This is a genomic window from Rhizobium sp. CB3171 (genome assembly GCF_029714265.1).
In the GTDB taxonomy this organism is placed as follows: Bacteria; Pseudomonadota; Alphaproteobacteria; order Rhizobiales; family Rhizobiaceae; genus Rhizobium.
This window is the reverse complement of record NZ_CP121652.1, coordinates 2729388-2786848: the sequence shown is the minus strand read 5'-3', so window position 1 is coordinate 2786848 and position 57461 is coordinate 2729388. Positions and strand designations below refer to the sequence as shown.

Sequence of the window (57461 nt, the reverse complement as noted above, 5' to 3'; positions counted from 1 at the left end):
GAAGCCCATGCCTTCGGCAATCAGCGTCGTGCCGATCATCAGCAGGAAGGCCAGCGCCAACATGACGATGGTCGGGTTCTTCTCGATGAAGTTGGCAAGCGGCGTTGCGGCAACCAGCATGACGGTGACTGCGGCGATGACGGCGATGAACATGATCGGCAGATGCGGCGTCATGCCGACGGCGGTGATGATGCTGTCGATCGAAAAGACGAGATCGAGCAGCAGAATCTGGCCGATGGCCGAGGCAAAGCCGGTCGTCGTGGATTTGGCGATGAAATCCTCGCCATGTTCCAGCGGGTCGACATTGTGATGGATTTCCTTGGTCGCCTTCCAGACCAGGAACAGGCCACCGCCGATCAGGATCATATCCTTCCAGGAGAAGCCCTGGCCGAAGACTTCGAAGACCGGTTCCGTCAATTGCACGATCCAGGCGACGGTGCCGAGCAGGGCAAGGCGCATGACCAAGGCAAGGCCGATGCCGATCTTGCGTGCTTTTTCCCGGTGCTCGACCGGCAGCTTGTTGGTCAGGATCGAGATGAAGATGAGGTTGTCGATACCGAGGACCACCTCCATGACGACGAGCGTGACAAGCGCGATCCATGCGCTCGGATCCTGCACCAAGCCAACAATGTCCATTGATGATTTTCCTCTGGTCAGCGTCTGCCGACGCTGACCCCCAGCTCCGGCTCCTCAATGATGGTCGCTTATGTAAGGAGCGAAATCGCAGGTGCAAGCGCCGCGACTATTTTCGCGGCGCGCGCGCATATTTCTATGCTTTCAGCGGAATCCAGATCTCCGTCACGCCGGTGCCGGTGCGGGGATCGAAACGGTCGTCGTAACGCTCCATCGTGTCGGGCACGCCGGCGTGCTCCTGGCCGGATTGCGGCAGCCAGTCACCGAAGATCTGATGCACGGTGGCGGAGATGCCGGAAATATGGCCGCGATGGGTAAAGACGGCATAGCGCTGCTGCGGCAGTTTCAAGGTCGTAAAACCCTCCGGCAGATCGTCGGCCGCGCTAACCTCGGCGGCGGCGATATAGCGGAAGGTTTCGCTCTCGTCTTCGGCGAGGATGCAGACGCCATAGGCGACATTGCCGACCTGGCCGGGAATATGGCCGAAATGCTGGTTGAATTTCTGCCAAAGCGAGGGAATCCCTTGCGTGGCTTCATAGGCATAGGTTTCCGCAAGGCCGGCGAGCAGCATTGCGGGGAGGGTCTCGAAACGCGGCGCGTCGAGTTTGGGAAGGCGGGTGTCGTCCATTCTGATGGGCTCCAGCAAAACAAGGTTTCGGGCGTGCCCCTGTTTGCGCAAGCTGTCCGGCGTCATGCCGAATTGCTCGCGGAAGGCACGGGTGAAAGCCTCATGCGAGCCGTAGCCCGCATCGAGGGCAACCTCGAGAATGGTCGATGAGCTGTTGATCAGCGCAAGAGCCGCCCCGCTAAGGCGTCGGCCCCTGATGTACCCGCTGATCGAATGGCCGGTGGTGAGCCCGAAGACGCGCGACAGATGATAGCGCGACAGGCCGGCCGTATCGGCAATTTCGTCCAGCGAGATGTCCGACGAGAAATGGCTTTCGATGAACCATATCGCTCTTCCGATCGCGCTCATGTTCGATTCCCTGGTTGCCCGCCCATTGTTAGGCGCCGACCGGCTATCGGGTTTGATCGCGATTGCGGGATTGGGGTCAGATATCCGCTGGCTATCGGCAGGCGGTCAGGCCTGATCTTTCCGATTGATACCATAAGCAGCCATGAAAACGCGAACGGCGCCGCGCACAACATAGTCGATCTCCTCTTTCGAGGGCGGGAAATCCATGTCGCCGAACAGTCTCAGCTTGAAGTAGCTGCCGCTGGCCATGTCGAGGAAATGACGGGCTGCCATATCGAAGTCCTCGATGCGGAGATGACCGGCCGCAACCTGACGTTCGAGGAAACCGCGCAGAACAGTGCGCAGGTTTTCCGGGCCGGTGAAGAAGCGTTGACAGAGGGAGGGCATGCGTTCGCGCACACCGATGATGGTGCGCATGGCGCTGATGGTCTTGTCCGATGTGACGTGGGTGACGAACACCATGCCGAATTCATAGAGATTGGTGGCGACGTCGGTATCGTCGGCAAGCGCTGTGCGCACGGTCTCGACGAAATGCGCACGTTCGCTGTCCACCATGGCAGCGAACAAATCTTCCTTGTTGGCGAAATAGACGTAGAGCGTGCCCTTGGAGACGCCTGCTTCGCGCGTGACGTCGTTCATGCTCGCGGCATCGAACCCCATTTTCATGAAGACACGCTTGGCGCCATCCAAAATTTGCTGGCGCTTGACTGGGTCTTCTCCAGCGGCCCAACGCCCCCCGGATGCGGGTGCGTTCAAGACGGCGGTATTTTGCGGTTCGTGTTTCATCGTCTCCTTCGCGATCACTTTTTCAGAATCTTAATCAGATTCGTTAATTAAATCGAACCGGGTGGTTCGATATGACTTGATATGGAATGAAAAACGATCTATGTCAACTGAACTGAACCGTACGGTTCGATTATTTAGTCAGATTTCCGGTGGTAGGGCAATGTCGTCAAGTCATAGTAACAATGTAGCGCGCATCGTTGATGATTCCGCTGACGTCGAAGTGGAAGCACGGAATGCCGGTGCAACCGCCGAGGCTCCTGCCACGGAAAAGCCTAACAGCCCGCCCCCCGCCCAGGCTGCGCCTGCTCACCCGGTCCAAGCGGCCCCACCGCCGACCGAGAAGAAGCGGCGCAGCCTGGCACTGCCCATCATCGCCGTTCTGGTGCTCGTTGGCGGCGGTTGGTACGGCTATGACTGGTGGACGAACGGCCGCTTCCTGGTGTCGACCGATGACGCCTATATCGAAGGTGACATCGCGACCATCCAGCCGAAAGTGACGGGCTATGTCGCCAAGGTGAACGTCGTCGCTAACCAGCAGGTCAAGGCGGGCGATGTGCTCGCCACGCTCGACGACGGCGACTACAAGCTGGCGCTTGAACAGGCCCAGGCATCGCTCGATACCGAGCAGCTTTCACTGCACACCATCGATGCGCAGATTGCCGCCGGCCAGGCTGCTCTTGCCCAGTCGCAGGCTCAAAAGGTTGCCTTGGAAGCGACGGTACGCGGCGCGCAGATCACCCAGACACGCGCTGCCGAACTTCAGTCGAAGTCCGTCGGCACCACTGCGTCGCTAGACAGCGCCAATATCGCCCTCGACCAGGCCAAGGCCAATCTCGTCGGCGGCGATGCCGCCATCGCGTCGGCTCAGGCCAATATCAACCTGCTGCAGGCGCAGCGTCGCCAGGCCGAAAGCACGATCAAGGGCCTGGAGGCCGCTCGCGACAAGGCCGCCCGCGATCTCTCCTTTACCGTGTTGAAGGCGCCTTATGACGGCATTGTCGGCAATCGTTCGGTTCAGGAAGGCGATCTCGTTTCGCCTGGCCAGAAGCTGATGGCACTGGTTCCGACCCGCCAGCTCTATATCGACGCCAACTTCAAGGAAACGCAGATCCAGCATCTGGTTGCCGGTTCCAAGGTGAACGTCCATGTCGATGCCTATAGCGATCATCCGATCGTCGGTACGGTAACGTCGATCTCACCGGCCTCTGGTTCGGTCTTCTCGCTGTTGCCGCCGGAAAATGCGACGGGCAATTTCACAAAGGTGGTCCAGCGTGTGCCGGTTCGTATCGCGTTGCCGCAGGATGCGCTCGACAGCGGTCGTCTGCGCGCTGGTCTGAGTGTCGTCGTCGATGTCGATACGCGCACTGCGCCGGATCGGGTGGCCAGCAACTAAGTTTGGAGAGCGCCGATGGCCTCGACAGCAGCGACCGTAGGTTCGACAGCCGGTCCCGTCGTCCCAGCGGCGGACCACATGGACCCCCGCAAACTCATCGCTTTCTTTGCGATGGTGCTCGGCATGTTCATGTCGATCCTCGACATTCAGGTCGTTTCCGCCTCCCTCAGCGAAATCCAGGCCGGCCTTAGCGCCGGCTCGGATGAAATTCCGTGGGTCCAGACAGCCTATCTGATCGCTGAAGTCATCATGATCCCGCTTTCGGGAACGCTGGCCCGCATCATCTCGACACGATATCTTTTCGCGGCTTCCGCTGCCGGCTTCACCATTGCCAGCGGTCTTTGTGCGACGGCGACGAACATCGATCAGATGATCGTCTATCGTGCGCTGCAGGGCTTTATCGGCGGCGGCATGATCCCGTCGGTTTTCGCGGCGGCCTTCACCATTTTCCCGCCGTCAAAGCGCAACATCGTGTCGCCGATTATCGGTTTGATCGCAACACTTGCGCCGACCATCGGCCCGACGGTCGGTGGCTATCTCAGCCACGCATTTTCCTGGCACTGGCTGTTCCTCGTCAACATTGGGCCTGGTATCATCGTCACCATTGTCACCTGGAATTTCATCGACTTCGATAAGCCAGAGCTGTCGTTGATGAAGAAATTCGACTGGTGGGGATTGTTCTCCATGGCGCTGTTTCTCGGCGCGCTGGAATATGTGCTTGAAGAAGGCAACACCAACGGCTGGTTCAACGACGACTATATCGTGATTGCCGCGATTGCTTCCGCGATCGGCGCGCTCGTCTTCTTTTACCGCGCTTTTACCGTCGATTTTCCCGTCGTCGATCTGAAGGCCTTTGGCAACAAGAACTTCGCGTTTGGTTCGATGTTCTCCTTCGTCATGGGCATCGGGCTTTATGGTCTGACCTATATCTATCCAGTCTATCTCAGCCGTATCCGTGGGTATGATTCGCTGATGATCGGCGAAACGATGTTCGTCTCCGGCCTGGCGATGTTCTTCACCGCGCCTCTAGCCGGCATTCTTTCCGGCAAGATGGATCTTCGGCTCATGATGATCATTGGCTTCTGCAGTTTCGCGACCGGCACGTGGATCATGACGGGCTTGACGACGGACTGGGATTTCTGGGAGCTCTTCATCCCGCAGATTCTTCGCGGCTTCGGGCTGATGTTATGCATGGTGCCGATCAATAACATCGCGCTCGGAACGATGCCTCCCGCCCGCATGCGCGGTGCTTCCGGGCTGTTTAACCTGACCCGCAACCTCGGCGGCGCCGTTGGGCTCGCCATCATCAATACGGTGCTTAGCACCCGTCAGGACGCCCATTACATGCATCTGCGCGATCATGTTCACTGGGGGAGCCCGGCCGCCATCGATAAGATCAACAATATGACGGCCAATTTCACCGCCAACGGTCTGGACGGTCCGCAGGCAGCGTTGCGGCAGTTGGTCAACATGGCGGAGCAGCAGGCTGTCATCATGTCCTTCGGCGATGTCTTCCTGATGTTGACCGTATTGTTCCTTGCGATGATTTTTGGCGTATTGATGCTGAGCAAGCCGAACGCTCCACCGAGGGGCGCGGGTGGCGGCGGCCACTAGGCTTAACCGTTTCCTTCCTATCTTCCTGTAATTGAAAGGCTTCTCTGATCGAGAGGCCTTTTTCTTTTTGTGCCTGTCGACAGGAAATTTCAGGTTTCAAAAGTTTTTGATTTACGTACATCAGAAATCGCAGTAAAGGATTTCGCCAGGAGGAGCCGATGAGACCCACCGTTTACGACATCGCCGCTGCTGCGGGCGTCAGCCTCGCGACGGTGGATCGCGTGCTGAACCGGCGCCCGGGCGTGCGTCTCGTGACGCGCGAGAAGGTGGAAGCGGCAATTCGCGACATCGGCTATGTCCGCGACGTGGCGGCAGCCAATCTTGCCAAGGGCCGCGTCTATCCGCTCGTCTTCATCCTGCCGACCGGCGACAATTCCTTCATGAACGGGCTCTATGCCGAGGTGCGTCAGGCGATGATGCGCTCGACCTTCGATCGCACCGAGATTCGCATCGTCGAGGTGCCCGCCTTCGACGCGCCGGCGCTGGTTGCCGCGCTAGACGCGCTGCAGGGACTGAATCTCGCCGGCGTGGCTTTGGTGGCGACCGATGCGCCGGAGGTCCGCGCCGCCGTCGACCGACTGGTGGCGGCACGAATTCCTGTAGTCACGCTCGTTTCCGATCTCACCGACTCCACCCGGCACCACTATGCTGGCGTCGACAATATTGCTGCGGGCCGGACGGCTGCCCGGCTGCTCGGCCGTTTTCTCGGCGGGCAGAAAGGCGATATCACCGTTCTCGCCGGCTCCATGTTGGTGCGCGACCATCGGGAGCGTCTGGAAGGATTTTCCTCCGTCATGGCGGAGGAATTTCCGCAACTGCGCCTGCTGCCGGTGCTGGAAGGCCGCGACGATCCGGAAATCGCCAACACGCTCGTCTCGGAAGCGCTTTCCGGCAGCAACAGCATCATCGGCGTCTATAGTCTCGGCGCCGGCAATCGCGGTCTGCTTAGGGCGCTGAAGGAGACAGGGCAGGGGCGCGGGCTGACGGTCGTCGTCCACGAATTGACGGAACATACACGCGCAGCGCTGAAGGAGGGCACCATCGATGCCGTTCTCAACCAGGACGCCGGCCATGAGGTGCGCAGCGCCATCCGCGTCATGAAGGCGACGGCGGACGGCCAGGATGTCATCGCCGGCCAGGAGCGCATCCGCCTCGACATTTTCTTGAAGGACAATCTGCCCTGATCATCAAAATCTGCGGCAGAGCATAGGGAGTTACATCTGATGTATTTGGGTCTTGATCTCGGAACGTCCGGCGTCAAAGCGATGCTGATCGACGGCAACCAGAAGATCATCGGATCGGCCAATGGCGGGCTCGACGTGTCGCGGCCGCATCCGGGCTGGTCGGAACAGGAGCCGGCGCACTGGGTTCGTGCCACCGAGGAGGCGGTTGCTGGCCTGAAGGCAGCGCATCCGAAGGAGCTGGCTGCCGTGCGCGGCATCGGTCTGTCCGGCCAGATGCATGGCGCGACGCTGCTCGATGCGGATGACAAGGTTCTGCGTCCCTGCATCCTCTGGAACGATACGCGCAGCTATCTCGAAGCTGCGGCTCTCGACGCCGATCCGCGCTTCCGTGCCTTGACCGGCAATATCGTATTCCCCGGTTTCACTGCACCGAAGCTTGCCTGGGTCGCCAAGCACGAGCCTGATATCTTCGCCAAAGTGCGCTGGGTGCTGTTGCCGAAGGATTATCTGCGCCTGTGGCTGACGGGCGAGCACATGTCGGAAATGTCCGACTCCGCCGGCACGTCCTGGCTGGATACCGGCAAGCGCAAGTGGTCTTCCGAGCTGCTCGCCGCCACCAATCTCGATGAAAAGCAGATGCCGACGCTGGTGGAGGGCACGGAAGCCGCCGGCAAGCTGCGCGGCGAGCTGGCTTCGAAGTGGGGTATCGCCGGCGACGTCGTCGTGGCCGGCGGGGCAGGGGACAATGCCGCCTCGGCCTGCGGTATGGGCACGGTCAGCCATGGCGCCGCCTTTGTCTCTCTCGGTACTTCCGGCGTGCTCTTTGCCGCCAACGGCTCCTACCTGCCGAAGCCGGAAAGCGCCGTTCATGCCTTCTGCCATGCGCTGCCGAACACATGGCATCAGATGGGCGTCATCCTGTCGGCAACCGATGCGTTGAACTGGCATTCGAATGTCACCGGCAAATCCGCCGCCGAACTGACCAGCGAATTGGGGGATGCGCTGAAGGCACCGTCTGGCGTCACCTTCCTGCCCTATCTTTCCGGCGAACGCACCCCGCATAATGATGCGATCATCCGTGGTGCTTTCATCGGTCTCGGCCATGAGAGCAGCCTTGCCGTCCTCACCCAGGCGGTGCTCGAAGGCGTCACCTTTGCCATTCGCGACAATCTCGAAGCGCTGCGCTCGGCGGGAACCGATATCGCCCGCGTTACCGCCATCGGCGGCGGCTCGCGTTCGCGCTACTGGCTGGCTTCGATCGCGACGGCGCTCGGCGTTCCCGTCGATTTGCCGGCCGACGGCGATTTCGGAGCCGCTTTTGGCGCTGCCCGTCTCGGCCTGATCGCGGCAACCGGCGCCGATCCGGTCGCGGTCTGCACGCCGCCGGAAACCGCCGGCACGATCGAACCGGTCATAGCGCTGGGCGGTGCTTACGAGGATGCCTACAAGCGTTACCGCGCGCTTTATCCGGCGATCAAGTCGCTGAGCGCCGGCTAATACTCCTCACCCTGCCCTCTCCCCGAGGGGAGAGGGTGAGATCAAGCTTGCGGCAGCCGCCCATACCTTCTCCCCGGCAGGGAGAAGGTGGCCCGAAGGGTCGGATGAGGGCGCGCTACCAGCGACGAAACAATATCGAATACCAAACCCAAGGAGATGAGTTATGGGCACCGGATTTTTTGGTGACATCAAGAAAGTGAAGTACGAAGGGCCTGAGAGCACCAACCCGCTGGCCTTCCGCCACTACAACAAGGATGAAGTGGTTCTTGGCAAGCGCATGGAAGACCATCTGCGTTTTGCCGTTGCCTACTGGCACACCTTCACCTGGCCGGGCGGCGACCCTTTCGGCGGCCAGACTTTTCTGCGCCCCTGGTTCCAGGACACGATGGAAGCGGCCAAGCTGAAGGCTGACGTCGCCTTCGAATTCTTCACCCTGCTCGGCTCGCCCTACTACTGCTTCCATGACGCCGACGTGCGTCCGGAAGGCAAGAATTTCGCCGAGAACACCAGGAACCTCAACGAGATCGTCGATTACTTCGCCGAGAAGCAGGCCGAGACTGGCGTCAAGCTGTTGTGGGGCACCGCGAACCTGTTCTCCAACCGCCGCTTCATGTCTGGTGCCGCCACCAACCCGGATCCGGATGTCTTTGCTTTCTCGGCTGCGACCGTGAAGACCTGCATGGACGCGACGCACAAGCTCGGCGGTGAAAACTACGTTCTCTGGGGCGGTCGCGAAGGTTACGAAACCCTTCTCAACACCGACCTCAAGCGTGAGCTGGACCAGATGGGCCGCTTCCTCAACCTTGTGGTCGAGTACAAGCACAAGATCGGCTTCAAGGGCACGATCCTGATCGAGCCGAAGCCGCAGGAGCCGACCAAGCATCAGTATGATTACGACGTCGCGACCGTCTACGGCTTCCTGAAGAAGAACGGCCTCGAAAACGAAGTGAAGGTCAACATCGAGCAGGGCCATGCGATCCTTGCCGGCCATTCCTTCGAGCATGAACTGGCGCTTGCCAACGTGCTCGGCATCTTCGGCTCGATCGATATGAACCGCAACGACTACCAGTCCGGTTGGGATACCGACCAGTTCCCGAACAATGTTCCGGAAATGTCGCTCGCATACTACCATGTGCTGGCAGGTGGCGGCTTCAAGACCGGCGGCACCAACTTCGACGCCAAGCTGCGCCGTCAGTCGCTCGATCCGGAAGATCTGATCATTGGTCACATCGGCGGCATGGATTGCTGCGCCCGTGGCCTCAAGGCCGCTGCCAAGATGATCGAGGACAAGGCGCTCTCCAAGCCGCTCGCCGACCGTTACGCCGGTTGGGATTCGGCTGAAGGCCAGAAGCTGCTGCGCGGCGAATATTCGCTCGATCAGATCGCTCAGTGGGTCGAGAGCAAGGACATCAATCCGCAGCCGAAGTCCGGCAAGCAGGAACTGCTGGAAAACATCGTCAATCGTTACGTTTGATCGACAAAACCGGGAGGCGGTGGTTCATCGCCTCCCAGATTATCGCCGGAAGGTGCGGCTGGAAATGGATATGGAATTTCCGCAGGGGTCCTGGGCATTGGCGTACACATAACCATCGGCCTGGTGCAAAGGGCCGAACTCAAGTCCGTTGCCGGCACATTTGGCGCGAAAGGCTTCCACATCCTCGACGTCGAAGACCAGCTTTACCAGCACCTGGCCCATTTTCTGTGCTTTTCCTGCCGGATGGATCATCAGATTGGCGCCACCGTCCGGTGCCAGCAGCTCGACAATTCGATCGCCGTCCTGCCGCAGCGGTTTGAATCCGAAATGCTTCTCGTAAAAGCTGATCGTTGCTTCCACATCGCGGGCATAAAGGACGAGTCTGCCGAGCGGCACGGCTATGTCCTTATCGCCGGGCGCGGGACGGCGCCGAGACCGAGTTGCGCACCACCAAATCCGGCCGCAGCAAGATTTCCGTCTCAGCCGGCTGGCCGTCCGACAACAGCTCAATCAGGAGCGACATTGCATGCTTGCCGATGGCGGTTCGCGGCTGCCGGATCGTCGTCAACGAGGGTGACATGAAAACGGCCTGCGGCACATCGTCGAAGCCGGTCACCGAAAAATCCCCGGGAATGTCGTAGCCGCGCGCTTTCAGCCCGATCATCACGCCAATGGCCGTCTGATCGTTGACACACATGAAGGCAGTCGGCAGCGTGTCGCGCATGAAAAGCTGCTCGACGGCCAGCCTGCCGCTCTCGATGGTGCCGTCGCCCTCGAATACGATACGAAGGTCGGGACTGACGTTGGCGGCATCCAGTCCAGCCTCGTAGCCCATGCGGCGCCGGCTATAGGCGAGGCGGGTGCGCGAATCGCCGATGAATGCAATCTTGCGATGACCCTCGGCAATCAGAAGGTCGACCGCCTTGCGCGCTCCAGCGATATCGTCCACGCCGACATAGGGAATGCCGCCGTTGAAGACCGGCTCGAAAACGCCGACGCTCGGCGGCAGCCGCGCTGTCATCGTCTGGTGTCCGAAGGGCAGGATACCGGTGAACAGGATCAAACCAGCCGCCTGGTTGGAATTCAGGAACTTCAGATATTCCAGCCCGCGTTGCGCATCGTTCTGCGTGTGGCCGATCAGGACGCCGTAGCCGTGCGAGCGCGCCTCATTTTCCAACCCGATGAGAATATTGGAGAAATTAGGATCGCCGATATCGGGCGCGACGACGAGGATCATGTTCGATCGACCGAGCCGCAGGCTGCGCGCCATGGCATTGGTGGTATAACCGGTGATCGCAATCGCCTGATTGACCTTCAGCCGCGTCGAGTTCGCGACCTTTTCAGGCATATGGATTGCCCGCGAGACCGTAGCGATCGAAACATTGGCAATGCGGGCGACGTCTTCGATGGTTGCGGGCGTGGAATTAGACACTGCGCTCTGCCTTGGGTCTCGTCTCGGACCGGACACTACACAGACTTCCGCGGAGATCAAAGGCGACCGCGTAAAATTGTGCGACATGCAATGATGTAAACCTTTACACCGAGTATGTAAAGGTTTACACAACATGGAAGTGGTGTGGGGCCACAGGGAGGAAATAATGAGTTCGGAGACCGTCGACGGCGCGGTGGTGCTGTCCGCGAGGCGAATTTCCAAGTCCTTCAGCGGCGTGCAGGTGCTGTTCAGCGTCAATTTCGATCTTCGGGCCGGCGAAATCCATGCGCTCATGGGGGAGAACGGCGCCGGCAAGTCGACGCTCGTGAAAGTCCTCTCCGGTTTCGAGCAGCCAAGCTCCGGCGAGATCCTGCTTGACGGTGAGCCGGTGAAGCTGCCGCCCAACGGTGGCGCCGAAGCGCTCGGCATTGTCATCATCCACCAGGAATTCAATCTAGCCGAACATCTGACCGTTACCGAAAGCCTGTTTCTCGGTCGCGAAGTCACGCGTTTCGGTGTGCTCGATCGCAAATATATGCGCGCCGAAACGCGGCGTGTCCTCGATCTCCTCGGTTCGCATGTCGACGAGAATGCGCTGATCGGCACGCTTTCCATCGCCGACAAGCAGATGGTGGAGATCGCCAAGGCGATCAGCCGGGACGCGAGGATCGTCTTCATGGACGAGCCGACCGCCGTCTTGTCTCGGGAGGAGACCAACTTCCTGTTCAAGCAGGTGCGCAAGCTTAGGGACCAGGGAACAAGCTTCGTGTTCGTGTCGCACAAGCTCGACGAAGTCATGGAGCTGACGGACCGCGTCACGGTCCTGCGCGACGGCCAGTGGGTGAAGACATCGCAAACCTCGCTGCTCGACGGCGAATCGATTGCCCAGTTGATGGTCGGGCGTGAGCTTTCCAGCCTCTATCCGGCCAAGAACGAGCCCGATGTCGACGAGAAGGTGGTGCTCAGCGTCAGCTCGCTCTCGACCGGCTACGTCCACGATGCGAGCTTCGAGCTGCGCAAGGGCGAGATATTGGGCTTTTCAGGCATGATCGGTTCGGGCCGGACGGAGCTGATGGAAGCGATCGTCGGCCTGCGCTCACGCGCGGCCGGTGAGGTCGTCGCCAATGGCCAAACGGTGCCGCCGCACGACGTACATGCAGCCATCGATGCCGGGCTTGCCTATATGACCAAGGACCGGAAGTCCAAGGGTCTCCTTCTGAATTCCGGCATGGCCGTCAACCTGACCCTCCAGTCCTTGGATCGGCACGGCAAGTTCGGTTATCTCAGCGCCTCCAGCGAGGCCAGTGCGCTGACGCGGGCGCGCCGGCGCTTCGACATCCGGGTTCGCGACGGAAATATCGTTGCCGGCCGCATGTCCGGCGGCAATCAGCAGAAATTGCTTCTGGCCAAGGTCATGGAAACCGACCCGCAGATCATCATCATCGACGAGCCGACACGCGGTATCGATGTCGGCACGAAGCAGCAGATCTATCACTTCATTTCGGCACTGGCCCGCGATGGCCATTCGATCATCGTGGTCTCCTCGGAAATGCCCGAGGTCATCGGGCTGTGCACGCGGATCGCGGTGATGCGCGAGGGCCGGATCGTCGGCATGCTTGAAGGCGACGAGATCTCCGAGCAGGAAATCATGCGTTATGCGGCGGGCCTGAAGAAAAAGACCGCTGCCTGAACGGGCAGCAGAGGCAGGGCGAATTCCCAGCAGTCATTGGGATGGGAGGTTGGTTTTGGTTATGAGCGTGGGCGAAGACAGCAGCGGCAAGACCGGTCGGCGAGGGCGTTCCTGGCGTGATGTCGATCTCAGGGCCGTGGCACCGTTTGCAGCGCTGGTGCTGCTTCTGATCGTAGGCGCACTGGTCAACCCGAACTTCATCGGCATCACCAATCTCACCAATGTCGCGACGCGATGCGCCTATATTGCGATCATCGCGGTCGGTGCCACGTTCGTCATCTCGGCGGGCGATCTCGATCTGTCCGTTGGCGCTATGGTCGCCTTCGTCGCAAGCCTGATGATCCTCTTGATGAACTCCGGTGTCATCGCCGATCCTGGCCTGATGTTGGCGGCGGCCGTGTTGTTCTCGATCGTCGCCGGCCTCCTGTGCGGCTTGGCCAATGGTCTGATCACGACCATGGGTAAGATTGAGCCGTTCATTGCGACGCTCGGCACGATGGGTGTCTACCGAGGCTTGACGACGTGGCTGTCGCAAGGTGGCGCGATCACTTTGCGCCCGGCGAACCTGCAGGCGCTCTATAAGCCCGCTTATTACGGCTCCGTGCTCGGCGTGCCGGTGCCTATCGTCGTCATTATTGTCGTTACCTGCATCGCGGCCTTCATTCTTTATCGCACTCGTTACGGGCGGCATGTCATCGCGGTCGGCTCCAGCCGTGACGTTGCGCGTTATTCCGGCGTGGCGGTCAATCGCGTGCGCACCATCGCCTTCGTCATCCAGGGCCTGTGTGTGGCGATCGCCGTGCTTCTCTACGTGCCGCGGCTTGGTTCGACATCGGCGACGACGGGTAGCTTGTGGGAGTTGCAGGCGATTACCGCCGTCGTCGTTGGCGGCACGGCGCTGAAGGGCGGCGCGGGTAGGGTATGGGGTACCGTTTGCGGCGCCTTCATTCTCGAGCTGGTCGGCAACATCATGCTGCTTTCCAATTTCATCAGCGAGTATCTGCTCAGCGCTATCCAGGGCGCGATCATCATCATCGCCATGCTCGTCCAGCGCTCGCTTGCTCGCAAACAGCAATAACCGGGTCTAAGGGGCGCCCGGTCATTAGGACAATGCCCTGTTTCTATCTGGGAGGATGAAATATGCGTAAAAGACTATTTGGTCTGGCCGTCGCACTGGTGGCTCTAGCCAGTGCGGTTCATGCCGAGGACAAAAAGGTCACTATCGGCGTTTCCATTCCGGCGGCGGACCATGGCTGGACCTCCGGCGTCGTCTTCCATGCCGAACGCGTCGCCAAACTCTTGATGGCGGAACATCCGGGACTGAATGTCATTGTCAAGACCTCGCCCGACGCCGCAAGCCAGGCAAATGCGGTACAGGACCTTGAGACTCAGGGCATCGACGCTCTCGTGATCCTGCCGTCGGATCCAGATCCGCTGGTCAATGCGATCAAGGAAGTCAAGGACAAGGGCAAGTTCGTTGCTCTCGTCGACCGTGCGCCGAGCAACAACGACAATTCCGTCCGCGACCTCTATGTTGCGGGCAACAATCCTGCTCTCGGCCAGACGGCGGGCGAGTATATCAAGGCCAATACACCGAATGCTCAGGTCGTCGTCATCCGTGGTCTGCCGATCCCGATCGACCAGCAGCGTCAGGACGGTTTCGACAAGGGCATCGCCGGCTCCAACGTCAAGGTTCTCGACCGGCAGTACGGCAACTGGAACCGCGACGACGCCTTCAAGGTCATGCAGGATTATCTGACGAAGTTCCCGAAGATCGATGTCGTCTGGTGCCAGGATGACGATATGGCTGTCGGCGTGCTGCAGGCGATCGACCAGGCCAAGCGTACCGACATCCAGTACATTATCGCCGGCGCTGGTTCCAAGGACATGGTCAAGAAGGTCATGGACGGCGACAAGCTGATCCCGGTGGATGTGCTCTATCCGCCGGCAATGGTCGGGACGGCCATGGAACTGACGGCCGCCAACTTCTATGATCAGGTTCCGGTTCGCGGCAACTATATCCTGGACGCGACCTTGGTCACCAAGGACAATGCCAAGGATTTCTACTTCCCCGACTCGCCGTTCTGATCGGCACGGATTCCGACAGAGGCGCCCGCCGGTTCCGGCGGGCGCTTTTTAAATGTTCCGCCGCTTCGTTTCGCGGCCCGAGGAAATTTTGCGGCACGTACCTCTTGCCGTCGGCGACTGGCCATGATTAGGTCGCAAGGCATTCGACTTTCATCCTGACGACCCTATTGTTTTTTGAGGTTACGGCGCCCCGGCCGCCTCGGATATGGGCCGGAAAGGCATCGGAAACGTTTACAGAACACAATTAGGGAGGAATTACGCATGAAGACGATCAAGGGTCCAGGCCTGTTTCTTGGCCAGTTCGCCGGCGACGCGGCGCCGTTCAACTCGTGGGATTCGATCACGAAATGGGCTGCCGACGCCGGCTATGTCGGCGTGCAGGTGCCGACCTGGGCAGGCCAGCTCATCGACCTGAAGAAGGCAGCCTCCTCCAAGGACTATTGCGACGAATTCGCCGGTGTCGCCCGGGCCAACGGCGTCGAGGTCACCGAGCTCTCCACCCATCTGCAGGGCCAGCTCGTCGCCGTGCATCCGGCCTATGACGAGGCTTTCGACGGCTTTGCAGCGCCGGAAGTGCGCGGTAATCCGAAGGCCCGGCAGGAATGGGCCGTCGAGCAGGTGAAGATGGCGCTGTCGGCTTCCAAGCATCTCGGCATCAAGGCGCATGCGACCTTCTCCGGCGCGCTCGCCTGGCCGTTCCTCTATCCCTGGCCGCAGCGTCCGGCCGGGCTGGTCGAAACCGCCTTCGACGAACTCGCCCGCCGCTGGACGCCGATCCTCGACCATGCCGATTCCTGCGGCGTCGATGTCGCCTATGAAATCCATCCCGGCGAAGACCTGCATGACGGCGTCACCTTCGAGATGTTCCTGGAACGCGTCGGCAACCATCCGCGTGCCAACATGCTCTACGACCCATCGCACTATGTCCTGCAGTGCCTCGACTATCTCGACCACCTCGACATCTACAAGGACCGCATCAAGATGTTCCACGTCAAGGATGCGGAGTTCAATCCGACCGGACGTCAGGGCGTCTATGGCGGCTATCAGAGCTGGGTCAACCGCGCTGGCCGCTTCCGTTCACCGGGCGATGGCCAAGTCGATTTCGGCTCGATCTTCTCGAAACTGACCGCCAATGATTTCGACGGCTGGGCCGTGGTCGAGTGGGAATGCTGCCTCAAGCATCCGGAAGACGGCGCACGCGAAGGCGCGGAATTCGTCAAGTCGCACATCATCCGCGTCACCGAAAAGGCGTTCGACGACTTTGCCGGCAGCGGTACGGATCAGGCGGCCAACCGGCGCATGTTGGGGCTTTAGAGCCAGGTCCCTTCTCCCCGTCCTGAGCTTGTCGAAGGGGCGGGGGAAGGTGTAGGCCACCCTCGTCCTTCGAGGCTTCACTCCTTCGCAAGGCTCAGGAGGCTCCGCACCTCAGGATGAGGGTGGAGCGGGCTTTCGCGAATTTTCATAGGAGCCATCCGTGGCCATCAGCGGATGGAAAAGCGCGGGTTTCGGCGCAAAAGATCAGCCTCACCCTGAGGTGGCCCGCAGGGCCCTCGAAGGGCGAGGCGGGTTGTTTGGAACGGCAGGCACCAATCTTCCCCCGCGAGGGGCGAATTCTAATTCATTCAGGAGGACCATATGGCAATCGAAGGATCATCGGGGCAGACGCGAGAGCCGCGCATTCGGCTTGGCATGGTGGGCGGAGGCGCGGGCGCCTTTATCGGTGCAGTGCATCGTATCGCCGCGCGCATTGACGACCAGTTCGATCTCGTCGCCGGCGCGCTGTCGGCCTCGCCGGACAAGGCTATCGCTTCGGGCCGTGATCTCGGTCTCGATCCGTCCCGCACCTATTCCAGCTATCGCGAGATGGCGATCCGCGAAGCCAAACTGAAGAACGGCATCGAAGCGGTTTCGATCGTTACGCCGAACCATGTTCACTATGATGCCGCCAAGGAATTCCTGAAGCGCGGCATCCATGTCATCTGCGACAAGCCGCTTACCTCCAATCTTGCAGACGCCAAGAAGCTGAAGAAGGTGGCTGACGAGAGCGGCGCGCTGTTCATCCTGACGCACAATTACACCGGCTATCCGATGGTCCGGCAGGCGCGTGAGATGATCGCCAATGGCGAGCTCGGCGATATCCGCATCGTGCATGCAGAATATCCCCAGGACTGGCTGACGGAAAACATTGAGCAGTCGGGCCAGAAGCAGGCGGCCTGGCGTACCGATCCGTCGCAGTCCGGCGCGGGTGGCTCGACCGGCGATATCGGCACGCATGCCTATAATCTCGCCTCTTTTGTTAGCGGCCTGGAACTCGATAGCCTCGCTGCCGATCTCGACAGTTTCGTCGAAGGCCGCCGTCTGGACGACAATGGTCATCTATTGCTGCGCTTCAAAGCCAAGGGTTCGGAGAAGCCGGCTAAGGGCATGCTGTGGTGCAGCCAGGTGGCACCGGGTCATGAGAACGGCCTGAAGGTCCGCGTCTACGGCACCAAGGGCGGCCTCGAATGGACGCAGGCCGATCCCAACTATCTCTGGTACACGCCATTCGGTGAGCCGAAGCGCCTGATCACCCGTAATGGCGCAGGCTCCGGTGCGGCCGCGGCGCGTGTTTCGCGCATCCCATCGGGACATCCGGAAGGCTACCTCGAAGCCTTCGCCACGATCTACACCGAGGCTGCGCGCGCCATCAATGCCCGCAAGAAGGGCGTGGCGGTCGATCCGGCGGTGGTTTATCCGACCGTCGATGACGGTGTGAAGGGTGTGGCTTTCGTCGAGGCCTGCGTTGCTTCCTCGAAGCGTAACGGTGCCTGGGTCAAGCTTTGATCTGCGAGTAAGAGGGCGGCGGGTTGTCCGCCGTCCCATGCTTTTCGACTTATAACTGCAACGTTGCAGATTTGTCATTTCAGGACTGTACAAGGACGTTTTCGTTGGTTTAAACCGCGCGCGGGCCCAATATCGTGAGCGCGGTCGATCGCATCAACTGCCGTCCCGCCGTTTGAAAGAAACGAGATTAGTCATGATTGATCCAAAGAGCTTCGCTGCCCGTTTCCCGGGCGATTTCACGTTCGGCGTCGCCACTGCGGCTTTCCAGATCGAAGGCGCCACCAAGGCGGATGGCCGCAAGCCGTCGATCTGGGATGCCTTCGCGAACATGCCGGGCCGCGTCTATCAGCGGCACAACGGCGATGTCGCCTGCGATCACTACAACCGGCTGGAACAGGATCTCGATCTGATCAAGGACATGGGCGTCGAAGCCTATCGCTTCTCTATCGCCTGGCCGCGCATCATTCCGGACGGCACCGGCCCGGTGAACGAAGCCGGCCTCGATTTCTACGATCGTCTCGTCGATGGCTGTAAGGCGCGTGGCATCAAGACCTTCGCGACGCTCTATCACTGGGATCTGCCGCTGACGCTCGCCGGCGACGGCGGCTGGACGGCGCGTTCCACCGCCTATGCCTATCAGCGTTATGCCAAGACTGTCATGGCACGCCTCGGCGACCGTCTGGATTCGGTTGCCACCTTCAACGAACCCTGGTGCATTGTCTGGCTCAGCCATCTCTATGGCGTTCATGCGCCGGGCGAACGCAACATGCAGGCTGCGCTTTATGCCATGCACACGATGAACCTCGCGCATGGCCTCGGTGTCGAGGCAATCCGGGCCGTAGCGCCGAAGGTGCCTGTCGGTATCGTGCTGAATGCGGCCTCGATCCTTCCGGGTTCCGATAGCGCCGAAGATCAGGCTGCCGTCGAGCGCGCGCATCAGTTCCACAACGGTGCCTTCTTCGATCCGATCTTCAAGGGGCAGTACCCGAAGGAATTCGTCGAGGTACTCAGCGACCGCATGCCTGTTGTCGAGGATGGCGATCTGAAGATCATCAACCAGAAGCTCGATTGGTGGGGGCTGAACTACTATATGCCGATGCGCGTCGCCGATGACGCGTCCAAAAGCGGCGATTTCCCCTGGACGAAGGAAGCGCCGCCGGCAAGCGACGTGAAGACCGACATCGGCTGGGAAATCTACGCGCCGGGCCTGAAGCATGTCGTGCAGGACCTCTACAAGCGCTACGAACTGCCGGAATGCTACATCACTGAAAACGGTGCCTGCTACAACATGGAGGTCGTCAAGGGTGAAGTCGACGACCAACCGCGCCTCGATTACTACATCGACCATCTCGGCGTGGTCGCCGACCTGATCAAGGACGGTTATCCCATGCGCGGTTATTTCGCCTGGAGCCTGATGGATAATTTCGAATGGGCGGAAGGCTATCGCATGCGTTTCGGCCTCGTGCATGTCGATTACGAGACGCAGGTGCGGACGGTGAAGAAGAGCGGCAAGTGGTACCGTGAACTCGCCGGCCAGTTCCCGAAGGGGAACCACAAGGCGGCTTGATGCCGCCTTTCGGCTCCTTCCGAAAGAGGGGGAAGGTCGCCCGAATCGCTGGTACCTGATAAGCCTTGGTGATGATCCAGCGTCCGCTCTCCCTCTACGCGCTCTGCGGCAGCCAAAGGCAGGCCTCGACCAGCCTTCGGTTGCTGGAAGCCCTGCGGCTGATTTCGCCAGACGGCGTTTCCATCGAAATCTGCGATTTGATCGGCAGCCTGCCGATCTTCAATCCGGATCATGAGGGCGACAGGACGCCTTCTGTCGTCGAAACCTTTGCAGCGAAGATTCGCGATGCAGACGGGCTGATCATTTCCTGCCCGGAATATGCCCATGGCATTCCCGGCGGATTCAAGAACGCATTGGATTGGCTGGTGTCGCGCGACGAAGTGCCGTTCAAGCCGCTGATGTTTGCGCATGCCTCGCATCGCGGCGATCTTGTGCTGGAACAACTGACCGAGGTGCTGAAGACAATGTCGCTCCGCATCGTGCCGGAGGCTTTTCTGCGTGTGCCGCTCGCCGGCAAGAGCGATGAGGCGCAGGCGATGATCCTGGCGGAGAAGCAACAGAACGGCACGTTGCAAGCCAGCCTCGATCGTTTTGCACAGGCGATCCGCGCATCCGCATGAATGCCTGCGATACCGATAAATATACAACCCTTTCCTGCAAGAATCGTAGGTTCGCTTTAACCGTTTCTTGAAGACCTGACGGCACACTCCAAAGTCAAGGAGAAGTGCGTTGGGTGCAGTTTTCAAGTCAATCCAGCGGAATACGCAAATCGGTCGTCATTCCATCGTGACGGCCGTTTTGTTTTCGTTCGCTTTGGTGGTCACTGTGGTTACCTTGATGGTGCTGACAGCGATCGGCCGCGTCGCGGACTATTCCAACAAATTGGATGATGAACGCTCCTGGGAAACCACTGCCGGTGCGCTGAAGACCTTCGAAGGCCTGCTCGATGCCACGCTGCATGACTATGCTGCGCGCAACACGGCCGCCAGAAATGTCTATGATGAAAACGACCAGGACTGGATCGCCGGCAATTACGGCGAGATGTCCTCGGATGGCGCCCTGTTCGACATGGCGCTGGTGGTCGACGACAATAACAAGCCGATTATTGCCTATCAGGACGGCAAACCGATGACCGACAGGATCGAGGATGTCTTCGGTCCCTCGCTCTGGGCCTTGGTGGATCAGGTGCGCAAGGCACGGATAACCAGCGTTCCGGAGGCGAGCGGCTATGTGATGACCAATAAGGGCATCGCCGCCGTTGGCGTGGGGACAATCCGCGAAAAATCCGGCCAAATCCCCGCGCCGGAAGGCAAGCGTCGCTATCTGATCTTCGTCCGGCATCTCGATGCGGCCAAGATCAAGATGCTTTCCAATACCTATGTCATCAGCGGCCTCAAGCTGGTGCCGCCGGATACGATTGCGCGCTATGCCGTTTCGATCGTCGATCCGCTTGGCAAGCCGCTCGGGCGGCTGGTCTGGACCTCGCGCGGGCCAGGTGACGTCAGCTATCAACAGGCCCGTCCGCTGGTGGTTGGTGCACTCGGCCTGGTCGGCATGTTCTTCTTGGTGCTGCTGATTCTGGGGTCTCTGGCAGGACGCCGGCTCAGGGCGGAAGAGGCGCTGGCGCGGCAGGGCTCGCTCAGAGACCGGCTCAGCGGCCTTCTCAATCGCGAGGGTCTTCGTCTCGATGTCGACCGACTAGTGGAGAGCGCCCGCACCGACGGCAGCAATGTCCTGTTGCTCTATCTTGACCTCGACGGCTTCAAGGAAATCAACGACTCCTATGGCCACGGCACTGGCGACCAGTTGATCCGCGCCGTCGCAGCCGGGTTGAATGTGCTTATCCCGCCGAAGGCGATTCTTGCGCGGCTCGGCGGCGATGAATTCGCCGTCGCCTTTCCGACCAAGGAACTGAACGATGCGCCGGCGCTCAGGCTTGCCGAGCAGGTGCTGGATTTCTTTGCCGAGCCGCTGGAGATCGGCCGCCGCGTGGTGGTCGTCGGCGCCAGTATCGGCATTGCCAGCTCGCCGGAGGGCCGCATCGGCCGCGAGGAGCTGGTGCGCCGCGCCGACCTAGCCATGTACAAGGCCAAGGAAGCCGGACGCGCCCGTATGGCTTGCTATGAGACGGCGATGGACGCCGATCGCGAGGAGCGCAATGCGCTGGAACTGGATCTGCGCAATGCCATCGAAAAAGAAGAGCTGACGCTCGCCTACCAGCCGCTGGTCGACGCCACGAGCCATGAGATCACTGGCGTCGAGGCGTTGGTGCGCTGGAACAGGCCAGGTCACGGGCCGATTTCGCCTGAAGCCTTCATTCCCGTCGCCGAAACCAGTGGTTTGATCGAAGCACTCGGGCTGTTCGTACTAAGAAAAGCCTGCGAGACGGCGCGGCAATGGCCGGATCTGCGGATTGCCGTCAATGTCTCGCCCGGACAATTCCGCAATCCCGCTTTCGCCGACTATGTCCGGCATGTCCTGAACCATACGGAGATCAAAGCCGAGCGCGTCACGCTGGAAATCACCGAAGGCTACATTATCCAGAATCCGGAGCGCACCCGCCAATCGATCGAGCGGCTGAAACGGCTTGGGGTCAAGGTGGCTCTGGACGATTTCGGCTCGGGCTTCTCGTCGATCGGCTATCTCCGCCAATTCGGCTTCGACCGCATCAAGATCGACCGGTCGCTGACCATGGATGTGCTGGAAGACAGCCGCGCCCGCGAGATGCTGCAGGCGACAGTGGCTTTGGCGCGATCTCTCGACATTCCCGTGACGGCGGAAGGCATCGAGACGAAAGAGCAGGGGGCCGCCTTAGAGCACTTCGGTTGCGATGAGCTGCAGGGCTATTTCTTCGGCAAACCGCTGCCGGAAGCCGAGATCAGCAAGCGGCTGATGGCACAGACGGCTCGCGTGCTCGACGTCGAGCGCGACGCAGCCGCCTAAATTCGCTAAAGCATGTCGCGCAAAAGTGTGCAGCGGTTTTGCGATAACGGCATGCGCAAAATCAAGAACCTAAAGTGCAAGGAGCGAATCCCAGAGATCGCGATGCGCTTTAGCCGCCAATATGCTCCTGGCCACGCTTGCGGGCGAGCATCATTTGGCGCTGGCGCTCGCGGAAGCGCTTGCGGTCTTCCTCAGTGCGGTCGTGATAGCAATGGCTGCAGGAGACGCCGGCTTCATAGAAGGGTGACGTGACCTCTTCCGCAGTGATCGGGTTGCGGCAGGCATGGCAGAGCTTGTGGTTGCCTTCCTTCAGGCCATGTTCGACGGAAACGCGCTCGTCGAAGACGAAGCAGGCGCCTTCCCACAGGCTTTCCTCGGCGGGCACTTCTTCGAGATATTTCAGAATGCCGCCCTTGAGGTGGTAAACTTCGTCGAAACCCTGCTCCTTCATGAAGGCAGTCGCCTTCTCGCAGCGGATACCGCCGGTGCAATACATAGCAATCTTCGGCTTGTTGTGCAGGCCCTCGTTCTGGCGCACCCATTCCGGAAATTCGCGAAATGTCTTCGTCTTCGGATCGACCGCGCCCTTGAACACGCCGATTGCCGTCTCGTAGTCGTTGCGTGTGTCGATGACGATGGTGTCGGGGTCGGAGATCAGCGCGTTCCACTCCTGCGGCGCGACATAGGTGCCGACGATCTTGGTGGGGTCGATGTTCTCGACGCCCATGGTGACGATCTCTTTCTTCAGCTTCACCTTCATGCGGACGAAGGGCATTTTCGAGGCCCGGCTTTCCTTGTGCTCCAGCGTCGAAAATTCCGGCTGGGCGCGCAGGAAGGAGAGGACGGCGCCAATGCCTGCATCGGTGCCGGCGATGGTGCCGTTGATGCCCTCATGGGCGAGCAGCAGCGTGCCCTTGACGCCGCTTGCTTCACAGAGCGCAAGCAGCGGCTCGCGCAGGGCTTCGAAGCGCGGGAAGGAGGCGAAATGATAGAGGGCGGCAACGAGGAACGCGCCCCCTGCCTCATGCCGTGGAGTGGAAAGGATGTCGGTCATGCCGCGGAAATACAATTTTGTGCGCCGGCAGGCAATCGGGATTTATCTCATGGCATTACGGTGGCTGTTATAAGACTCGTGCTAGTCTGCGTTTGTGTGCAGCAACGATCGATGCGCGGCGATGAGGTTGATGTGTCTGACAACATGCTGACTGTAAGACCATATGTCCCCGCGGATGCCGATCTGACCATAGAGATATTCTTGAGAGCAATCCGGGAGGTGGCGTCGAAGGACTACAACCAAGCTCAAATCGACGCCTGGGCCAAGGTGGAAGACAGGGACGCCTGGGCGAAACGACGGTCAAGCAGGCCGGCCTGGATCGTCAAGTATGGGGACGTGTCGATCGGATTTGCGGATCTGGTGCCCGATGGGCTCCTGGATATGATGTTTGTCCATCCCGATTATCAAGGCATGGGTGCCGCCAGCCTGCTCCTGACGACGGTCGAGGCAGAGGCAAGAAAACAGGGGCTCGGGCGCATTTTTACGGAAGCGAGCCTTACCGCCAGAGCGTTTTTCGAGCGACGAGGCTTCCGCGTCCTGGTATCGCAAATCGTGGAAAAGCGCGGGCAGACGCTCGAAAATTTCCGGATGGAGAAATTTCTCTGAGAGGCGGCTGCAGCGGGATTGAGGGGACATCGGTATCAATGTCCCCCCGTCCGGCATTGTCTACGGCTGCAGCGCCACCTCCAGCTTTCCGATATTTCCGTTGAAGGGGAACGGCACCTGATAGTCGTTGTCCTCTACGCCTGTCCGCGTATCGACCCCCACATCGAAGGTTTCATCCCACGGCATCAGCGCTGGAATTGTGTGTGGAATTTTCTCGTTGGCAACCTCGCTACCATCCACTTTGAGGACGCCCGTTCCGCCCTTGCCGAAACCGGGGCCGTCGGATTTGAAATCGAACACAAGGGTGTGCTTGCCGGGTGCCAAGGCGTCATGACCTTCCCAGCGAAAGCGCTCCATATCGACAAAATTGTACAGGAACACCGGCTTGCCTTTGAGCAGATAGAAACCGTATCCGCCAAAGCGTCCACCCGTGGTGACAAGCATGCCTTCACCACCACCCTGCGGTATCTCCACCTCCGCGGTGATTGTGTACGATTTGTTCACGATGCTCGGAGCGTTGCTGGACGGAATACCAGATATCACGCCTGAATAGGTGAAGTTATTTCGCCCGGCCGTGGCACTCGGCCGCGGGGTGAGGAGACGCTCCAAGATCGAATTATCAAGTGGGAAGACATTGTATTTCGCCGCTTCCATCAGAAACAATTCCTGCATCTCGTGCAGCTTGTCCGGCATCTTGGCGGCAAGATCGTTGTTTTCCGAAAAATCCTCCGTGAGGTTGTACAATTCCCATTTGTAGCCATCGACGACGTCGGGCATTTTGGTCGTGCCCATCAGCCAAGGCGCTGCGGGCGGCGTCGTGGCTGCGATCCAGCCGTCATTGTAGATCGCGCGGTTACCGAACATCTCGAAATACTGCGTCGTGCGCGCCGACGGGGCTTGGGCATTGTCCCAGCTATAGGCCATGCTGACGCCTTCGATCGGTTTTTGTGCCACTCCATTGACCATGACAGGAGGTTGGATTCCAGTCGCCTCGAGAATGGTGGGAACGATGTCGATCACATGGTGGAACTGACTGCGGATGCCACCGGCTTCCTTGATCCGTGCTGGCCAGGCCATAGCCATGCCCTGCCTCGTACCGCCGAAATGCGAGGCGACCTGCTTCGTCCATTTGAACGGCGTGTCAAAGGCCCAGGACCAGGCCACCGACATATGCGGATACGTCTTGTCGGAACCCCAGACGTCGTAGAACTTCATCTGATCCGCGACCGGAATCTGCATACCCTCGATGGTGATCAATTCGTTGGGGGTGCCAAGAGTGCTGCCTTCGGCACTCGTACCGTTGTCGCCTTCGATGTAGATGACAAGCGTGTTGTCGAGCTTGCCCAGGTCGTCCACTGCCTGGATCACTCTTCCGATCTCGTGATCGGAATAGGCGACATAGGCGGCGAAAACCTCGGCCTGTCGCGCAAACAGCTTCTTGCTGTCTGCATCCAAGCTGTCCCACGTCGGCAGGTCGTCGGGCCATGGAGTTAGCTGTGTATTTGCAGGAATGACCCCGAGGCGCTTCTGGTTGGCGAAAATCTGTTCGCGCATTTCGTTCCAACCCATGTCGAACTTGCCTTTGAACTTGTCTATCCACTCCTGGGTCGGATGGTGAGGCGCATGGGTAGCTCCGGGTACGAAATAGACGAAGAACGGTTTGTCAGGAGCGGCTGCATTCAGTTGCTTGATATGGTCGATGGCATTGTCGGCTTCGTCCGTGATAAGGTTGTAGTCCGGCTTGCCAACCCAGGGGAAAATCTGGGTCGTGTTTTGGAACAAGTATGGAGTCCATTGGTTGCTGTCGCCGCCCATGAAGCCGTAGAAATATTCGAAGCCCATCCCCACGGGCCATTGATCGAACGGCCCGGCACTGCTGTATTGGAAAGCAGGGGTGTTATGGTTCTTGCCGAACCAAGACGTTGCGAAGCCGTTCTGCTTCAGAATTTCACCGATCGTGGCGTTGTTTACCCCAATGACGGAATCGTAACCGGGGTAACCGGTTGCCTGCTCGGAAATGACCCCGAAACCCGACGAATGATGGTTTCGCCCGGTAATCAGCGCTGCCCTCGTCGGAGAACAGAGCGCTGTCGAATGAAACTGCGTGTAGCGAAGGCCTGCTTTCGCAACGCGATCCAGAGCAGGCGTCGGGATGACGCCGCCGAATGTGCCAGCAACGCCGTACCCCGCATCATCGGTCATGATGAGCAGGATATTCGGTGCGCCCTTGGGGGGCACGATCTGCGGCGGCCAATAAGGTTTGGAGTTCTTGGCGTCGAGGCCAATTTGTCCGCCAAATGCCGCGGGCGGGTTCGGAAGATATCTTCCGTCGATCGTCGTTGTTGCGCTGGGCGAACCAGGTTCGCCTGTGACCTGCTGGGCGCTTGCCCGGTCGAATGAAACGGCGGTTAAACTCAATGTGGCGAGAAATAATGTTCCAATTCTCAACATCGTCGTGTCCTCCCAACTCGATGAAGTCGAAACGTTGGCACGATGCTGAAAAGTAACAAGTACGTTACAGTTAATGAGACGTAATCGCTGTTGCGTCGGACGGCTTTCGACTGGGAGCGATCGGCGACAATCGCTACCGAGCGCGAGAAATTGCTTGCCTGTCCTGGGCGGACGGAATTGGTTTCCTCAATCCCCCGCTTCCAGCCAAAGCCGTCTGATCGTCCGCGCTTCCCGCTTCGGCTTATCCGAAAAAAATCCAGCGTGCTTTGGTCAGTGCTTCCTGGCGGGCGCTTTGCTGGCGAGAGATGATTGCCTCCAGCAGGCGGGCGCGGTCGTCGCTGCCGTTGAAGAGATGCGGCTCGCGATCGGTGACCTCGGATAGTATCGACAGATCGAGATAGCGGCCGAGCACATCGACCAGCGCCTTGGCTTCGAGCTGTTTTGCATGCATGGCTGCCGACCAGATGTCGCGCAGCAGCGCATGATGCATCCAGCAATCCTGGCTGCGTTTGCGCAGCTCGTGAAACTGGTCGGTATGAGCTTCGGCATGGCATTCTGAGAGTGCCCTCGTCGCCTTACGACCGGTCTTGCGCCAGCTATTTTGAAAGATACGCGCGGTCTGGCGCCGGCCGCTGCCGAAGGAGGCGGCTTTCAGCGCTTCCAATGCTTCGCGGCAGGTCAGGCCGAATGCGATAACTCATCGTATTCCTGTTCGAATTGCGTCGCGAGCGCCTGGTTAGAGTAGCGGTATTCGCCGGTCACCTCGCGGCCAATCCAGTCCGGCAATTCCGGATCGTCGCTTTCGTCTTCCATCTCGACTTCGGCGATCACCAGGCCGCGATGCATGCCGCGAAAAACGTCGACTTCCCAGACGAAGCCTTTGAAGGGAACCTTGTAGCGGATCTTTTCTATGACCAGACCGATGGCATTGCCGAGCAGCTCTTCGGCATCGGCGACGGGGATTTCATATTCGAATTCATCCCGGATCATCGCCTTGCCGATCTTCATCGTCAGGGTCGCGACCGTGTGGTTCGTCAGGCGAACGCGAACGGAACGATCGTCCATCGAGGCGACATAGGCCTGCCGTAGGGTGAGTTTCTCGGAAACGAGGTCTCGCCAATGATCGCCACGGACCAGAAACTTTCGCTCGATCTCTTTTGCCATATGCTCGACATGCTCCGCCCGCATCCCATTTAAATAGACTAACGTAACTTATCGGCATTTCCTACCCGTTGTATTCAAACTTAGCTTTTGTCTCGACAAGGACCCTCGGGAAGGCTATTCGGAAACCGGATTTCAATCGTTTTAAGGGAGCACGCCGACCATGGGCGAGAAAACCGAAAAGCTTCTTTCCATCCTGAAACTGCAGCCTGTCGTCCCCGTCCTCATCGTGGAAGATGCGAAGTCGGCCGTTCCGCTCGCCCGCGCGCTTGTCGCCGGCGGCTTGAAGGCGATCGAGATTACGCTGCGGACCGCCGGTGCACTGGATGCCGTTCGGGCCGTCGCCGAGGAAGTCGAAGGCGCCGAAGTGGGCGCCGGTACGATCCTGAATGTCGCGCAGTGGGAAGCTGCCGTCGAGGCCGGCTCCAAATTCATCGTCAGCCCCGGCACCACGCAGGAACTTCTTGATGTGGCCCGCACCTCCCACGTTCCGCTGCTGCCGGGTGCGGCGACGGCGAGCGAAGTCATGGCGTTGCGTGAGGAAGGCTACAAGGTGCTGAAGTTCTTCCCGGCCGAACAGGCTGGCGGCGCTGCCTATCTGAAGGCACTGTCTTCGCCGCTGGCCGGCACGCTGTTCTGCCCGACCGGCGGCATTTCGCTGAAGAACGCCCATGATTACCTGTCGCTGCCGAACGTCATCTGTGTCGGCGGCTCCTGGGTTGCGCCGAAGGAACTGGTCGCGGCCGGCGATTGGGCCGGGATCACCAAGCTCGCCGCCGAAGCCGCCGCGCTGAAGGGCTGAGCCTTCCTGAAAAGTCGATTAAAGGGCGTGCATGGCTTCATGCGCGCCCTTTTTGCTTTTCAGTGGATTTGTATTTGCGGTCCTACCTCCCTATCTCCCTCTCGCAATTTCGTTTGCGCATGATCTCGTCCAAAAAACCGCTGCGTGCTTTTTGGGATCATGCTTCACAAAGGACGGAGGACCATCCACATGATCGACGCCCGCAAGCTTCTGGACCAGTTCCTCGGATCGCAAGTTCCGGGAATGCAGGGAAGCGTGAGAGACAAGGCGAGCGAGGCCATCAATCTCGCCAGGGACAATCCGCTGGCGACCAGCGCCATCGCCGGCGTGCTGCTGGGCACGAAGACTGGCCGCGACATTGCCGGCAACGTACTGACGCTCGGTGGTCTCGCCGCCATCGCCGGGCTCGGCTATCAGGCCTACAAGAACTATCAGGCCGGCAATGCACCACAGCCGGCGCCGCAGCCTGCCCAGCAGGCGGAGCCGCAATTTCTGCCGCCGCCTTCCAATTCCGGCTTCAGCACTGCGCCGGCGATTGCCAGCAATGATTTTGCACTTTCGCTGGTCCGCGCCATGATCGCCGCGGCTCGCGCCGATGGGCATATCGACGATGCCGAGCGGCAGCATATTCTCGGCAAGGTGCACGAAGCGGGCGTCGGTGCTGAAGCGGAAGCCTTTTTCGAGCGCGAGCTTGCCAATCCCGTCGATCTCGACGCCATCGTCGCATCGGCGCAAACGGAAGAGCAGCGCGTGCAGGTCTACGCTGCGTCGCGCCTGGCGATCGAGCCGGATTCGCGGGCGGAGCGCGGCTATCTCGATCTTCTCGCCGGCCGGCTCGGTCTCGCCGACGCGTTGGTCGATCACATCGAAGCGACGGTCGTGAGCGCCAAGATCTGATCGTTGCCAGGAAAGGGCCGGTTGCCTTTCGCGGGCGGCTGGCCTAAGCCTTCGCCGGAAAGTAAGCAGCAGTGCGCGGAGGATTGGCCATTTTGACGGATAAGAAAAGCGAAACCCGCTCCACGGCGATCGCCGCGGCCATTATCCTGCTGGCCGCCATGGTGCTGCTGTACCTGATGCCGGATATCATCCTCCGGCTCGGCGATGTTTCGCCATGGCTCGGCACCGGCTTCGGCGTCCTCGTCATCCTTGCGTTCTTCCTGGTCTTCTGGCTGAGAGCCCGCTACCAGAGGCGCAACAGCCGGTAGTCCGCAGCGTCAAGTCTGCAGCGATGCGCCGAGCAGAACGATGCCGGTGCAGATGACCAGCAGCGCGCCAAGAATCTCAATGCCATTGCCGACCCGCATCGAGAGCCTCGAGCCGCGACCGGTGAAGTGCACGGCGGTGCCCTTGGCGAAGACAGCGATGATGGCGAGCAGCGACACGGTCAGCGCCGTGCCGACCGACATGGCGATGACGGATAGCAAGCCGCCGAGATAGAGCCCGTTCAGCATCGAGAAGGTCATGACCAGCAGGGCGCCGGAACAGGGGCGCAAGCCGACGGTGATGATCGCCGACCAGGCCTCGCGGACACTGAAATTTTCATTCGACAGCATTTTCGGATCCGGCAGATGCGAATGGCCGCAGGTCTCGCAGACCATGCCATTGCCCGCATCATGCGTCGGATCGTCACAATTATAGCGGTTGCCCGTCTGCGGCGCGGTGCGGAAGTGCGATAGCCTTTGGGCGGGAGCGGAGCCGTTCGGAGCATCTTCGAATAGCGACATGCTGATCGGGCCGACCGATGTCGCGAGCTGCACTTCCTGGCGCTGTGGCCGGGCCTGGATCATCGAGCGCAGCTTGCGGAACAGCAGCCAGCCGCCAAAGATGATCACCATCACGAAGCTGGTGATCTCCATCGCATTGGTGGCCATCGTCATGGTGATGCCCGAGCCGCGCAGCACGAAATAAGCGGCACCGACGACGAGGACCGCGACGAGGCCCTGGATGAAGGCCGAAATGAACGAGATGATGATGCCGCGCTTCAGCTCGATCTCGTTGGCGACCATGTAGGAGGAGATGACGGCCTTGCCGTGGCCGGGGCCGGCGGCATGGAAGATGCCGTAGGCGAAGGAGAGGCCGATCAGCGTCCAGAGCTGCCAAGGGTCCTGGCGCATGGCCTCGATGGATTTGGTGAGCGCCCGATAGAAGGCCTGCTGCTCGTAATTCACATAGAGAAAGATCGGCGCCAGCGGCCCTCCGACCGGCTGGAAGCTCGGCTCCGCCGTGCCGATACCGAGCGGCGATCCGGTGGCGTGGGCGAGGCTTGCCATCGCTAGGAAGGCGAGGGCCATAGCCGGAAGCAACCGCGCTATCCGGAACGTCAGCATTGAACGTCTAACCGCGTTGCGAAGAGCTTCGACATGGTCGTTCCCGTCGGATCGTTGAAGAAGGCATCCGTCAAAGTCGACTTGTTTTCGGCGATGACCTCGTCCGGATTGGGGCGCACGACCTTTTGCGTGCAGCCTTTGAAGCCATCGCCCTCTGTCACCAGCTCATTGTCGCTGGGGAAATCGATCGAGGTATAGAGTGTAGGATCGTAGATGCCGAAGCTCAGCTTGTTGCCCTTGAGCGGCATCGGTTCGGACGGCTTGACGGCAAAGAACATCAGGAGCTGGCCGTCCCTGTAGTCGACATTGATGATGTCGGGCTTGTTCACCTTGATGGCTTTGCCGTTCAGCGTCAGGTTTGTGTAGTAGTCGTAGTCGGCGAGCGAATCGCGCACCGTTTTGCCGACTTCCTTGAGCTCGTCCGGATCGAGCTTCAGATTGGTGTTCTTGTCGAAATCCATCAGCACCGAGGAGGAGAAGACCTCGTCGAAGCGCCAGACATTGCGTAGCTCCTGCACGGCGCCGTCGGAGCCCGCCAGCACTTCCAGCCGCGCTTCCACGAAGATATGCGGATGCGCCGATGCCGCAACAGGCGCGAGCATCAGACCTCCGGCGAGGGCTGCAATAGAGATAGGCGTGGATTTTCTCATGCGTCCGATGTGCTTCGCGAGCATTGATTCACCTCGACTTCTGGTCAGGAAATGAGACGGAATTGGGACCGGTTGGCAGAGCTGAAGGGCTCAGCCGTGCTTGCGGAACCAGCTATGGAGGTAGTCGACGAAGATGCGCACCTTGGCCGGGAGATAACGACGGTGCGGATAGACAGCATAAATGCCGCGATCGGTCGGAAGATAATCGTTGAACAGCGTCAGCAACTGCCCGCTTTCGATCGCCTTGCGGCCGATAAAGTCCGGCACGACGGCAATGCCCAAGCTTGCCAAAGCCGCGCGCAGCGTCGCATGCGGGCTATTGACTTCGAGCGTGCCATTGATCGCGACATTAAAGGTCGAGCTGTCGGCATCGACGAAGCGAACATTGCCCTGTGAGCGATTGTTGGTGTCGATAATGAAAGGCACACGCGCAAGATCGCTCGGATGCTCCAGCGTCGGATAACGATCGAGGAATTCCTGGGTTGCACAAAGATGAACGCGGAAATCCGAGATCTTGCGGGCGATCATGCCGGAATCCTCAAGCTTGGTGACGCGCACTGCAACGTCGAAGCCTTCCTCGATCAGATCGACGAATCGATCTTCGGCGGCGATCTCCAGCGCGAGATCGGGGTTCTCCCTGGCGAAGTCGATCAGCGATTGCCCGACATCGGCGTCGACAAAGGTACGCGGCACGGAAACACGAAGCCGCCCTTTAAGCTGCTGATTGTTCTCGCGCACGAGATCGGCGAGATTGTCGATTTCTTTCAATATGTCGGAAGCGGTGCGGTAATAGGTGTGGCCGGCCTCGGTCATCGAGAATTGCCGGGTGGTGCGATTGAGCAGAAGCGCGCCAAGCTCATCCTCGAGCTCTCGGACATATTTGGAGAGCAGCGCCTTGGAGCGTCCGGTTTTCCTGGCGGCCGCGGAGAAACCTTCTGCTTCGACCACGTCGATGAAGGCGCGAATCCGGGTCAAAGTGTCCATGGCGAAGCCCTCGTTAACTGTCGCAAGTTATTGAACAAAATGCGCCGATTTGTTCAATTATTTTTTTCGGGCATAGGCGAAAAAAATTCTTGATTATGTCGGCGAATATTCCTATTTCGGGTTCAGCCCAAAGTCGCACGTGCCCGTGGGTGTCCGCCGATCCTCGATGTGGTGAGAAAATCGGTAAGGTACCTGGAATTAACCCCTCCAGTCGCTATTCCGGCCAACCGGAAAATGCGAGGACATCTGAAGCAACGACGGTGCGGGCCTTTTTGTTCTCTCCCGGCTTTCCATCAGCCGGGGTTACTGAAGAGGCACACCTTCATTGCCGGAAGTGCGGTTGGGATTATCCCTCCAATCCATGGCAGACAAAGCGAATTAGCGCCGCTTGCGGCACTCGTTCATCATCCGCGCTTCGCGCATTTGCACGGTTCCGGGGTCTCCACCGGCTGGTACCTGAGCGAATGAGCGTCGCCCTTTGTCCTCTGGGTCTTTCTCCCGGAGCTTTTGGAATTGAAAAGGGAATTGACATGACCACGCAACGTATTCGCGACTTTCTCGCTACCCGACGTCCGGACGGTCCCTGCCTGGTGGTTGATCTCGATGTCGTCCGCGACAATTTTCACGCCTTCCGTCATGCCATGCCGGACAGCGCCATCTATTACGCCGTCAAGGCCAACCCGGCTCCGGAAGTGCTGCGCCTGCTGGCAAGCCTCGGCTCCAACTTCGATTGCGCGTCCGTCGCTGAAATCGAAATGGCGCTCGACGCCGGTGCGACCGCTGCCCGCATCTCCTTCGGCAACACGATCAAGAAGGAACGCGATATCGCCCGTGCGCATGCACTCGGTATCAACCTCTTTGCCGTCGACAGCCACGAGGAAGTCGAGAAGATTTCCCGTGCCGCTCCCGGCGCTCGTGTGTTCTGCCGCGTTCTGACGGATGGCGAAGGTGCCGAATGGCCGCTGTCGCGCAAGTTCGGCTGCGTTCCGCAGATGGCTGTCGACGTTCTCGTCTATGCCCATCAGCTCGGTCTGGCATCCTACGGCGTGTCGTTCCACGTCGGCTCGCAGATGACCAAGGTCGATGCCTGGGATGCGGCTCTCGCCGATGCCAAGCGCGTCTTCGTCTCGCTCGCCAAGCAGGGCATTCACCTGCAGATGGTCAACATGGGCGGCGGTTTCCCGACCAAGTACCTGCGTGACGTTCCGTCGGCGGAAGCATACGGCAAGGCGATCTTTGCGGCTCTGCGCGCCCATTTCGGCAACCAGATCCCGCACACCATCATCGAGCCGGGCCGCGGCATGGTCGGCAATGCCGGCGTGATCAAGGCTGAAGTCGTCCTGATTTCGAAGAAGTCGGACAACGATGCCGCTCGCTGGGTCTTCCTCGACATCGGCAAATTCGGTGGTCTCGCCGAAACCATGGACGAGGCGATCCGCTATCCGATCCGCACCGAGCGCGACGCCGACGAGATGGAAGCCTGCATCATTGCCGGTCCGACCTGCGATTCGGCCGACGTGCTCTACGAGAAGAACCTCTATCCGCTGCCCGTGACGCTCACGATCGGCGACGAGGTCCTGATTGAAGGCACGGGCGCCTATACGACGACCTACTCGGCTGTAGCGTTCAACGGCTTCGACCCGCTGAAGGCCTACATCATCTAAGATCCCGTAAGGATCTAAACTCCGACAAAGCCGCCCCCGTAGCCAGCCGGGGCGACACACTCACAATTCCCTTTAGCACCGCTGATAACGGTATTGGGCACGGGAGGCCGAGATGGCCGCTGTTCTTGATTCTGTCCGCGCATTCTTTGCGCCGTCCACTTTCACCCTCGACCTGGAAAACGCAGGTGATGTCGTCGCTCGCGAAAATCTGCTTGATCGCGTCATGGGCGCCGATCGCCGCAAGAAGTCGTCCGAAAAGCTTCGCCGTGGCCGCGTTCCGGCCGAGGGCCTGGCGCTTGTCGCCCGCGATCGCGCCGGCCATGTCATCGGCACCGTTCGCCTGTGGAACGTCGAAGCTGGCGTCGATCGTGAGACCCGCCCGGTCGATGCGCTGCTGCTCGGCCCGCTGGCGGTCGATGGCGCCCACGAAGGCAAGGGTGTCGGCTCGGCGCTGATGCGTGCCGCCATCCTCGAAGCCAAGAAGCGCGGCCATGGCGCTGTCCTGCTCGTCGGCGATGCACCCTATTACGAGCGTTTCGGCTTCTTCGCCGAAAAGGCGCGCCATCTGGTCATGCCTGGCCCATTCCAGCGCGACCGTTTCCTCGCGCTGGAACTCAAGGATGGTTGGCTGGGCAGTGCCGTCGGCATGATCGTCGCCAGCGGCCGCAAGCTGGCCCAGCCGCCGGTCGCCAAGGCGGCCTGAGGTTTCAAATCCGCCTTCGCCCGTTCGGGCGGAGGCGTTTCTATTTGGCCGCCTTCACCCCATCCTTAGCCGGGTCGTAACCATCAGTCAGCGTCTTCAGAAACGCAACGACATCGGCGATTTCCGTATCGTTCAGAGCCGGCGCATCGCCTAGCTTGAGGTTCATCGGCGCGTCGATGACGTCGATATTGGCCTGATATTGCGTCGGAAGATCGTTGTATTTCTGTGCCTTCCCGCTGGCGTCCCTCGGGTAGATCTCGTCGGGATTGGTGTCCCGCTTGACATAGAAGCGGGTGACGTCCTCCAGCGAGCGGTAGACGCCATTGTGGAAGAAGACGTAGCGGCTGGCGACATTGCGTAGCGTCGGTGTCTTGAACAGCCCGCAATTCTGCGGCTGGGCGGAATAGGTGTCGTTGCGCAGCGGGCCGCAGATGCCGGTGTCGTAATAATGCGCGTCGGCATTGGCTGGAATGTCCGGATTGCGCGGTGCGCCAAGCGCCTCGAATTCGAAATCGGTGAAGTTCGGCATCTGGCCGTCGCCTGTCATCTTGTCGAGATGGCAAGAGGCGCAGTTACCCTTGTTGGGATCATCGAACAGTTTCAGCCCGCGCATTTCGGCGTCTGATAACATCGCCTTGCCGCGCAGATAATAGTCGTATTTGCTCGAATAGGGATGGAAGGAGGGCTCTTCGATCTGGTAGCGGGCGAGCGCAAAACCGGCTTCGGCGATCGTCATATCCTGATCGTTGAGGACATTATTGCCGAAGAGGGCGCCGATGTCCTTGCCGTAGCCCTGTTTCAGCTTGGCATAGACGGCGGCTGCATCGGCATTGGCCATCTCGAAGGGCGAGATCATCGGCTGCAGCGCTTGTTCCTCCAGCGAGTCGACACGGCCGTCCCAGAACATGCCGCCTTGCGGCACCAGATCGGGCGCGTTCGAATTGGCTTTGACGACGGCCTGTGCGGTCAGTGGCCCCGCGACCGTCGCCGGGGTGTTTGCAAGCGCCACGCCGGAGGCTTCGGTCATTGGGGCTGCCTCGGCCGCCTCGTCGGCAGCACTTTCCGCGCCGACGGAGAAGGAAGGCGTCGACATCTTATAGGCGAGGCTCGGCACTGCGCGGATGCCCGGCTTATCGAAATGCGGGCCGCCGAGCTGCACGGCGCGGTCATTGGCCGGTGCATAGTGATTGCTGGGATCATGGCAGGTGGCGCAGGACATCTGGCCGCCGCCTGACAGTGAGGGATCGTAGAACAGCTTCCGGCCGAGCTGTGCGACGGCGCTCAGCGAAGCCGTGTCGTCATAGGTATTTGCCGCGACGGCATTAGCGGCGGGTTCGCTTGCCAAGCCGATGGTCGCCCCCGCGAGCGAGATGTTCGCGAGTGCGATCAGGGGGAGGAAACTGTGCTTCATGTTCAAGGACATTGTCCATCCCCCTTATTTTCAGCTTAGGAAGCGCTATTGCCGGTCTTTGTGTCGAGGATCAGCTTCTGTGCATCGGCCTTCGACCAGTCGAACATGTTGTTCAGCGAGCCGGAGATGGCATCGAACGAGCCGCCACCGAGACGTTCGCCGCCCATCCAGTTGTCTTCGATGAAGCGCATCACGGAGGTCTGGTCGGTCAAAGTATGGTCGACGAAGTTGACCTTGGAGTAGGGCGAGATAACCAACAGCGGCTGGCGCGTGCCGTAGCCACAACGGCCCTGGGCCGGCTGGCCGTTGACGCCCGGCAGCGGCGTGCCGGTCGAGCAGCCATCTCCGTTCAGCACGTCATAACCCTTGACGCCAAGCTTCGATGGATTGACGACGGCGTGGGCATGGTCATACCAGCCGTCGGAATCGTCGTAGAGGACGATGATAGCGGTGTCTTTCCAGTCCGGCGAATTCTGAACGGTGTTGACCACCTGGGTGACGAACTCCTGCTCGTCGAGCGGATCAGAATAGCCGGCATGGCCGTCCTGATAGGCCGGCGCCTTCAGGAAGCTGACGGTCGGCATGTTGCCGTTCTTCAGGGCCGCGTAGAAGTCCGTCACATCATACTGGTGGTTGGCTGCGTCGGTGGTGCCGATTGCAGCGACCGAGGACGGGCGCGCATGCGTCGGGTTGGCGGTCGAGGCGTAGTACTGGAACGGCTGGTGATGCGGGATATAGTCAGCGCTGTTGACCTGGGTGACGGTCGAGGTCGTCGCGCGCTTGCAGCCCGTCGTGCCGTCCCCATTCGTCACCGTAAGGTCGAAGCCGCCTTCGAAGAAGCCCCAGGTGATGTTGTGTTCGTTCAGCATGTCGCCGATGTTCTTGCCGTACATCAGCCCTGTCTGGCCGACCGAGCAGACATCGCCGGTCGGATCGAAGTCGCTGATGACGGTCCAGCCGCCATTGCCGTCGGGCACGATGCGGCCCTTGGAATAGGTGCCGTCCTTCTCCAGCGCATAGCCGGGCGGCAGGATGGCGCCGTTGGTCTGGCCGGAGATGAGGTTTAGCGCGCCGGGGGTCGACGGGCCGAAATTGGTGGAGAAGGAATTGTCGTTCAGGGCATAGTGCTGAGCGTAGTTCCAGAGCGCCGTGACGGTGTTGCCGTCATAATAGCCCATGACCTGGCCCTTGGTGCCGAAAGCGCCGGCAGCACCCTTGGTGCCCCTGCCGGTATTGGCCGGGAAAAGGTCCATGGCGAAGTTGTTGTAGGCCGCCTGCTCGGCGGTGTAGCCGTGGTTCTGCGATTGGGTCGCTGCCTGCGTGCGATCAAGCCGAAAGGGGGCGGCCGCATCGGCTCCGTTTGCCGCGTTGGTCTTATTCGGATTGCTGTCGAGAAGACCGGCATTGGCCAGCGTGTTGATATCGGTCGGCGTGTTGTCGGCGGCCTTGAATGCCGGCTCACCGTCGACGTTTGCGGCCTTGGGGTAGGTCGCGAAATAGTGGTCGAAGGAGACGTTTTCCTGGAAGACGACGACCAGATGCTTGATCGGCGTCGCGGTATTCGTCGGCGCCTTGTCGGCGGCACCGGCGGTGGAACAGAGCGAAATCAGAGTAAGCGCGCTGCCGGCGGCAAGGGCGGCGCGACGCGAAAGACAGATCATTGCCATATCCTCTCGAGTGGGGGGTCTTTGCCCCGACGCTTAAGGTGCGCCGCGCCGAGGCGGAAGGAACCATGCCGGGCTAGCAAGCGCATATGACAGTTCCGTGAAGGGGGCGGCGGGAGAGGGAGGCGTTGCCCATGAAGGACGCAACTAAAGGGTTGTTTTTGCTGACATGAAAAAGGAGGTCGCGGACAGGTGTTGCGGATGCCCGTATCCTGCTACCTTATGTCACGGCTGACATTGATGCGATCCACCCGCCCCCGCCCTTCGAGGGTCGCTTCGCTCCCGCCTCAGGGTGAGGGCTGATCTTTTGGCTCCGGCCGCAACGGGCTATCGTTCGGTCTCTACTTTACTGTGACGACGAGCCCACTCCGCCTCATCCTGAGGCGCGTAGCCCGTCGGGCGCAGCCTCGAAGGACGAGGCGGCCACTGACGTTCAGGGACTAAAGCTAGATATTCTGATCCATCGTCTCGGCCGGTATCTCATCGGCGCGATGGATGCGAACGACGGTCGCGGGAACGCCGGCGACGGTGCAGTGGGCCGGGACCGGCTTTACCACGACGCTACCGGCCGCCACCTTGCTGAAGGCGCCGACTTCGATGTTGCCGAGGATCTTTGCGCCGGCGCCGATCATCACGCCATGGCGGATTTTCGGGTGCCGGTCGCCGGTTTCCTTGCCGGTGCCGCCGAGCGTGACGTTCTGCAGGATCGAGACTTCATCCTCGATAACGGCAGTCTCGCCGATGACAATGCCGGAGCCGTGATCGAGCATGATGGACGAGCCGATCCTCGCCGCCGGATGAATATCCGGGCCGAAGACGAGCGAGGCCAGGTTGGAAAGCCAACTGGCGATTTCCGGCCGGCCCTCCGCCCAGAGCGCGTGGGCGATGCGGTGGGTCTGAAGGGCGTGGAAGCCCTTGAGATTCAGGAGCGCATGCAGATAGGTCGTACAGGCGGGATCGCGGGTGCGGACCGCGACGAGATCGGCTTCCGTCGCCTGGAGGATTGCGGCATGCCGCGTCAGCACATCATGAAACAGGGCGAAAAGAGCGTCGGTTTCGATGCCGGCGACGGAAAGCCGGGCGACCAGGACATTGGCGAGGCTTTCGGCATCCGACTGCGTCGCGATGATCTGCGCTGCGAGCAGCGGGCGCAAGGTCGGCTCGCGGCCGGCGAGGTCGGCCGCTTCATGGCGGATTACGTCCCAGACGCTGCCGGCTGCGGCAGGGGAATGTCCGGCGATTGCCGTTCCTGTCTGGGACATAACCATATCTTTCTGATCAAGCGGAAACGTCAACCACGCCGCAATCGCCGGTTTCGGAGGCAAAGGCGAGCAGCTTGCCGGATTTGCTCCAGCTCATCGAGGTGATCGCACCTTTGCCTGGACGGCGCAAGAGCGCTTCCTTGGAGTCGCCGATGCGCACCGCCAGGATCATGCCATCAATGAAGCCGATCGCCAGGATGTCTTCCACCGGATGAAACTTGACCGAGGTCGCCATGATGTTGCCACGGGTGCCGAGTTCCAGCGGCGCCTTGCCCATCGGGCCGTCCTTGCCCTGAAACGGCCAGACGATCGCCGCCGGTGCGCCGGAGGAGGCAAGCCACTTGCCTTTGTTGGACCAGGAGAGCGATTTCACCTTGGCGGGATAGCCGGTCATGCGCATGTGCCTGGCCTCGGCGCCGGGCTTCGTATCCATCTTCCAGCCGTGCAAGGCGTTTTCCTGCATGGTGGTGACGACAAACTGACCGTCGGGCGAGAAGGTGACCCCGGTATGGGCGCCCTTCCATTCGAGATTGATCGGCTGCCCTGCCATCCCGACCCAATGCAGCGACACGCCGTTATAGCGCGCCACCGCGATGCGCAGGCCCTTCGGCGCGAAGGCGATGCCTTCGACGGTGCGCTCCTCGGCAAATTCCTTGATCGAGCCGTCTGCCAGCCGCACGAAGCTGCTTTTCCCGTAGGCATAAGCAACCGCGCCCTGCGGGCCGGCGGCGAGCTGGGTGATCCATTTGCGCGGCGCCTCGGCAAGCACGGTAACGCCGCCGTCAGCGGCAATCCGGAGAACCTTCCCGTCCTCGCCGCCGGAAATCAGGCTATCGCTGTAGGGATCGCGAATGCAGGTGAGCATGCCCTGATGGGCTTCGGTCACCTTCTCGCCGCCTTCCAGCCGATGGATCGCGCCGGCGGCGCTGGCGAAGAAGGGGGTATCACCTAAAAATTCGACGGCCAGAACGTGGCCGTCGATATCAAGCGGAGCAACAGTCGGCATCAGGCGGCCGCCTCGCAGGCCTTGAAGCTCTTTTCCAGCTTTTCGCGGTCGAGTTCGCGGCCGATGAAGACCAAGCGGCTCTCATGCTTTTCGCCGTCCTTCCAGGGGCGCTGGTGATCGCCCTCGATGATCATGTGGACGCCCTGGACGACGTAGCGCTCGGCGTCGCCCTTGAAGGCGATGATGCCCTTGAGGCGCAGAATGTTCGGGCCGTCGGTCTGCGTGACCTTCTGGATCCACGGGAAGAAGCGCTCCGGATTCATCTCGCCGCCGCGCAGCGAGACCGACTGTACCGTCACGTCATGGATGGCCGACAGGCCATGGTGATGGTGGTCGTGATCATGATCATGGTGGTGATGGTCGTGATCGTGGTCATGATGATGGTGGTCATGGTCATGGTCATGGTCATGATGGTGATGATCGCAATCCGGGCCGCAGACATGATCTTCATGGCCGTGCTCGAGGAAATGCGGATCGTTTTCCAAGGCGCGCTCGAGGTTGAAAGCACCCTGGTTCAGAACGCGGGCGAGATCGACGCCGGAGCGGGTGGTCTTGTAGACGCGGGCGGCCGGATTGATGGCGCGGACGATATCTTCGATCTGAGCCAGCTCTTCCGCAGAGACGAGATCGGACTTGTTGATGACGACGACGTCGGCGAAGGCGATCTGGTCTTCGGCTTCGCGGCTGTCCTTCAGTCGCAGCGGCAGGTGCTTGGCATCGACGAGCGCGACGACGGCGTCGAGTTCGGTCTTGGCGCGGACATCGTCATCCATGAAGAAGGTCTGCGCGACGGGAACCGGATCGGCGAGGCCGGTGGTCTCGACGATAATGCCGTCGAAGCGGCCCGGACGGCGCATCAGACCTTCGACGACGCGGATGAGGTCGCCGCGCACCGTGCAGCAAACGCAGCCATTGTTCATCTCATAGATTTCCTCGTCCGATTCGACGATCAGATCGTTGTCGATGCCGATCTCGCCGAACTCATTGACGATGACTGCGTATTTCTTGCCGTGGTTTTCGGAGAGGATACGGTTCAGCAGCGTCGTCTTGCCGGCGCCGAGGTAGCCGGTGAGAACGGTGACGGGAATGGGCTTCTGCGTGGCTGTTTCGGTCATGGGAGCCTCGAAATATCGGAGTTTTCTCCGGAGAGCGGAAAATGATCGGCTTCCATATAAGGAGTTGGCGGCGTCAGTTCAAAGGCTTTTGTATGTTATAAGATCACATCAGGTTTGGAGCGGCTGGTTCAATGTCGGTCTGCGGAAAAATCATTTCCGACGAAGAGGAGAGGGCAGCTACAAGTGATCGGCTATCTCAACGCCTCCACATCAAACTCATCGACATCCCGCAAAAGCTCCACCAATCCCTTCACCGCATGGGCGATCAGCCGCTCGCCCTTCTCCGCAGTCGCAGCACTGGCGTTGCCGGCTACGCCCTCTTTACTCAGATCAGACATCCTCCAGCCGAAGGCGTGCTGGCCGTATGCGCGCAGATGTTTGAAGCGCCTGATGAAATCGGATTGCTGCGAAGGGAAATCGGCAGCCTTGGTCATGTCGACCCTCTCCGGGTTGAGTGCCAGCATTGCCGATGTTTCGATATCGCCACCGTGGATATCGATGGCCTTGTTCTCCGGCGCGATCAGCCCTTCAGGTACGCCAAAGCGTGTCCAACTGGTCGCGACGGCCAGCATGTCGAAGCGAACGCGTGCTTCCGTCGCGACGATGGTCATCAAGGGCGAGTTGCCGCCGTGGGCGTTCAGCATGACGAATTTGCGGATGCCGAGATGGTGCATGTTTTCGGCAATACCAAGCCATCGGTTGACAGCATCGTCGAAGGCGAGTGTTTTGGTACCGGCGATATCCATATGCTCGATGGAATAGCCGATCGGCTCGACGGGCAGGAAAGTGACGGGCAAATCAGATGGTAGGGCAGTCTTCAGGCGGGCGACGATGCCCTCCGCAATCAAGGTGTCGGTCTCGAAAGGCAGATGGGGCCCGTGTTGTTCATGGGCGCCAAGCGGCAGGACGGCGATCCAATTTGCCCGTTCTGTTGGCGTCAGCGTCCTATCATTGTCATCGAAACGCGGCATAGGCTGTGCCATCTGCGGATGTGCCTCTTGTTTATGTCAATAACCTGCGCAATGTCATACCGTGATGCTGCAGCGGCGGAAAGATCAACGGAATCACGATGGGTAAGAAGAACAAGGACGGAAAAAAAGGTAAGTCGGGTAAGAAGAAGGATCACGGCGACTACACGCTTGCCGATTTGTCGCCGGCATTGACGCAGGCGGCGCGGTCGATGCGCACGGTTCTGACCCGCAACCTGACTGCAAGTGGCCTTTACGCGGGCCAGGATGGCGTCATCCTCGCGCTGGCGGAGAGCGATGGCCTGCCGGCGGGGACGCTGGCGCAGAAGCTCGGCGTCAAGGCGCCGACCATGACCCGCACGATCGGGCGCATGGAAGCGCAGGGCTTCGTCGAGCGGCGACCCGACGCCGCGGACGCCCGGTTGACAAAGGTTTATCTCACCGAGACCGGGCGCAACAGCGTCACCGAGATCACCAGTTCGGCCGCAGCTTGCGACGAACTTGCCACACGCGGTTTTTCGGAGAAGGACGTCCGTTCGCTCGTGCGTCTGTTGAAGGCGATCGACGGCAATCTTCAGGCCGGCGACCATGACGAAGATGATGGGGAATTCTGAGATCCCTTGAGGATTCAAGTTGCACGGCGCGATTTAAGCTTTTAATTAAAGTTTTTAAATTTCGGATTCGTGAGACGCCGGGATCATACATTTGGCTGCGTTTCACGAGGAGGGGAGCGCATGGCGCAAAAGATAAAGCTTTCGACCATTGCGGAAACGCTGGGTATTTCAACGGCGACCGTATCCCTTGCCTTACGCGACAGCCCGCTGGTGGCGGTGAATACGCGCGAGAAGATTAAGGACCAGGCGCGCACGCTCGGCTATATCTACAACCGCCGTGCGGCGAGCCTCAGGACATCGCGTTCCGGAATTATCGGCGTCGTCGTGCATGACATCATGAATCCGTTCTACGGCGAGATTCTGAAGGCGATCGAAAGCGAGCTCGACCGCAGCCGTCATACATTCATTCTCTCCAACCACTATGATTCGGTCGAGAAGCAGCGGACCTTCCTCGAAACCCTGCTGCAGCTCGGCGGCGACGGCATCATCATGTCGCCGGCAATCGGCACGCCGCCGGAGGATTTCGATCTGGCGGAGGAAAACGGCATGCCGGCCATCCTCGTCGCCCGTTCGATGGAGGGGCTGGACCTGCCGACCTTTCGCGGTGACGACAGCTATGGCATTTCGCTCGCGACGAATCATCTGATCAGCCTCGGTCACCGCACCATCGCGATGATCGGCGGCACGGACCAGACCTCGACCGGTCGTGATCGCTACCAGGGCTATGTGAACGCTCTGCGCAAGGCGGGCATCGAGGTCGATCCCAATCTGCGCATTCCCGGCGCTCGTTCCAAGCAGGGCGGTTTCGAGGCGGCGGTACATCTCCTGTCATTGCCGCAGAAGCCGACGGCGGCCGTCTGCTGGAACGATCTGGTGGCGATCGGTTTGATGAACGGCATTTCCCGCGCCGGCCTCGTGCCGGGCAAGGATATTTCTGTGACCGGCTATGACGATCTGGAAGAGGCGGCGATCGCGACTCCGGCGCTGACGACGGTATGGAATGGTCAGGCCGAGGTCGGAAGGCTTGCGGCGCGCGCGCTTTTGGATAGGCTGGCCGGCAGCCATGAGCCGGATGGAATTCATCTCATCAAGCCGGAAATGCGCATCCGTCAGTCGACATCTCCCTATCAGGCGCGCCAATAGCGTCGAACCCGCATCTTCAAGAGGAAAGATCATGTCCGATAATCGCATTGCCGTCCTCGTTCCGGGGAAGATACACCCGCGTGTTCTCGAAACGCTCAAAGGCCGCTTCGATATCGTCGGGCTCGACGCCGGCGAGAGCCCGAAGGTCGATGCCGCGACGGCGGCGCGTGTGCGTGGCGTGGCGGTGTCAGGCGGTTTCAATGCCGTCTGGATGGATGCCTTTCCTAATATCGAAGTCATCGCCAATCTCGGTGTTGGCTATGACGGCGTCGATGTCGGGCATGCAGCCTCGAAAGGCATCGTGGTCACGAATACGCCCGATGTGCTGAACGATGAGGTGGCCGATACGGCCATCGCGCTGTTGCTGAATACGATACGACAATTTCCAAATGCGGAAACCTGGCTGCGCGAGGGACGCTGGGCGAAGGAAGGAGCCTTTCCGCTCTCGCCTTTCTCCCTGAAGGGACGTCGCGTCGGCATCTACGGCCTCGGCCGCATCGGCCTGGAGATTGCCAGGCGGCTGGAGCCGTTCAAGGTGAAGATCGGCTATCATACGCGCTCGCCGCGCGACTCGTTGCCTTACGATTACTATCCGACCCTGAAGGAGATGGCACAATCGGTGGACACGTTGATTTCCATCGTTCCGAAGACGCCGGAGACGCATAAGGTGATCAATGCTGAGGTGCTATCGGCACTTGGGCCGCAGGGCGTGTTCATCAATGTTGGACGCGGCTGGTCGGTGGATGACGACGCGCTGATCGCCGCCCTTCGGAACGGCACGCTTGGTGCTGCCGGCCTCGATGTTTTCTACGACGAGCCGAACGTTCCCTCAGCTTACCTATCTCTGCCGAATGTCTCGCTGCTGCCGCATGTAGCATCTGCCTCGGTGCCGACGCGCAACGCCATGGCCGATCTCGTGGCGGACAATATCATCGCGTGGTTCGGCAACGGCAACCCGTTGACGCCGGTGCCGGAAACACCGGTAAAATCAAAAGCTTGATCAAACGGCCTGCTGGTGACGAGGGGTTGCTAAAGGCTGCTCCTTGCTCGCCGCATAATCGCGCACCGCATCGCCGAAGGCGGCAAACAGCTTGCGCGAAGGCGAATCCGTTTCCGCCCAATATTCTGGGTGCCACTGCACGCCGACGGCGAAAGCCTTGGCGTCGATGACCGAGACGGCTTCGATCGTGCCGTCTTCGGCGATCGCTTCCACTTGCAGCCGCGGCGCCGTATCGGCGATTGCCTGGCGGTGCAGCGAGTTGACCCGCACTTCGCCTGGGCCGATGACGCGGGCGATGCAGGAGCCTTCCTTGACGAACACGCTCTGGCGGATCGAATACATCGTGTCGCGATCGACATTCGGCGGCTTGCGATGATCCCAGATGCCCGGCTGTTCCTGGATTTCGCTGGCGAGCGTGCCGCCCAACGCGACGTTCAGCTCCTGAATGCCGCGACAGATGGCGAGCATTGGGATGGCACGATCGATGGCGCGGCGAATGAGCGGCAGCGACGTCGCGTCGCGGGCCGGATCGAAGGGGCCGTCGCTCTCGAGCGCTTCCTTGCCGTAGAGCGAGGGATGTACGTTGCTGGCGGAACCGGAGACGAGCAGGCCGTCGACGCGATCGAGAATGGCGTCGATATCGTTGCCGTCTTCCAGCGCGGGGACGATCAGTGCCATCAGGCCGGCGGCATTGACGGCTGCCCGGATATATTGCTGCTGCACCGCATGCCAAGTCACACCATCGAATTCGCGGAGATCGGCAGGAATGGCGATGATCGGTCTGGGCATGCAAGGCTCCGGAGAATTGCGAGGATATCGGGATCGGTTGGGACCCCGGAACGAATATGGTGTCGATGCCGAGGCCCGTCAAATCTAAGCGAAGAGCGGGACTTCGGCAACGCGGAATGGTTGCGGACGAGCTTTGCCTCTATTCGTCATAACGATGTACAGGAATCGCCATAATGCAGTGCAAAAGCAACCTTGAAAGACAATGCATGGCGTGGTTAGCTCCAGCGCTTGCGCCATGAGCGGGAGAGCATGTTTCCCGCAATGCCATATATACGGGAGGTTTCGATGGATCGCCGTTCGTTCATCAGGCGGGCCGGAGCGGTTGGCGCGGGCGCGGCCGCCTCGGCGCTCGCCAGTCCCGCTCTGGCTCAGGACTATCCGAAGATCAATTGGAAGATGACTTCCTCCTTTCCGAAGAGCCTGGATACGATCTATGGCGGTGCAGAAGACATCGCGACGCATGTTTCGGACGCGACAGGCGGCAATTTCGTCATCCAGACCTTTGAAGCCGGTGAGATCGTGCCAGGCGCGCAGGCGGTCGACGCGGTGAGCGCCGGCACCGTCGATGCGGCTCACACCTGTTCCTATTATTTCTGGAACAAGGACCCGACCTATGCCATCGGCACAGCTCTGCCTTTCGGCCTCAATGCCCGGCTTACAAATGCCTGGTTCTACCAGGGCAATGGCAACAAGCTGATGAACGAGTTTTATGCCACGCAGGGCATGTTCGGTCTGCCGGCCGGCAATACCGGCGCGCAGATGGGCGGCTGGTTCCGCAAGGAAATCAATACGCTGGACGATCTTAAGGGCTTGAAGATGCGCATTGCCGGCCTCGCCGGAAAGATCATCGAAAAGATCGGCATCGTGCCGCAACAGGATATTCCCATCAATGACGTTTACGCCGCGCTCGACAAAGGTACGATCGACGCCGTGGAATGGGTCGGCCCTTATGACGATCTGAAACTCGGTTTCGAGAAGATCGCCAAATATTATTACTATCCCGGATGGTGGGAGGGCGGTGCCGTCGTGCACGCCTTCTTCAATTTGGAAAAATGGAACGCGCTGCCGAAGACCTATCAGACGATCCTCGCGGACGCCTGCGCTTTCGCCAACACCAATATGCTGGCGAAATATGATCTGAAAAATCCGCAGGCGCTGAAGGAGATCGTGCACCAGGGCGTAACGCTGCGCCCGTTCAGCCAGGAAATTCTCGAGGCCTGTTTCCAAGCGGCTACCGTAATTTATGCCGATCTCTCGAAATCCAACAATTATTTCAAGCGGATCTACGACGATCAAGTTGCTTACAAGAAGGACTCCTATCTCTGGATGCAACTTTCCGAATACACCTTCGATACTTTCATGATGATCCAGCAGCGGGCAGGTAAACTCTGAGCGATCGCCCCTCTATTTTCATTAGTTTATGTTTTAGTAATTGATGATTTAAGAAGTATAGTCTGAGTAGAATCAGTTTTAACTGATTGCACGAATACGATGCAAAATATCACTCAAAATTAGTGTAAGTGACCGAGATGATTAGAAAATCCGTCCAGATACCCCCTATTTGGGCAATCAAATTTTAAAAAGTTTCAACTAGAGTGCCTGCCGCATCAGGGGAACTCTGAATGAAGCCTCAAAGCCCGGACACCGTGCCGACAGATGTTTATCTGTCGTTCGTAAGTTCGCTTTTCGGAAACCGCAAAACGCTGTTTACGGGTGTGTTCGTTCACGTCCTGACATATGTCATCGTGTTTCTGAGCACGGGCGCCGGCATCTATCTCGGTCTCTGTCTCGCTTTCGCCGCCGTTTTCGCTTTCCGCATGTATTCCTTCTGGCAGTTCGACGCTGCCGATAAACATGCCTTTTCGCGCGCCGATATTGCTCATTGGGAAACGCGCTACGTGCTTGGCGCCGCAGGGACAGCGGCCATCCTCGGCATCGGCAGCGGCTATGCGATCCTGATCGTCCAGGATCCGTTGGCGGAGTTCATCTGCATCGCCGTGACCATGGCCTCGATGGTGTCGATCGTCGGCCGCAACTATGGTTCGCAGAAAGCGATCGACCTCCAGACCATGGCCTGCTGCCTGCCGATTATCGTCGCCTGCCTGATGTCGGAACAGCTTTACAAGTCCATCGTCTCCATCATGCTCGTGCCCTTCGGGTTGACGACGCGCTCGATGGCCAATGGCGTGCGCGAATTTCTCTACAAGAACGTCATCGCGTCACGCGAAATATCGTTGATTGCCGACCGGTTCGATACGGCGCTCAACAATATGACGCACGGCCTGTTCATGCTGGATGCCGACAATCGGATCCTGGTGGTGAACCGCAAAGCCTGCGAGCTGTTGAACCTGGCGCATCAGGAGCAGCTCAGGGATTGCGAGTTCGATGTCGTGCTGCGCTACGGTGCCCGCCATGCCTTCATCGACGGTTCGCTGCCCGGCCTGATCCAGCGGCAGATGGCGCAGCTCGTCAGCGGCTCGCTATCGCGCACCCTCATTCAGTTCAATGAGGATCTGTTTCTGGAATTTTCGGCAAGCCGTCGTGCCGATGGCATTGTCATTCTGATTTTCGAGGATGTGACGCCACGCATTCGCGCCGAGCGCAAGATCCTGCATATGGTGCGCTTCGATCCGCTGACGGGTCTGCCGAACCGCGAATATTTCGTCCAGATGGTCAAGGAAAAGCTCGCCGCTCGCGCCCAGGAAGGCCAAATTGGCCTTCTGGTTCTCGATGTGGACGACTTCAAGCACGTCAACGATACTAAGGGGCATTTCATCGGCGATCGGCTGCTGGTCGCCATAGCAGCGCGATTGAAGGAGAGGGCGGGAGACATGGCGCTTTGTGCGCGCCTCGTCGGGGATCAATTCGTCTTGTTTTTTCCGAACGAGGATGGCGAGCCGGATTTGGATAGCCGCGTGCATGCGCTGCACGCCGCCATGTCGGGCATCTACGAGGTGGACCGCAATAGTTTCCGCGTTTCCTTCAGCGGCGGCTATGTGACCATGTCGAGCCGCGAGTTCCGTCCGGAGGAATGGCAGATCAAGGCTGATCTGGCGCTGTTCGAAACCAAGTCGCGGATGAAGGGCGGATGCTCCGCCTTCGAGCAGGAAATGGATGCCCGTTACGTCGAGCGGCAGAAACTGAAAGAGGATCTGCGCGAGGCAATCGAAGGCGGTAAGCTGCATGCCGTCTATCAGCCGATGTTTACGCCGGATGGCAGCCGCATCGATTGCTGCGAGGCGCTGTCGCGCTGGGTGCATCCGGAAAAGGGCTCGATCCCGCCCAACGTCTTCGTGCAGATCGCCGAGGAAATGGGCATCGTGACCGGCATCACCCGCTTCGTGCTCAATCAGGCCTGCCGGGACTGTGCCAACTGGCCGGAGCCGATCTCGGTCTCGGTCAATCTCTCGGCGCAGGATCTGCGCAGCAACGATATCGTCACCATGGTCATGGAAGCGCTCGATGCATCGGGGCTGGACCCATCGCGGCTGCATCTGGAAGTAACCGAAAGCTGCCTGATGGACGAAATCGCGATCACGCGATCCGTTCTCACCGATCTGCGCGCCAGAGGCATCACCATCGCCATCGATGATTTCGGCACCGGCTTCTCCAGCCTCAGCTATCTCGACACGCTGCCTGTGGATATCGTCAAAATCGACCGCTCCTTCGTGCGCGACATCACCACGGATAGCCGCCGTTTCAAGCTCCTGTGCGGCATCGCCGATCTTTCCCGGGCTCTCAGCCTGGAAATCGTCATTGAGGGCGTGGAGACGCCGGAACAACTATCGCTCATTGAACAATATGATTTGGCCGACATCGTCCAGGGCTATGTCTTTTCGGTTCCCGTGCCGCGGGATAGTGTCATTGAGATGGTGGACAATCTCGGCCGCCACCAGCCGGCCATCCGGCAGGATAATGTGGCTTAGACCTCGCCGGGGAGGTCGGTTACAAAGCGTCCTTTACGACTGCCTCGGACACCAAGCCGGACTCAAGCCGCTCAGTACAAGCCCCTTCATTTTCGATGGCAGACAGGCATTTCCGCCGCCGATACTTCCCTGCCTGCCGTTACGTTAGGCTCTTCCTAGCAAAGCGGGTAGAGCGGTCAGTTTATCCCCAATAATCTGTAGATGAGAATTTGTTAATATTCGAATCTATACCGGTATTTTTAATCAAAAATTAACCTTAACGAAAAGATAATTAATAAAAATTAAAACGATTATTGATCAATTTTTCTATTAATACCAATAATGGTCCGTTAACGTTTTGGAATAACGACCATGTCTTATATAAGTACTTTGAAAAATAGCTTCGCCGGCAAGCTAATGGAGGTGCTTGATCATATCGAATATCGCCGGATCGAGAGCAGCGAGGACATGGAGGATGTCGCTCGGTTGCGTTACAAGGCCTATAAAGCGCGTGCGGTTTTGCCGGTTGCGGCCCAGACCATGATCGACGATATCGATTTCGACGAGCAGGCCTATATTTTCGGCGTCTATTATTACGAAGAGCTGGTGAGTACGGTGCGGGTGCACCATGTCACGCCGGACCATCGTGTCTGCCAGTCAACAGGCATTTTTCCCGATGAAATCCATGCCTTTCTCGATGCCGGCATGACGCTGATCGATCCGGCGCGCTTCGCCATCGATCCCGATTTCGAACTTGAAATGCCGGCGCTGCCTTATTTGACGCTGAGACCGGCAATTGTCGGCGCTGTCTATTTCGATACCGACCGAGTCATGCAGCATATCCGCCCGGCGCATGCCGCCTTCTACAAACGTGTCTTTTATGCAGATACGATCGTGCCGCCGCGCATGACGGAGACCTATGGTTTCGAACTGACGCTGCTGGCTTCGCGGTCGAAGGAGATTCGCGGCAAGTTGATGCAGCGATACCCCTTTTTCGATTCGGAACCCTATGAGCGGCGGATGATGTTCTCGCGCGGCGCTGACGGCGGCACGCATCCGCTGACCATTCTGCCGACGGCGCGAATGGCTGCTGGCGGCCGCGCCGCTGGTCGGCAGCAGTTCAGCTAAGCCTTCTCAAGCCGCTGCGGCGTTCTCGTGCATTGCATTTTTCGTCGCTTTGTGTAACCCCTCGATTGAGGAAATTTGGCCGCGGTGTCTCTTCGGGATCTACCGCGGCTTTCGAGGCTGAACTCCAGCCGACACGCGATTGCAAAGCCGGTCGGGGAGTGCATAGAGGGGAGATTTTTGCATGGCCGAACATCAAGCCGGACCGGTCGAAACCGGTGCTCCTATGGACTACAAAGAGCACGACAAGACCTATCACGGGTTCCTTTTCGTCGCCAGGGCCGGATCGGCGATCATCGCCGCGTTGATGATAGCGATGGCGGCTGGCTTCTTCGGTCATGCCGGCTTCCTTGGCGGTCTGCTTATTTTCTTCGTTCTTTCAATCGTTGGCACCATGCTCGTGCGCTGATATTTCAAGCGCGCTGATCGATGCAGGGCCGTCCGGCCCGCGCCTTCCATGGAATCTCAGCCCTGGGTCTGCAGGCTATGCGCTGCTGTATCCAGTGGCGCTGTCGTTTGACGTGAGGTGGTGTCGTTGGGCAATCTGGTTTTTGTCGCCAAGGAGACCGTGGCGGATGAGACGCGTGTCGCAGCGTCCATCGAAACGGTGAAGAAAATGAAAAGCCTTGGCTTTGACATTGTGGTCGAAGCCGGCGCCGGTGCTCTGTCGCGCATCCCGGATGATGAATATGAAGCCATCGGCGCGCGTATCGGCTCCGCTCGGGATGCTGCGCGCGCCGATGTCATTCTCAAAGTGCGCCGGCCGACGAGCGAAGAGATTGCCGGTTACAAGAGCGGCGCGATCGTCATCGCCATCATGGATCCCTATGGCAATGAAGCAGCGCTCGCTGACATGGCGCGGGCCGGGCTCACAAGCTTCTCCATGGAGCTGATGCCGCGCATCACCCGTGCGCAGTCGATGGACGTGCTGTCATCGCAAGCCAATCTTGCCGGCTATCAGGCCGTGATCGAGGCAGCCGCGGTCTATGACCGGGCCTTGCCAATGATGATGACGGCGGCCGGCACCGTGCCGGCGGCGAAGGTCTTCGTCATGGGTGCCGGCGTCGCAGGCCTGCAGGCGATCGCGACAGCGAGGCGATTGGGCGCACAGGTATCGGCCACGGATGTTCGTCCTGCGGCCAAGGAGCAGGTCGCCTCGCTCGGCGCGAAGTTCGTTGCCGTCGAGGATGAAGAGTTCAAGGCGGCGGAAACCGCCGGCGGCTATGCCAAGGAGATGTCCAAGGACTATCAGGTCAAGCAGGCGGCGTTGGTTGTCGAACATATCTCCAAGCAGGATATCGTCATCACCACGGCGTTGATCCCCGGCCGTCCGGCGCCGCGGCTTGTCAGCCGCGAAATGCTGAAGGCCATGCGCCCCGGTGCGGTCGCCGTCGACCTCGCCGTCGAACGCGGCGGCAATATCGAGGGTGTCGAATTCGGGACCGTGGCGGATGTCGAGGGCGTCAAGGTGATCGGATATCCCAATCTGGCCGGTCGCATTCCGGCAAGTGCCTCCGCGCTCTATGCCAAGAACCTCGTCACCTTCCTGGAAACGATGGTCGACAAGAATAGCAAGAGCCTCGGGCTCAACCGGGCCGATGAGCTGATCAAGGCGACGATGCTGACCGATGGCGGCGAAGTCGTGCATCCGAATTTCGTCGACCCGGATCAGCCGACGGTCAACAAGGGAGATCTGTAGATGGCCAGCCAAGCAATGGATCAGGCGCTCCAGAAATTGAACGACGCCGTTGCCGCTGTGACGACCGCTGCCGCGCAGGCGCCGGAATCCGTCAGCGCCATCTCCGGCGGCGCGATCGATCCCTTCGTGTTCCAACTGGCGATCTTCGTATTGGCGATCTTCGTTGGTTATTACGTCGTGTGGTCGGTGACTCCCGCCCTGCATACGCCGCTGATGGCCGTCACGAACGCGATTTCCTCGGTGATCGTCGTCGGTGCGCTTCTGGCGGTCGGCATTTCCGCCAGCGGGCTTGCCACCGGTTTCGGCTTCGTGGCGCTGGTGCTCGTCTCGGTCAATATCGTCGGCGGCTTCCTTGTCACCCAGCGCATGCTGGCGATGTACAAGAAGAAAGACAAGTGAGGGCGGCATGCTGAGCAATATCGCGGCCTTCCTCTATCTCGTCTCCGGCGTGCTGTTCATCCTGGCGCTGCGCGGCCTGTCGCATCCGGCCACCAGCCGCCGCGGCAATCTCTACGGCATGGTCGGGATGGGCATCGCCATCGCGACGACGCTGGTTCTCGCGACGCCCTCCTTCGGCGGCTTCGTGCTGATCTTTCTCGGCCTTGCCATCGGCGGCGGGGCAGGGGCCTATATCGCCCGCGTCATTCCGATGACGTCGATGCCGCAACTCGTTGCCGGTTTCCATTCGCTGGTCGGTCTGGCGGCCGTGCTCGTCGCTGCCGCGGCACTCTATACGCCGTCATCCTTCGGCATAGGCGAAATCGGACATATTCATACGGAAGCGCGCATCGAAATGGCGATCGGCGTCGCTATCGGTGCGCTGACCTTCACCGGCTCGATCATCGCCTTCCTGAAGCTCGACGGCCGCATGTCCGGCAAGCCGATCCTGTTGCCCAACCGGCATATCATCAACGCCGTGCTGCTGGCGCTTATCCTGTTTTTCATCTTCGGCCTGGCGGTCAGCGAAAGCCACTTCAATTTCTGGGCGATCGTCGCCCTGGCTCTGGCGCTCGGCGTGTTGCTGATCGTGCCGATCGGCGGCGCCGACATGCCCGTCGTCGTATCGATGCTGAACTCCTATTCCGGCTGGGCGGCGGCCGGCATCGGTTTCACGCTCGGCAATCTGGCGCTGATCATCACCGGTGCTCTGGTCGGCTCCTCGGGTGCCATCCTCAGCTATATCATGTGCAAGGGCATGAACCGTTCCTTCATCTCCGTCATCCTCGGAGGATTCGGCGGCGAAACGGCGTCCAGCGGCGCCGACAATAGTGACAAGACGGTGAAGCTCGGCTCGGCTGAGGATGCCGCCTACCTGATGGCCAACGCCTCGAAGGTCATCATCGTGCCGGGCTATGGCATGGCGGTTGCGCAGGCCCAACATGCGCTGCGCGAAATGGCCGACAAGCTGAAGGCGAACGGCGTCGACGTGAAATACGCCATTCATCCCGTCGCCGGCCGCATGCCGGGACACATGAATGTGCTGCTTGCCGAGGCCAATGTTCCTTATGACGAGGTCTTTGAGCTGGAAGACATCAATTCGGAATTTGCCCAGGCCGATGTCGCCTATGTCATCGGCGCCAACGACGTCACCAATCCGGCTGCACGTGACGACAAGACGTCGCCGATCTACGGCATGCCGATCCTTGACGTCGACAAGGCCAAGACCTGCCTCTTCGTCAAACGTTCTCTTGGTTCCGGCTATGCCGGTATCGACAACACGCTGTTCTATAAGGACGGCACGATGATGCTGCTCGGGGACGCCAAAAAGGTCACCGAGGAGATCGTCAAGGCGATGAACGAGTGAGCTTCCATCTTCCCGGTGGGGAGATTTCAGGATCTGAGAGACTTGAAGGCCCGGCATAGGGGCGATTTGCGAGAATCGCCCCAACTTGTCTTTCTCAAATCGAAGCGGGTGCCAGCGTCATTTTCTCGACGCCAATGGCGACGTTGACGCCTTCCTGGGCCTGGACGTTGAGAGGTTGCAGCATGAAAGCCCGGTTGGTGCCGCCAGCGATGACCTTGGCGCCGCCTCCGGCTGCAACGCTGGCATCGGCGCCGACGCCGTAATATTCGCCGGCCAGCGCGATATCGCTGAATGGTGTGCCGGTTTTAGCAAGCACAACCCAGACCATGACGCTGCGGCCGGTAATGCCGAGATCGACGCCATATTTCTGGATCATGCCGGCGTAACGTGCAGGCGCCCCGCCGCCGCTCGGCTCAAAAATGCACATCAGGTTCTTCTGCGACATGATGATCATGCCCGTCGACCCCTTCGACGTGCAGGTGAGCCTGCCGAGAGTAGCGTAGTCGGCGGACGTTGCGGGCGCAGCCCATACAGCAAAGGACAGTGCTGCGGATGCCAGGAGAATGTGTTTCAGCATGGTCTTTCTCCTCTGGATTGACCAATGATGAAATTGGAACGGCTCCTGCGGTGGAATGTTCCGGGCGGAGTCGGGGGCCAGCTAGTTTCGTTCGCGCTCACGCTCCATGGTGCTGCGCACAGCATTCAGCACCCAAACGAGGCCTGTCGGACGGAAGTCGATCTCGACTGTGCCGCTGAAGGCGGCGGCGGCATGCGCCTTGGTGACGGTTGTGCCAAAGCCCGTAATGGTCGGCGCTTTGACGATCGGGCCGCCGCTTTCCGTCCAGATGAGCCTGATCATCTGCCCGATCTCGCCGTCGGCGCTTGTCCATTCGATGGTGATCTTCCCTTCGGGAGCGGACAGAGCGCCGTATTTCACCGAATTCGTCGCCAGCTCGTGCAGAATCAAGCCGAGATTCTGCACCGCCTCCGGCTTGAGCAGGAAATCCCTGCCCTTGATATCGAGTTGTTGCGGTCCTTGCAGGAAGGTGGCCAGATGAATGTCGATCACCCGCCGCAGCGACACGCCGGACCATTGTTCGCTGGTCAGGACTTCGATCGAGCGCGCCAGGCCTTCCAGCCGGTCGGCGACCGCGCGCTGAAAGGTGTCGACGCTGTCGGTCTGCCGGGCGAGCTGACGGGTCATTGCCTGGGCAAGCGCGAGCAGGTTCTTGGTGCGATGAACGAGCTCATGCATGACGAAATGCAGCCTGTCCTCCGTTTCGCTGCGATCGAAGGATGCGTTGGAAAGCGCCATGGCCATCTGATTGGCCTCGATGACACTGGTCTCGATCGGTGAAACGATCTCGCCCCGGCCCATGCGGTCCGCCATATCAGCGATGCTCTGGATGGTAGTGCGCACCTGTCGGGCCAGCGCATAAACCGCAATCACCGCGATCAGCAACAGGGTGACGCCACCATAGATCAGGAAGCGCCAGGTGCTCATCAGCGAAGCCTGCGCGGATGCGATAGGCCCCCAGACCACGGCTTTCCACGACCAGCCCGGAATTTGCGCATAGCCGAGCAGCGAGTGTGGCAGGACCTTCTCATCCTGATAGACGCCGCTCGAGGCAATCAGTTTCGGCAGGATATCCTTGTTGAACGCGTCGCCAGGGGAATGATTGGCAGGGCCGCTGGCGGCAACGATATGGCCGGAACTGTCGATGACCGCAGCCGACCAGCCGGGCGCAAGGGCATCGGTCGTCACGAGCTTAGCGAGTTCATCGGCATCCTGCGTCATGGCAAGGGCCGCACCGGCCGGCGAATGATCGAGCGGCAGGGTGACATTATAGACCCAGCGGTGGATGACTGATCCGACAAAGACGTCCGAAGCCTCGATGCGGCCCGAATTGAGTGCCGATTGCAAGGCGGCCAGATTGCCAGTCTTGCCGAGCGGCTTGCTCAGCGGCCAGCGCGTGTTCAGCCGCATCTGACCGTCCTTGTCCAGAAGCAGGACGAAAAGCGAATCGGTGCGCAGCACCGTCTCTGTCCGGTCGAAGAAGGTGGCGATGTCGTTGCGCTCCAGTTCCGGCGAGGAGGAAAGCAGTCGCAGGGTCGTCGCCATGTCCTGCAGTTGCCGGTCGATGGTGCGCGCCAATGCCTGGGCGTCTTGAACCGTATCGCGCTTCAGCACATCGCGTTCGTTGTTTTCGAGCTGAACCAGCAGCAATGCCACGAAAGCCAGAATCGGCAAAGCGATCGCCAATGCTATGGCAATCAGATAGGCCCCAATCGAAGCCTTTGGGAAACGCGGCGGCTTTCTCATGACGCGATCAACCGATCGGACCACCATTAAAATAAAAAGCGTCTACCAAAGCGGGAATATCGGTCTTGATCACCATGTCGAGCGCCCCCATGCTTTTACCCGAGCAGCATGCTCTCGAAAGGGCCATGTTAGGGCCCGGTAAATTGCGTTGCAACATATGAAAAGTCATCGCAGTTAAATCGTAAGTGATACCAGACACTTTGGACGCGAGTGGCATAGGCTTAAAGTTGAGCTGCATGAGTTATTCGCTTGTCAGCGCGAATCGCGACAGGTGAAATGGCGCAAGCTGAGGATCGGGATCGTCACTGAGGATCTCCGCTGCCGCAACCGATCCGACGAGCGGCGCCAGCGTCACACCGGAATGCAACACGGCAAGATAGAGGCCCGGAGCTGCATCGACACCGCCGATGATCGGGAAACCGTCTTTCGGGGTCGGACGATAGCCGACCGTATAAAAATCGAGTTCGAGCTCATCGCCGCCGCGCAGCACGGTTTTGACCTTGGCGAAGAGTTCGTCAGCCGCCTGCTGCGGTTTCTCGCCCGGATCGGTACCGCCGAAATCGGTGCCGGCAATGATCCTGCCTTCCATCGTCTGGCGCATGTGCAGCTCCGGCGCCATGACGAGGCCGTTCAGCAGCCGGGGAGCAGGGCGGGAATGAACGATGAGGCCCGGCGGCGTTTCGATCGGCACATCGATGCCGACGGACGCAGCAAGTGCTGCGGTGCCGGCACCGGCGGCGAGAACCACATGATCGGCAAGCAGCACTCCGTCTGCCGTTTCAACGCCCGTGATCCTGCCGTTCTCCCGCAGAAGCCGTCTGGCTTCCATGCCATAGGACAGCGTTGCGCCATGACGGGCGGCATCTTCCAACAGCAAATTGGCGGCGGCAACCGGCTCGACAGCGCCTTCTTCGGCGGCATGCAGCGCAAAAGTGGGCGGATCGGCGAGGTGAGGTTCGAGGGCGGCGCTTGTTTCGCGATCGACCTGCCGCAGGCTGTAGCCCCAGCCGCCCTGCCGCGCGGCATAGGCCTCCAATTCGGCTTCTGGCAGATCCCAGCAGAGCCCGCCGCACCAGGAAAGCGGCAGGCCGGGTAGGTCAGCCGCCAGCCGCGACCATTCCGCCATCGAGC

General features: G+C 59.9%; 52 protein-coding genes (2 of these 52 cut by a window edge). 29 read left to right on the top strand and 23 right to left on the bottom strand.

Features of this window, described 5'->3' with window-relative positions; translation table 11 throughout:
• The 3 genes from QA648_RS13540 to QA648_RS13530 form a co-directional block, all read right to left on the bottom strand.
• Positions 1–636, bottom strand: partial view of a TerC family protein gene (locus tag QA648_RS13540; protein ID WP_283047462.1) — the 5' portion only. It extends 108 nt beyond the left edge of the window; only the first 636 of its 744 coding nucleotides appear in the window; it begins with the start codon at positions 634–636; its stop codon lies off the left edge, out of view.
• A 133-nt stretch (positions 637–769) separates the two neighbouring features.
• Complete coding sequence (locus QA648_RS13535) at positions 770–1609, bottom strand: AraC family transcriptional regulator (protein WP_283047460.1); 840 nt, start codon at positions 1607–1609, stop codon at positions 770–772.
• Positions 1610–1714: 105 nt separating this feature from the next.
• Complete coding sequence (locus tag QA648_RS13530) at positions 1715–2395, bottom strand: TetR/AcrR family transcriptional regulator (protein WP_104824332.1); 681 nt, start codon at positions 2393–2395, stop codon at positions 1715–1717.
• Between the two features lie 160 nt (positions 2396–2555).
• On the opposite strand from QA648_RS13530, the gene QA648_RS13525 reads away from it, so the two are divergent.
• The 5 genes from QA648_RS13525 (at position 2556) to xylA (ending at position 9557) form a co-directional block, all read left to right on the top strand.
• Positions 2556–3788, top strand: a complete 1233-nt coding sequence (locus QA648_RS13525; RefSeq protein WP_104824331.1) for an HlyD family secretion protein — start codon at positions 2556–2558, stop codon at positions 3786–3788.
• 78 nt (positions 3789–3866) lie between these two features.
• Positions 3867–5402, top strand: a complete 1536-nt coding sequence (locus QA648_RS13520; RefSeq protein ID WP_283051340.1) for a DHA2 family efflux MFS transporter permease subunit — start codon at positions 3867–3869, stop codon at positions 5400–5402.
• Positions 5403–5560: 158 nt separating this feature from the next.
• Positions 5561–6586: a LacI family DNA-binding transcriptional regulator gene (locus QA648_RS13515; RefSeq protein ID WP_283047457.1), complete on the top strand. Its 1026-nt coding sequence runs from the start codon at positions 5561–5563 to the stop codon at positions 6584–6586.
• Positions 6587–6625: 39 nt separating this feature from the next.
• Positions 6626–8083, top strand: a complete 1458-nt coding sequence (xylB, locus tag QA648_RS13510) for a xylulokinase (RefSeq protein WP_283047456.1) — start codon at positions 6626–6628, stop codon at positions 8081–8083.
• Between the two features lie 163 nt (positions 8084–8246).
• On the top strand, positions 8247–9557 hold the full coding sequence (gene xylA / locus QA648_RS13505) for a xylose isomerase (protein WP_283047454.1): 1311 nt from the start codon (positions 8247–8249) through the stop codon (positions 9555–9557).
• 39 nt (positions 9558–9596) lie between these two features.
• Here xylA and QA648_RS13500 read toward each other — a convergent pair whose 3' ends face one another.
• Positions 9597–9953: a VOC family protein gene (locus QA648_RS13500; RefSeq protein WP_283047452.1), complete on the bottom strand. Its 357-nt coding sequence runs from the start codon at positions 9951–9953 to the stop codon at positions 9597–9599.
• Positions 9954–9963: 10 nt separating this feature from the next.
• The gene (locus QA648_RS13495; protein ID WP_104824325.1) at positions 9964–10989 is read right to left on the bottom strand and encodes a LacI family DNA-binding transcriptional regulator; all 1026 of its coding nucleotides are present in this window, start codon (positions 10987–10989) and stop codon (positions 9964–9966) included.
• A 166-nt stretch (positions 10990–11155) separates the two neighbouring features.
• Here QA648_RS13495 and QA648_RS13490 point away from each other — a divergent pair, with 166 nt between their 5' ends.
• From QA648_RS13490 to QA648_RS13455, 8 genes are all read left to right on the top strand, one after another.
• Positions 11156–12679, top strand: coding sequence for a sugar ABC transporter ATP-binding protein (locus tag QA648_RS13490; RefSeq protein WP_104824324.1), 1524 nt, complete (start codon positions 11156–11158; stop codon positions 12677–12679).
• Positions 12680–12740: 61 nt separating this feature from the next.
• A complete protein-coding gene (locus QA648_RS13485) occupies positions 12741–13757 on the top strand; it encodes an ABC transporter permease (protein WP_104824323.1) in 1017 nt (338 codons plus the stop codon).
• 62 nt (positions 13758–13819) lie between these two features.
• A complete protein-coding gene (locus QA648_RS13480) occupies positions 13820–14767 on the top strand; it encodes a substrate-binding domain-containing protein (protein ID WP_104824322.1) in 948 nt (315 codons plus the stop codon).
• A gap of 261 nt (positions 14768–15028) precedes the next feature.
• Positions 15029–16081 (top strand): sugar phosphate isomerase/epimerase, encoded by a 1053-nt coding sequence (locus tag QA648_RS13475; RefSeq protein WP_104824321.1) that lies wholly within the window; start codon positions 15029–15031, stop codon positions 16079–16081.
• A 321-nt stretch (positions 16082–16402) separates the two neighbouring features.
• Entirely contained in the window at positions 16403–17590 is a 1188-nt protein-coding gene (locus tag QA648_RS13470; RefSeq protein ID WP_283047449.1) for a Gfo/Idh/MocA family oxidoreductase, read from the top strand.
• 193 nt (positions 17591–17783) lie between these two features.
• Entirely contained in the window at positions 17784–19157 is a 1374-nt protein-coding gene (locus QA648_RS13465; protein WP_283047448.1) for a GH1 family beta-glucosidase, read from the top strand.
• A 74-nt stretch (positions 19158–19231) separates the two neighbouring features.
• The gene (locus QA648_RS13460; RefSeq protein ID WP_283051338.1) at positions 19232–19777 is read left to right on the top strand and encodes an NADPH-dependent FMN reductase; all 546 of its coding nucleotides are present in this window, start codon (positions 19232–19234) and stop codon (positions 19775–19777) included.
• 109 nt (positions 19778–19886) lie between these two features.
• Positions 19887–22100 carry a bifunctional diguanylate cyclase/phosphodiesterase gene (locus QA648_RS13455; protein WP_283047446.1) on the top strand — a complete coding sequence of 738 codons (2214 nt, stop codon included), beginning with the start codon at positions 19887–19889 and terminating at the stop codon, positions 22098–22100.
• Between the two features lie 109 nt (positions 22101–22209).
• On the opposite strand, the gene QA648_RS13450 is transcribed toward QA648_RS13455, so the two are convergent.
• Positions 22210–23154: a rhodanese-related sulfurtransferase gene (locus tag QA648_RS13450; RefSeq protein WP_283047445.1), complete on the bottom strand. Its 945-nt coding sequence runs from the start codon at positions 23152–23154 to the stop codon at positions 22210–22212.
• Positions 23155–23298: 144 nt separating this feature from the next.
• Here QA648_RS13450 and QA648_RS13445 point away from each other — a divergent pair, with 144 nt between their 5' ends.
• Positions 23299–23760, top strand: a complete 462-nt coding sequence (locus QA648_RS13445; protein ID WP_283051336.1) for a GNAT family N-acetyltransferase — start codon at positions 23299–23301, stop codon at positions 23758–23760.
• Positions 23761–23820: 60 nt separating this feature from the next.
• On the opposite strand, the gene QA648_RS13440 is transcribed toward QA648_RS13445, so the two are convergent.
• The 3 genes from QA648_RS13440 to QA648_RS13430 form a co-directional block, all read right to left on the bottom strand.
• Complete coding sequence (locus QA648_RS13440) at positions 23821–26211, bottom strand: arylsulfatase (protein ID WP_283047443.1); 2391 nt, start codon at positions 26209–26211, stop codon at positions 23821–23823.
• A gap of 241 nt (positions 26212–26452) precedes the next feature.
• The gene (locus QA648_RS13435) at positions 26453–26875 is read right to left on the bottom strand and encodes a CHAD domain-containing protein (protein ID WP_283047442.1); all 423 of its coding nucleotides are present in this window, start codon (positions 26873–26875) and stop codon (positions 26453–26455) included.
• A gap of 14 nt (positions 26876–26889) precedes the next feature.
• Positions 26890–27375 (bottom strand): CYTH domain-containing protein, encoded by a 486-nt coding sequence (locus QA648_RS13430; protein ID WP_104825212.1) that lies wholly within the window; start codon positions 27373–27375, stop codon positions 26890–26892.
• 160 nt (positions 27376–27535) lie between these two features.
• On the opposite strand from QA648_RS13430, the gene QA648_RS13425 reads away from it, so the two are divergent.
• From QA648_RS13425 to QA648_RS13415, 3 genes are all read left to right on the top strand, one after another.
• The gene (locus tag QA648_RS13425) at positions 27536–28174 is read left to right on the top strand and encodes a 2-dehydro-3-deoxy-phosphogluconate aldolase (protein ID WP_104824316.1); all 639 of its coding nucleotides are present in this window, start codon (positions 27536–27538) and stop codon (positions 28172–28174) included.
• A gap of 189 nt (positions 28175–28363) precedes the next feature.
• Positions 28364–29071 (top strand): tellurite resistance TerB family protein, encoded by a 708-nt coding sequence (locus QA648_RS13420; RefSeq protein ID WP_283047438.1) that lies wholly within the window; start codon positions 28364–28366, stop codon positions 29069–29071.
• A gap of 92 nt (positions 29072–29163) precedes the next feature.
• Positions 29164–29379, top strand: coding sequence for a hypothetical protein (locus QA648_RS13415; RefSeq protein ID WP_199773488.1), 216 nt, complete (start codon positions 29164–29166; stop codon positions 29377–29379).
• Positions 29380–29388: 9 nt separating this feature from the next.
• Here the strand turns inward: QA648_RS13415 and QA648_RS13410 are convergent, their stop codons facing one another.
• The 3 genes from QA648_RS13410 to QA648_RS13400 all read right to left on the bottom strand — a co-directional run bounded on the left by QA648_RS13410 (position 29389) and on the right by QA648_RS13400 (position 32135).
• Complete coding sequence (locus QA648_RS13410; RefSeq protein ID WP_283047436.1) at positions 29389–30501, bottom strand: nickel/cobalt transporter; 1113 nt, start codon at positions 30499–30501, stop codon at positions 29389–29391.
• Positions 30495–31151 (bottom strand): DUF1007 family protein, encoded by a 657-nt coding sequence (locus QA648_RS13405; protein WP_199773487.1) that lies wholly within the window; start codon positions 31149–31151, stop codon positions 30495–30497. Before QA648_RS13405 ends, QA648_RS13410 begins: the two co-directional genes overlap by 7 nt.
• 90 nt (positions 31152–31241) lie before the next feature.
• The gene (locus QA648_RS13400) at positions 31242–32135 is read right to left on the bottom strand and encodes a LysR family transcriptional regulator (RefSeq protein WP_104824311.1); all 894 of its coding nucleotides are present in this window, start codon (positions 32133–32135) and stop codon (positions 31242–31244) included.
• A gap of 530 nt (positions 32136–32665) precedes the next feature.
• Here QA648_RS13400 and odc2 point away from each other — a divergent pair.
• Together odc2 and QA648_RS13390 are read left to right on the top strand one after the other, a co-directional pair.
• The gene (gene odc2, locus QA648_RS13395; RefSeq protein WP_283047433.1) at positions 32666–33799 is read left to right on the top strand and encodes an ornithine/lysine decarboxylase; all 1134 of its coding nucleotides are present in this window, start codon (positions 32666–32668) and stop codon (positions 33797–33799) included.
• A gap of 112 nt (positions 33800–33911) precedes the next feature.
• Entirely contained in the window at positions 33912–34502 is a 591-nt protein-coding gene (locus QA648_RS13390) for an N-acetyltransferase (protein WP_104824309.1), read from the top strand.
• A 40-nt stretch (positions 34503–34542) separates the two neighbouring features.
• Here the strand turns inward: QA648_RS13390 and QA648_RS13385 are convergent, their stop codons facing one another.
• The 6 genes from QA648_RS13385 to QA648_RS13360 all read right to left on the bottom strand — a co-directional run bounded on the left by QA648_RS13385 (position 34543) and on the right by QA648_RS13360 (position 41943).
• Positions 34543–35925, bottom strand: coding sequence for a cytochrome c peroxidase (locus QA648_RS13385; RefSeq protein ID WP_283047430.1), 1383 nt, complete (start codon positions 35923–35925; stop codon positions 34543–34545).
• Between the two features lie 23 nt (positions 35926–35948).
• Positions 35949–37574 carry an alkaline phosphatase family protein gene (locus QA648_RS13380; protein ID WP_283047428.1) on the bottom strand — a complete coding sequence of 542 codons (1626 nt, stop codon included), beginning with the start codon at positions 37572–37574 and terminating at the stop codon, positions 35949–35951.
• Between the two features lie 449 nt (positions 37575–38023).
• The gene (cysE, locus tag QA648_RS13375) at positions 38024–38839 is read right to left on the bottom strand and encodes a serine O-acetyltransferase (RefSeq protein ID WP_283047426.1); all 816 of its coding nucleotides are present in this window, start codon (positions 38837–38839) and stop codon (positions 38024–38026) included.
• A gap of 16 nt (positions 38840–38855) precedes the next feature.
• Positions 38856–39845 carry a WD40 repeat domain-containing protein gene (locus tag QA648_RS13370; protein ID WP_283047424.1) on the bottom strand — a complete coding sequence of 330 codons (990 nt, stop codon included), beginning with the start codon at positions 39843–39845 and terminating at the stop codon, positions 38856–38858.
• Entirely contained in the window at positions 39845–40960 is a 1116-nt protein-coding gene (locus QA648_RS13365; protein ID WP_283047422.1) for a GTP-binding protein, read from the bottom strand. Before QA648_RS13365 ends, QA648_RS13370 begins: the two co-directional genes overlap by 1 nt.
• Positions 40961–41151: 191 nt before the next feature.
• Positions 41152–41943: a creatininase family protein gene (locus tag QA648_RS13360; protein WP_283047420.1), complete on the bottom strand. Its 792-nt coding sequence runs from the start codon at positions 41941–41943 to the stop codon at positions 41152–41154.
• An 86-nt stretch (positions 41944–42029) separates the two neighbouring features.
• Between QA648_RS13360 and QA648_RS13355 the strand changes: the two genes are divergently transcribed.
• From QA648_RS13355 to QA648_RS13345, 3 genes are all read left to right on the top strand, one after another.
• Positions 42030–42542, top strand: a complete 513-nt coding sequence (locus QA648_RS13355; protein ID WP_283047418.1) for a MarR family winged helix-turn-helix transcriptional regulator — start codon at positions 42030–42032, stop codon at positions 42540–42542.
• Positions 42543–42662: 120 nt separating this feature from the next.
• On the top strand, positions 42663–43685 hold the full coding sequence (locus tag QA648_RS13350) for a LacI family DNA-binding transcriptional regulator (RefSeq protein WP_104824301.1): 1023 nt from the start codon (positions 42663–42665) through the stop codon (positions 43683–43685).
• Between the two features lie 31 nt (positions 43686–43716).
• Positions 43717–44685: a 2-hydroxyacid dehydrogenase gene (locus QA648_RS13345; RefSeq protein ID WP_283047416.1), complete on the top strand. Its 969-nt coding sequence runs from the start codon at positions 43717–43719 to the stop codon at positions 44683–44685.
• Here QA648_RS13345 and QA648_RS13340 read toward each other — a convergent pair whose 3' ends face one another.
• On the bottom strand, positions 44686–45474 hold the full coding sequence (locus QA648_RS13340) for a gamma-glutamyl-gamma-aminobutyrate hydrolase family protein (RefSeq protein ID WP_283047414.1): 789 nt from the start codon (positions 45472–45474) through the stop codon (positions 44686–44688). It lies immediately after the preceding gene.
• Positions 45475–45759: 285 nt separating this feature from the next.
• On the opposite strand from QA648_RS13340, the gene QA648_RS13335 reads away from it, so the two are divergent.
• The 7 genes from QA648_RS13335 (at position 45760) to QA648_RS13305 (ending at position 54007) form a co-directional block, all read left to right on the top strand.
• Positions 45760–46866 carry a TRAP transporter substrate-binding protein gene (locus QA648_RS13335; RefSeq protein WP_283047413.1) on the top strand — a complete coding sequence of 369 codons (1107 nt, stop codon included), beginning with the start codon at positions 45760–45762 and terminating at the stop codon, positions 46864–46866.
• A gap of 230 nt (positions 46867–47096) precedes the next feature.
• Entirely contained in the window at positions 47097–49400 is a 2304-nt protein-coding gene (locus QA648_RS13330; RefSeq protein WP_283047411.1) for an EAL domain-containing protein, read from the top strand.
• A gap of 351 nt (positions 49401–49751) precedes the next feature.
• Positions 49752–50507, top strand: a complete 756-nt coding sequence (locus QA648_RS13325; RefSeq protein WP_104824296.1) for a hypothetical protein — start codon at positions 49752–49754, stop codon at positions 50505–50507.
• A 181-nt stretch (positions 50508–50688) separates the two neighbouring features.
• Positions 50689–50913, top strand: a complete 225-nt coding sequence (locus QA648_RS13320; RefSeq protein ID WP_104824295.1) for an aa3-type cytochrome c oxidase subunit IV — start codon at positions 50689–50691, stop codon at positions 50911–50913.
• A 126-nt stretch (positions 50914–51039) separates the two neighbouring features.
• Positions 51040–52203 (top strand): Re/Si-specific NAD(P)(+) transhydrogenase subunit alpha, encoded by a 1164-nt coding sequence (locus QA648_RS13315; protein ID WP_283047409.1) that lies wholly within the window; start codon positions 51040–51042, stop codon positions 52201–52203.
• Complete coding sequence (locus QA648_RS13310) at positions 52204–52602, top strand: NAD(P) transhydrogenase subunit alpha (RefSeq protein ID WP_104824293.1); 399 nt, start codon at positions 52204–52206, stop codon at positions 52600–52602.
• A 10-nt stretch (positions 52603–52612) separates the two neighbouring features.
• A complete protein-coding gene (locus QA648_RS13305; RefSeq protein WP_283051334.1) occupies positions 52613–54007 on the top strand; it encodes an NAD(P)(+) transhydrogenase (Re/Si-specific) subunit beta in 1395 nt (464 codons plus the stop codon).
• A 94-nt stretch (positions 54008–54101) separates the two neighbouring features.
• Here QA648_RS13305 and QA648_RS13300 read toward each other — a convergent pair whose 3' ends face one another.
• The 4 genes from QA648_RS13300 to QA648_RS13285 all read right to left on the bottom strand — a co-directional run.
• Entirely contained in the window at positions 54102–54584 is a 483-nt protein-coding gene (locus tag QA648_RS13300; protein ID WP_104824292.1) for a DUF992 domain-containing protein, read from the bottom strand.
• Positions 54585–54665: 81 nt separating this feature from the next.
• Complete coding sequence (locus QA648_RS13295) at positions 54666–56330, bottom strand: sensor histidine kinase (RefSeq protein WP_283047407.1); 1665 nt, start codon at positions 56328–56330, stop codon at positions 54666–54668.
• 7 nt (positions 56331–56337) lie between these two features.
• Complete coding sequence (locus QA648_RS13290) at positions 56338–56568, bottom strand: hypothetical protein (protein WP_283047405.1); 231 nt, start codon at positions 56566–56568, stop codon at positions 56338–56340.
• Positions 56569–56571: 3 nt separating this feature from the next.
• Positions 56572–57461, bottom strand: the 3' portion of a protein-coding gene (locus QA648_RS13285) for an FAD-binding oxidoreductase (protein ID WP_283047404.1). 190 nt of this gene lie beyond the right edge of the window; 890 of the gene's 1080 nt are visible here — the last part of the coding sequence; its start codon lies off the right edge, out of view; it ends in the stop codon at positions 56572–56574.

Excerpts from the sequence above, each read along its gene's own strand:
- QA648_RS13535 (WP_283047460.1), bottom strand. The coding sequence starts at position 1,609 with ATGAGCGCGATCGGAAGAGCGATATGGTTCATCGAAAGCCATTTCTCG.
- QA648_RS13530 (WP_104824332.1), bottom strand. The coding sequence starts at position 2,395 with ATGAAACACGAACCGCAAAATACCGCCGTCTTGAACGCACCCGCATCC.
- QA648_RS13525 (WP_104824331.1), top strand. The coding sequence starts at position 2,556 with ATGTCGTCAAGTCATAGTAACAATGTAGCGCGCATCGTTGATGATTCC.
- QA648_RS13520 (WP_283051340.1), top strand. The coding sequence starts at position 3,867 with ATGGACCCCCGCAAACTCATCGCTTTCTTTGCGATGGTGCTCGGCATG.
- QA648_RS13515 (WP_283047457.1), top strand. The coding sequence starts at position 5,561 with ATGAGACCCACCGTTTACGACATCGCCGCTGCTGCGGGCGTCAGCCTC.
- xylB (WP_283047456.1), top strand. The coding sequence starts at position 6,626 with ATGTATTTGGGTCTTGATCTCGGAACGTCCGGCGTCAAAGCGATGCTG.
- xylA (WP_283047454.1), top strand. The coding sequence starts at position 8,247 with ATGGGCACCGGATTTTTTGGTGACATCAAGAAAGTGAAGTACGAAGGG.
- QA648_RS13490 (WP_104824324.1), top strand. The coding sequence starts at position 11,156 with ATGAGTTCGGAGACCGTCGACGGCGCGGTGGTGCTGTCCGCGAGGCGA.
- QA648_RS13485 (WP_104824323.1), top strand. The coding sequence starts at position 12,741 with ATGAGCGTGGGCGAAGACAGCAGCGGCAAGACCGGTCGGCGAGGGCGT.
- QA648_RS13480 (WP_104824322.1), top strand. The coding sequence starts at position 13,820 with ATGCGTAAAAGACTATTTGGTCTGGCCGTCGCACTGGTGGCTCTAGCC.
- QA648_RS13475 (WP_104824321.1), top strand. The coding sequence starts at position 15,029 with ATGAAGACGATCAAGGGTCCAGGCCTGTTTCTTGGCCAGTTCGCCGGC.
- QA648_RS13470 (WP_283047449.1), top strand. The coding sequence starts at position 16,403 with ATGGCAATCGAAGGATCATCGGGGCAGACGCGAGAGCCGCGCATTCGG.
- QA648_RS13465 (WP_283047448.1), top strand. The coding sequence starts at position 17,784 with ATGATTGATCCAAAGAGCTTCGCTGCCCGTTTCCCGGGCGATTTCACG.
- QA648_RS13450 (WP_283047445.1), bottom strand. The coding sequence starts at position 23,154 with ATGACCGACATCCTTTCCACTCCACGGCATGAGGCAGGGGGCGCGTTC.
- QA648_RS13445 (WP_283051336.1), top strand. The coding sequence starts at position 23,299 with ATGCTGACTGTAAGACCATATGTCCCCGCGGATGCCGATCTGACCATA.
- QA648_RS13440 (WP_283047443.1), bottom strand. The coding sequence starts at position 26,211 with ATGTTGAGAATTGGAACATTATTTCTCGCCACATTGAGTTTAACCGCC.
- QA648_RS13430 (WP_104825212.1), bottom strand. The coding sequence starts at position 27,375 with ATGGCAAAAGAGATCGAGCGAAAGTTTCTGGTCCGTGGCGATCATTGG.
- QA648_RS13425 (WP_104824316.1), top strand. The coding sequence starts at position 27,536 with ATGGGCGAGAAAACCGAAAAGCTTCTTTCCATCCTGAAACTGCAGCCT.
- QA648_RS13420 (WP_283047438.1), top strand. The coding sequence starts at position 28,364 with ATGATCGACGCCCGCAAGCTTCTGGACCAGTTCCTCGGATCGCAAGTT.
- QA648_RS13410 (WP_283047436.1), bottom strand. The coding sequence starts at position 30,501 with ATGCTGACGTTCCGGATAGCGCGGTTGCTTCCGGCTATGGCCCTCGCC.
- QA648_RS13405 (WP_199773487.1), bottom strand. The coding sequence starts at position 31,151 with ATGAGAAAATCCACGCCTATCTCTATTGCAGCCCTCGCCGGAGGTCTG.
- QA648_RS13400 (WP_104824311.1), bottom strand. The coding sequence starts at position 32,135 with ATGGACACTTTGACCCGGATTCGCGCCTTCATCGACGTGGTCGAAGCA.
- odc2 (WP_283047433.1), top strand. The coding sequence starts at position 32,666 with ATGACCACGCAACGTATTCGCGACTTTCTCGCTACCCGACGTCCGGAC.
- QA648_RS13390 (WP_104824309.1), top strand. The coding sequence starts at position 33,912 with ATGGCCGCTGTTCTTGATTCTGTCCGCGCATTCTTTGCGCCGTCCACT.
- QA648_RS13385 (WP_283047430.1), bottom strand. The coding sequence starts at position 35,925 with ATGTCCTTGAACATGAAGCACAGTTTCCTCCCCCTGATCGCACTCGCG.
- QA648_RS13380 (WP_283047428.1), bottom strand. The coding sequence starts at position 37,574 with ATGATCTGTCTTTCGCGTCGCGCCGCCCTTGCCGCCGGCAGCGCGCTT.
- cysE (WP_283047426.1), bottom strand. The coding sequence starts at position 38,839 with ATGTCCCAGACAGGAACGGCAATCGCCGGACATTCCCCTGCCGCAGCC.
- QA648_RS13370 (WP_283047424.1), bottom strand. The coding sequence starts at position 39,845 with ATGCCGACTGTTGCTCCGCTTGATATCGACGGCCACGTTCTGGCCGTC.
- QA648_RS13365 (WP_283047422.1), bottom strand. The coding sequence starts at position 40,960 with ATGACCGAAACAGCCACGCAGAAGCCCATTCCCGTCACCGTTCTCACC.
- QA648_RS13360 (WP_283047420.1), bottom strand. The coding sequence starts at position 41,943 with ATGGCACAGCCTATGCCGCGTTTCGATGACAATGATAGGACGCTGACG.
- QA648_RS13355 (WP_283047418.1), top strand. The coding sequence starts at position 42,030 with ATGGGTAAGAAGAACAAGGACGGAAAAAAAGGTAAGTCGGGTAAGAAG.
- QA648_RS13350 (WP_104824301.1), top strand. The coding sequence starts at position 42,663 with ATGGCGCAAAAGATAAAGCTTTCGACCATTGCGGAAACGCTGGGTATT.
- QA648_RS13345 (WP_283047416.1), top strand. The coding sequence starts at position 43,717 with ATGTCCGATAATCGCATTGCCGTCCTCGTTCCGGGGAAGATACACCCG.
- QA648_RS13340 (WP_283047414.1), bottom strand. The coding sequence starts at position 45,474 with ATGCCCAGACCGATCATCGCCATTCCTGCCGATCTCCGCGAATTCGAT.
- QA648_RS13335 (WP_283047413.1), top strand. The coding sequence starts at position 45,760 with ATGGATCGCCGTTCGTTCATCAGGCGGGCCGGAGCGGTTGGCGCGGGC.
- QA648_RS13330 (WP_283047411.1), top strand. The coding sequence starts at position 47,097 with ATGAAGCCTCAAAGCCCGGACACCGTGCCGACAGATGTTTATCTGTCG.
- QA648_RS13325 (WP_104824296.1), top strand. The coding sequence starts at position 49,752 with ATGTCTTATATAAGTACTTTGAAAAATAGCTTCGCCGGCAAGCTAATG.
- QA648_RS13320 (WP_104824295.1), top strand. The coding sequence starts at position 50,689 with ATGGCCGAACATCAAGCCGGACCGGTCGAAACCGGTGCTCCTATGGAC.
- QA648_RS13310 (WP_104824293.1), top strand. The coding sequence starts at position 52,204 with ATGGCCAGCCAAGCAATGGATCAGGCGCTCCAGAAATTGAACGACGCC.
- QA648_RS13300 (WP_104824292.1), bottom strand. The coding sequence starts at position 54,584 with ATGCTGAAACACATTCTCCTGGCATCCGCAGCACTGTCCTTTGCTGTA.
- QA648_RS13295 (WP_283047407.1), bottom strand. The coding sequence starts at position 56,330 with ATGAGAAAGCCGCCGCGTTTCCCAAAGGCTTCGATTGGGGCCTATCTG.
- QA648_RS13290 (WP_283047405.1), bottom strand. The coding sequence starts at position 56,568 with ATGCAGCTCAACTTTAAGCCTATGCCACTCGCGTCCAAAGTGTCTGGT.